The sequence below is a fragment of the Methanospirillum stamsii genome, assembly GCF_003173335.1.
GTDB classification, from domain to species: Archaea; Halobacteriota; Methanomicrobia; order Methanomicrobiales; family Methanospirillaceae; genus Methanospirillum; species Methanospirillum stamsii.
In genome coordinates this window covers 1-57,671 of sequence record NZ_QGMZ01000015.1, presented here as the reverse complement: position 1 = coordinate 57,671, position 57,671 = coordinate 1, and the positions used below count along the sequence as shown (strand labels likewise).

Annotated in this window: 52 protein-coding genes and 2 tRNA genes (1 of these 54 running past the window's edge); 28 read left to right on the top strand and 26 right to left on the bottom strand. The window is 43.9% G+C overall.

All coding sequences use genetic code 11. The features are described from left to right. On the top strand, positions 1-316 hold the end of the coding sequence (locus DLD82_RS07855; protein ID WP_109940563.1) for a hypothetical protein. Its footprint begins 1,106 nt before the window's first position; 316 of the gene's 1,422 nt are visible here — the last part of the coding sequence; its start codon lies off the left edge, out of view; it ends in the stop codon at positions 314-316. Between the two features lie 170 nt (positions 317-486). Next, positions 487-663 carry a hypothetical protein gene (locus tag DLD82_RS07850; protein ID WP_219968316.1) on the top strand — a complete coding sequence of 59 codons (177 nt, stop codon included), beginning with the start codon at positions 487-489 and terminating at the stop codon, positions 661-663. On the opposite strand, the gene DLD82_RS07845 is transcribed toward DLD82_RS07850, so the two are convergent. The 9 genes from DLD82_RS07845 to DLD82_RS07805 form a co-directional block, all read right to left on the bottom strand. Next, entirely contained in the window at positions 660-1,070 is a 411-nt protein-coding gene (locus DLD82_RS07845) for a molybdenum cofactor biosynthesis protein MoaE (protein ID WP_109940561.1), read from the bottom strand. The genes DLD82_RS07850 and DLD82_RS07845 overlap by 4 nt on opposite strands. A 2-nt stretch (positions 1,071-1,072) precedes the next feature. Next, positions 1,073-1,348 (bottom strand): MoaD/ThiS family protein, encoded by a 276-nt coding sequence (locus DLD82_RS07840; protein WP_109940560.1) that lies wholly within the window; start codon positions 1,346-1,348, stop codon positions 1,073-1,075. An 11-nt stretch (positions 1,349-1,359) separates the two neighbouring features. Then, complete coding sequence (locus DLD82_RS07835; RefSeq protein WP_109940559.1) at positions 1,360-2,091, bottom strand: HesA/MoeB/ThiF family protein; 732 nt, start codon at positions 2,089-2,091, stop codon at positions 1,360-1,362. After that, positions 2,088-2,726: a TfuA-related McrA-glycine thioamidation protein gene (locus DLD82_RS07830; RefSeq protein WP_109940558.1), complete on the bottom strand. Its 639-nt coding sequence runs from the start codon at positions 2,724-2,726 to the stop codon at positions 2,088-2,090. Before DLD82_RS07830 ends, DLD82_RS07835 begins: the two co-directional genes overlap by 4 nt. Further along, positions 2,683-3,900 carry a YcaO-related McrA-glycine thioamidation protein gene (locus DLD82_RS07825; protein ID WP_109940557.1) on the bottom strand — a complete coding sequence of 406 codons (1,218 nt, stop codon included), beginning with the start codon at positions 3,898-3,900 and terminating at the stop codon, positions 2,683-2,685. Before DLD82_RS07825 ends, DLD82_RS07830 begins: the two co-directional genes overlap by 44 nt. 143 nt (positions 3,901-4,043) lie before the next feature. Further along, entirely contained in the window at positions 4,044-5,294 is a 1,251-nt protein-coding gene (locus DLD82_RS07820) for a TIGR02710 family CRISPR-associated CARF protein (protein WP_109940556.1), read from the bottom strand. Between the two features lie 83 nt (positions 5,295-5,377). After that, entirely contained in the window at positions 5,378-5,665 is a 288-nt protein-coding gene (locus DLD82_RS07815) for a hypothetical protein (RefSeq protein WP_109940555.1), read from the bottom strand. Between the two features lie 69 nt (positions 5,666-5,734). Next, entirely contained in the window at positions 5,735-6,727 is a 993-nt protein-coding gene (locus tag DLD82_RS07810; RefSeq protein ID WP_219968315.1) for a hypothetical protein, read from the bottom strand. Between the two features lie 77 nt (positions 6,728-6,804). Then, positions 6,805-7,230, bottom strand: a complete 426-nt coding sequence (locus tag DLD82_RS07805) for an NUDIX domain-containing protein (RefSeq protein WP_109940553.1) — start codon at positions 7,228-7,230, stop codon at positions 6,805-6,807. A 103-nt stretch (positions 7,231-7,333) separates the two neighbouring features. Between DLD82_RS07805 and DLD82_RS07800 the strand changes: the two genes are divergently transcribed. Further along, a complete protein-coding gene (locus DLD82_RS07800) occupies positions 7,334-7,930 on the top strand; it encodes an NAD(P)H-dependent oxidoreductase (protein ID WP_109940552.1) in 597 nt (198 codons plus the stop codon). Positions 7,931-7,935: 5 nt separating this feature from the next. Here DLD82_RS07800 and DLD82_RS07795 read toward each other — a convergent pair whose 3' ends face one another. Together DLD82_RS07795 and DLD82_RS07790 are read right to left on the bottom strand one after the other, a co-directional pair. Further along, the gene (locus tag DLD82_RS07795; RefSeq protein ID WP_109940551.1) at positions 7,936-9,429 is read right to left on the bottom strand and encodes a helicase HerA-like domain-containing protein; all 1,494 of its coding nucleotides are present in this window, start codon (positions 9,427-9,429) and stop codon (positions 7,936-7,938) included. A gap of 163 nt (positions 9,430-9,592) precedes the next feature. Beyond that, entirely contained in the window at positions 9,593-10,375 is a 783-nt protein-coding gene (locus tag DLD82_RS07790; RefSeq protein ID WP_219968314.1) for a hypothetical protein, read from the bottom strand. A gap of 417 nt (positions 10,376-10,792) precedes the next feature. Here DLD82_RS07790 and DLD82_RS07785 point away from each other — a divergent pair, with 417 nt between their 5' ends. Continuing rightward, positions 10,793-11,371, top strand: coding sequence for a tetratricopeptide repeat protein (locus tag DLD82_RS07785; RefSeq protein WP_109940549.1), 579 nt, complete (start codon positions 10,793-10,795; stop codon positions 11,369-11,371). Positions 11,372-11,417: 46 nt separating this feature from the next. Here the strand turns inward: DLD82_RS07785 and DLD82_RS07780 are convergent, their stop codons facing one another. The 3 genes from DLD82_RS07780 to DLD82_RS07770 all read right to left on the bottom strand — a co-directional run bounded on the left by DLD82_RS07780 (position 11,418) and on the right by DLD82_RS07770 (position 18,835). Next, positions 11,418-14,930 carry a PAS domain S-box protein gene (locus tag DLD82_RS07780; RefSeq protein ID WP_109940548.1) on the bottom strand — a complete coding sequence of 1,171 codons (3,513 nt, stop codon included), beginning with the start codon at positions 14,928-14,930 and terminating at the stop codon, positions 11,418-11,420. Positions 14,931-15,275: 345 nt separating this feature from the next. Then, complete coding sequence (locus DLD82_RS07775; RefSeq protein WP_109940547.1) at positions 15,276-17,387, bottom strand: CHASE4 domain-containing protein; 2,112 nt, start codon at positions 17,385-17,387, stop codon at positions 15,276-15,278. A gap of 131 nt (positions 17,388-17,518) precedes the next feature. Further along, on the bottom strand, positions 17,519-18,835 hold the full coding sequence (locus tag DLD82_RS07770; protein WP_109940546.1) for an AIR synthase-related protein: 1,317 nt from the start codon (positions 18,833-18,835) through the stop codon (positions 17,519-17,521). A gap of 95 nt (positions 18,836-18,930) precedes the next feature. Between DLD82_RS07770 and DLD82_RS07765 the strand changes: the two genes are divergently transcribed. The 3 genes from DLD82_RS07765 to DLD82_RS07755 are packed head-to-tail and all read left to right on the top strand — an operon-like array spanning position 18,931 to position 23,697. Beyond that, positions 18,931-21,579 (top strand): S8 family peptidase, encoded by a 2,649-nt coding sequence (locus tag DLD82_RS07765; protein ID WP_109940545.1) that lies wholly within the window; start codon positions 18,931-18,933, stop codon positions 21,577-21,579. Between the two features lie 60 nt (positions 21,580-21,639). Continuing rightward, positions 21,640-23,439 carry a S8 family peptidase gene (locus DLD82_RS07760; RefSeq protein WP_109940544.1) on the top strand — a complete coding sequence of 600 codons (1,800 nt, stop codon included), beginning with the start codon at positions 21,640-21,642 and terminating at the stop codon, positions 23,437-23,439. A 39-nt stretch (positions 23,440-23,478) separates the two neighbouring features. Then, positions 23,479-23,697 carry a hypothetical protein gene (locus tag DLD82_RS07755; RefSeq protein WP_109940543.1) on the top strand — a complete coding sequence of 73 codons (219 nt, stop codon included), beginning with the start codon at positions 23,479-23,481 and terminating at the stop codon, positions 23,695-23,697. Positions 23,698-23,706: 9 nt separating this feature from the next. On the opposite strand, the gene groL is transcribed toward DLD82_RS07755, so the two are convergent. Continuing rightward, on the bottom strand, positions 23,707-25,317 hold the full coding sequence (groL, locus tag DLD82_RS07750; protein WP_109940542.1) for a chaperonin GroEL: 1,611 nt from the start codon (positions 25,315-25,317) through the stop codon (positions 23,707-23,709). A gap of 17 nt (positions 25,318-25,334) precedes the next feature. Beyond that, positions 25,335-25,607 carry a co-chaperone GroES gene (groES, locus tag DLD82_RS07745; RefSeq protein ID WP_109940541.1) on the bottom strand — a complete coding sequence of 91 codons (273 nt, stop codon included), beginning with the start codon at positions 25,605-25,607 and terminating at the stop codon, positions 25,335-25,337. Between the two features lie 133 nt (positions 25,608-25,740). On the opposite strand from groES, the gene DLD82_RS07740 reads away from it, so the two are divergent. Next, positions 25,741-26,199, top strand: a complete 459-nt coding sequence (locus tag DLD82_RS07740) for a winged helix-turn-helix domain-containing protein (protein WP_109940540.1) — start codon at positions 25,741-25,743, stop codon at positions 26,197-26,199. A 21-nt stretch (positions 26,200-26,220) separates the two neighbouring features. On the opposite strand, the gene DLD82_RS07735 is transcribed toward DLD82_RS07740, so the two are convergent. Together DLD82_RS07735 and amrS are read right to left on the bottom strand one after the other, a co-directional pair. Next, positions 26,221-26,712: a Mut7-C RNAse domain-containing protein gene (locus DLD82_RS07735; RefSeq protein WP_181391315.1), complete on the bottom strand. Its 492-nt coding sequence runs from the start codon at positions 26,710-26,712 to the stop codon at positions 26,221-26,223. After that, entirely contained in the window at positions 26,709-27,716 is a 1,008-nt protein-coding gene (gene amrS / locus DLD82_RS07730) for an AmmeMemoRadiSam system radical SAM enzyme (RefSeq protein WP_109940538.1), read from the bottom strand. The genes DLD82_RS07735 and amrS overlap by 4 nt, the downstream gene beginning before the upstream one ends. A 100-nt stretch (positions 27,717-27,816) precedes the next feature. On the opposite strand from amrS, the gene pyrH reads away from it, so the two are divergent. The 3 genes from pyrH to nth all read left to right on the top strand — a co-directional run bounded on the left by pyrH (position 27,817) and on the right by nth (position 29,304). Continuing rightward, positions 27,817-28,521: a UMP kinase gene (gene pyrH, locus DLD82_RS07725; RefSeq protein WP_109940537.1), complete on the top strand. Its 705-nt coding sequence runs from the start codon at positions 27,817-27,819 to the stop codon at positions 28,519-28,521. A 51-nt stretch (positions 28,522-28,572) separates the two neighbouring features. Next, positions 28,573-28,647, top strand: a tRNA-Pro gene (locus DLD82_RS07720). Between the two features lie 9 nt (positions 28,648-28,656). Next, entirely contained in the window at positions 28,657-29,304 is a 648-nt protein-coding gene (nth, locus tag DLD82_RS07715; protein ID WP_109940536.1) for an endonuclease III, read from the top strand. A gap of 79 nt (positions 29,305-29,383) precedes the next feature. Here the strand turns inward: nth and DLD82_RS07710 are convergent. Continuing rightward, positions 29,384-29,455 (bottom strand) — tRNA-Ala (locus DLD82_RS07710). Between the two features lie 143 nt (positions 29,456-29,598). On the opposite strand from DLD82_RS07710, the gene DLD82_RS07705 reads away from it, so the two are divergent. Beyond that, on the top strand, positions 29,599-30,270 hold the full coding sequence (locus DLD82_RS07705; protein ID WP_109940535.1) for an MTAP family purine nucleoside phosphorylase: 672 nt from the start codon (positions 29,599-29,601) through the stop codon (positions 30,268-30,270). A gap of 225 nt (positions 30,271-30,495) precedes the next feature. Then, complete coding sequence (locus tag DLD82_RS07700; protein WP_342764562.1) at positions 30,496-33,399, top strand: PAS domain S-box protein; 2,904 nt, start codon at positions 30,496-30,498, stop codon at positions 33,397-33,399. An 88-nt stretch (positions 33,400-33,487) separates the two neighbouring features. On the opposite strand, the gene DLD82_RS07695 is transcribed toward DLD82_RS07700, so the two are convergent. The 4 genes from DLD82_RS07695 to DLD82_RS07680 all read right to left on the bottom strand — a co-directional run bounded on the left by DLD82_RS07695 (position 33,488) and on the right by DLD82_RS07680 (position 39,467). Beyond that, complete coding sequence (locus DLD82_RS07695) at positions 33,488-33,697, bottom strand: histone family protein (RefSeq protein WP_109940533.1); 210 nt, start codon at positions 33,695-33,697, stop codon at positions 33,488-33,490. 216 nt (positions 33,698-33,913) lie between these two features. Next, positions 33,914-36,433, bottom strand: coding sequence for a DNA gyrase subunit A (gene gyrA, locus DLD82_RS07690; protein ID WP_109940532.1), 2,520 nt, complete (start codon positions 36,431-36,433; stop codon positions 33,914-33,916). Further along, positions 36,423-38,435, bottom strand: a complete 2,013-nt coding sequence (locus DLD82_RS07685) for a DNA topoisomerase subunit B (protein ID WP_109940645.1) — start codon at positions 38,433-38,435, stop codon at positions 36,423-36,425. Before DLD82_RS07685 ends, gyrA begins: the two co-directional genes overlap by 11 nt. Before the next feature lie 105 nt (positions 38,436-38,540). Continuing rightward, positions 38,541-39,467, bottom strand: coding sequence for a DUF475 domain-containing protein (locus tag DLD82_RS07680; protein ID WP_109940644.1), 927 nt, complete (start codon positions 39,465-39,467; stop codon positions 38,541-38,543). A gap of 148 nt (positions 39,468-39,615) precedes the next feature. Between DLD82_RS07680 and DLD82_RS07675 the strand changes: the two genes are divergently transcribed. Then, positions 39,616-40,296: a hypothetical protein gene (locus DLD82_RS07675; protein ID WP_146199728.1), complete on the top strand. Its 681-nt coding sequence runs from the start codon at positions 39,616-39,618 to the stop codon at positions 40,294-40,296. A 14-nt stretch (positions 40,297-40,310) separates the two neighbouring features. Here DLD82_RS07675 and DLD82_RS07670 read toward each other — a convergent pair whose 3' ends face one another. Continuing rightward, positions 40,311-40,709 (bottom strand): DUF126 domain-containing protein, encoded by a 399-nt coding sequence (locus DLD82_RS07670; RefSeq protein ID WP_109940530.1) that lies wholly within the window; start codon positions 40,707-40,709, stop codon positions 40,311-40,313. Between the two features lie 42 nt (positions 40,710-40,751). On the opposite strand from DLD82_RS07670, the gene DLD82_RS07665 reads away from it, so the two are divergent. Further along, positions 40,752-41,915, top strand: coding sequence for a proteasome-activating nucleotidase (locus DLD82_RS07665; protein WP_109940529.1), 1,164 nt, complete (start codon positions 40,752-40,754; stop codon positions 41,913-41,915). Positions 41,916-41,924: 9 nt separating this feature from the next. Then, the gene (locus tag DLD82_RS07660; protein ID WP_109940528.1) at positions 41,925-42,377 is read left to right on the top strand and encodes a hypothetical protein; all 453 of its coding nucleotides are present in this window, start codon (positions 41,925-41,927) and stop codon (positions 42,375-42,377) included. Positions 42,378-42,409: 32 nt separating this feature from the next. On the opposite strand, the gene DLD82_RS07655 is transcribed toward DLD82_RS07660, so the two are convergent. Further along, positions 42,410-43,648, bottom strand: coding sequence for a proteasome-activating nucleotidase (locus DLD82_RS07655; RefSeq protein WP_109940527.1), 1,239 nt, complete (start codon positions 43,646-43,648; stop codon positions 42,410-42,412). A gap of 34 nt (positions 43,649-43,682) precedes the next feature. Here DLD82_RS07655 and DLD82_RS07650 point away from each other — a divergent pair, with 34 nt between their 5' ends. The 12 genes from DLD82_RS07650 (at position 43,683) to DLD82_RS07595 (ending at position 56,365) form a co-directional block, all read left to right on the top strand. Then, complete coding sequence (locus DLD82_RS07650; RefSeq protein ID WP_109940526.1) at positions 43,683-44,201, top strand: multiprotein bridging factor aMBF1; 519 nt, start codon at positions 43,683-43,685, stop codon at positions 44,199-44,201. A 291-nt stretch (positions 44,202-44,492) separates the two neighbouring features. Continuing rightward, positions 44,493-45,293: a 2-amino-3,7-dideoxy-D-threo-hept-6-ulosonate synthase gene (locus tag DLD82_RS07645; protein ID WP_109940525.1), complete on the top strand. Its 801-nt coding sequence runs from the start codon at positions 44,493-44,495 to the stop codon at positions 45,291-45,293. After that, the gene (locus DLD82_RS07640; RefSeq protein WP_109940524.1) at positions 45,290-46,063 is read left to right on the top strand and encodes a 2-amino-3,7-dideoxy-D-threo-hept-6-ulosonate synthase; all 774 of its coding nucleotides are present in this window, start codon (positions 45,290-45,292) and stop codon (positions 46,061-46,063) included. Before DLD82_RS07645 ends, DLD82_RS07640 begins: the two co-directional genes overlap by 4 nt. A gap of 6 nt (positions 46,064-46,069) precedes the next feature. Beyond that, positions 46,070-47,056 carry a 3-dehydroquinate synthase II gene (locus tag DLD82_RS07635; RefSeq protein ID WP_109940523.1) on the top strand — a complete coding sequence of 329 codons (987 nt, stop codon included), beginning with the start codon at positions 46,070-46,072 and terminating at the stop codon, positions 47,054-47,056. 1 nt (position 47,057) lies between these two features. Then, positions 47,058-47,882, top strand: a complete 825-nt coding sequence (locus DLD82_RS07630; protein ID WP_109940522.1) for a prephenate dehydrogenase/arogenate dehydrogenase family protein — start codon at positions 47,058-47,060, stop codon at positions 47,880-47,882. Continuing rightward, positions 47,879-48,673 carry a prephenate dehydratase gene (locus DLD82_RS07625; RefSeq protein WP_109940521.1) on the top strand — a complete coding sequence of 265 codons (795 nt, stop codon included), beginning with the start codon at positions 47,879-47,881 and terminating at the stop codon, positions 48,671-48,673. The genes DLD82_RS07630 and DLD82_RS07625 overlap by 4 nt, the downstream gene beginning before the upstream one ends. Then, complete coding sequence (gene aroA / locus DLD82_RS07620) at positions 48,664-49,959, top strand: 3-phosphoshikimate 1-carboxyvinyltransferase (protein WP_109940520.1); 1,296 nt, start codon at positions 48,664-48,666, stop codon at positions 49,957-49,959. The genes DLD82_RS07625 and aroA overlap by 10 nt, the downstream gene beginning before the upstream one ends. Next, positions 49,935-51,317, top strand: coding sequence for a shikimate dehydrogenase (gene aroE, locus DLD82_RS07615; protein WP_181391314.1), 1,383 nt, complete (start codon positions 49,935-49,937; stop codon positions 51,315-51,317). Before aroA ends, aroE begins: the two co-directional genes overlap by 25 nt. Next, positions 51,314-52,321: a chorismate synthase gene (locus DLD82_RS07610; RefSeq protein WP_109940518.1), complete on the top strand. Its 1,008-nt coding sequence runs from the start codon at positions 51,314-51,316 to the stop codon at positions 52,319-52,321. Before aroE ends, DLD82_RS07610 begins: the two co-directional genes overlap by 4 nt. An 8-nt stretch (positions 52,322-52,329) precedes the next feature. Next, a complete protein-coding gene (locus DLD82_RS07605) occupies positions 52,330-54,831 on the top strand; it encodes a U32 family peptidase (protein ID WP_109940517.1) in 2,502 nt (833 codons plus the stop codon). 198 nt (positions 54,832-55,029) lie between these two features. Next, positions 55,030-55,860 (top strand): EFR1 family ferrodoxin, encoded by an 831-nt coding sequence (locus tag DLD82_RS07600; RefSeq protein WP_109940516.1) that lies wholly within the window; start codon positions 55,030-55,032, stop codon positions 55,858-55,860. Positions 55,861-55,894: 34 nt separating this feature from the next. Continuing rightward, the gene (locus DLD82_RS07595; RefSeq protein ID WP_109940515.1) at positions 55,895-56,365 is read left to right on the top strand and encodes a flavodoxin family protein; all 471 of its coding nucleotides are present in this window, start codon (positions 55,895-55,897) and stop codon (positions 56,363-56,365) included. Positions 56,366-56,683: 318 nt separating this feature from the next. Here DLD82_RS07595 and DLD82_RS07590 read toward each other — a convergent pair whose 3' ends face one another. Next, entirely contained in the window at positions 56,684-57,526 is an 843-nt protein-coding gene (locus DLD82_RS07590) for an alpha/beta fold hydrolase (protein WP_109940643.1), read from the bottom strand. Between the last annotated feature and the right edge of the window lie 145 nt (positions 57,527-57,671).

The window sequence follows — 57,671 nt, the reverse complement described above, 5'->3', positions numbered from 1 at the left end:
ATCAACCACACCGGTTACGTATGCCTGGGACGGTCAGGGTCACGTGTATTTATCGCAATCAAAAACAACCCTTTCGACAATATTCTATGACAACGAACTGCAGGTTTCAAATCTTGCAGCCGGAAAAACAAAAATAATACCCTATCATTCGAACGACCCTTATACGCTAGAGGGCGAAACTGTCAGCCGGGAACTGGTAAACATTACCAGTATCCTCCGGGCCGGAAACAATGAGATAACCTTGACGGTCAAAGACACAGCCGGAAACAAAGTAGGATTCCCTACTCCGGTATACATTATGAGATCGATGTCATAGACGGCTCACAATCATCTTTTTTCATCCGGTTGGTATGATTGTATATCTCGACAGTATTATCAATAGAGCGCCGCTATTACGGGCATGCTCTTAAAAGATTAAGCCCTGATTAAACATTGTTAAGAACTCACGACTAGGGTTTTATTAGTTTGAAAATGCAACTTCACAAGGTGGACAGAATTAAAACTTCGAACATCATCACCATGATTGCCGGTGTTATCTTCATCGGTCTTGGGATAAACAATATCCTGCAGAGTTCCCAATGGTGGCGTTATGTTACTTTCATTATCGGAATTATTATCTTTACAATGGGAGCCTACGGGTATAAAACCGGAAAAAGATTTTAATTCTTACTTTCTTCTGAAAAATGCCAGGACTCTCCATCCTGATTGATATCTTTCTTCCAGATGGGGACATATGTCTTTATCTCTTCAAGGATCCATGCACAGGCGGCAAATCCTTCCTCCCGGTGAGATGCCCCGACAACAATTACCACAATCACTTCGGTGAGGTTCATTCTCCCGACACGGTGAACAATATCTACCGAATTCAGGTGATATTCGCTGACCGCTTTTGCTCCGATGGTTTTGAGATCGGCGAGTGCAACCTCTTCACACACTTCAAGAGAAAGAGCTTCGATTCCATCATCCCGGACGGTGCCGATAAATGTGACTATTCCTCCGGTCTCCTTTTTTTTAGCCGATTCAATAATTGGATATGGATCGATTGGTTCTCTCGTAATTGCTATTACCATTGTTATCCTCCTGAAACTGGTGGGAAGAGAATGATGAGATCGTTATCTGACAGGGAGATGGTATCTGCATCTGCAGGGGCGATCCTCGAATCCCTGTACATTACCATAACATAACTCCGGATATTTTTCTCCGCATCAATAAGCAATTCGGCATCAGGGCCGGACCCGGCAAGGGCGAGGACAGCATCCCTGATACTTGATCCCTCCGGAATCTCTCTCTCCTGTTCTTCTCCAAATGCATCACGAAACCGTGCATAACATCGTATCGTTACTTTCATTCCTGTACCTGTTACTCAGAACAAACCTGACAGTTTTTCCGTTTTTCTGTCTTCATAAATTCAATTCTCCCTGAAAGACCATCCCATATCAGAAGTCTTCCGGATATCATGCTCCCGGTATTTGTTAGGTATTTTATCGCTTCCATTGCCTGCATGGAACCAATAACCCCCGCTGTGGCCCCCATAACAGAAACTTTTCCGACAGGTGGTGCTGATGGTATCAGACAGGAGAGACAGGGTGAACTTTTCGGGATAATACTGGTAAGCTGGCCTGAAAAACCCTCTATTGCACCATGGATAAATGGAATCCCTGCCTTCCATGCCGCTTCATGAAGAATGAATCGTGATTCATAGTTATCCAGAGCATCAATAACAAGATCTGCATCTTTAATGAGTCGGTTAGCTGATTGAGCATCAATTCTCTTTGGGTATGCAACAACCGAAACATCAGGTTGCATCTTTTCAAGGGTGGCTTGTGCCGAATATACTTTTTGCAGACCGATTGATTGTGTTGCATGGAGAAACTGCCGGTTGAGGTTTGATTCCTGGATGACATCATCATCAACGATTACCAGTTCACCAATACCTGCAAGTGCAAGATATGTAGCAGCAGGAGATCCAAGGCCGCCTGCTCCGGCGATAAGGATGGTTGCATCATTCAGTTTTTTCTGACCTTCTGACCCGATTAGAGAGATCTGCCGTTCATATCGCCCAGAGCTTCCGGTAAATTTCTGATTGTTCATGATAGTATGTCTCTGATGTGCATGAGTGCCACTTTAGCATCTTCTCTCTTCTGGTCAATGGCATTTACAACTAACCAGGCTTTTATTTCATCTCTTCTCTTTGTATCTGGAATACTGTCAGTTAATATTCTTGTCCATGACCTGTCCGGATACCAGAGTTTTTTTCCGGTCTCTATTATTTTTTCTGTTTCTTCTTTTGAGAGAAAACCGGATGTAACTCCATGGGTAAGAGTAACCCTGACATTTACCAGTGCTTCTGAAAAGGCGGTATGCGTTGTCGGATCACACATAAGGGCTACTTCATCATCAGATTCGATGATTCCTTCTTTATACATCCGGAATACTTCACCGACTCCAATCATGCCAAATGGATAGAGTTCTGATGCCCTGAGTGCCCCCATACTTGATGCTCCAACAACGGTGATTCCTGCTTTTATTACTTCAAGCACTTCCCGGTGTCCTACAGCCGCATCCTCAAAGAATACTCCGTCAATAATGCCCACTATCCGGGGTTTAATATGGATTGCTTCGAGGAGGTCAACTCTTCGTACCGGAGGTCGGTACGTAGCAGGAAGGATCTTTTCTGCTTCGTTAACTGGAAGGCTTGGACCCAGGTAAATAATTACGTCTTGCACGTTTGCATCTCTCTCCAAGTCGTTCGGGGTCCATGGCATAATGTTCAAGCCCTGGAACAATTACCCTCACCACCGGAATCCCGATCTCTGGTCTTGTCAGGTCAACAACCAAAACCCGGTCAAGACCGGCCTTTTTCAACCGATCAAGAACGATATGAATGTCATCAAGGAAATCATCGGTGTGGTATGAGGACATATCATCATATGAAACTCTCGGTTCGGGGTCAAACCATTTTTTATTCAGCCGCTTTGCCCGGTCATATCCTACCTTGGAGAGGAAATGAGTGGACTGTGTATCTTCCCTTGCTCCGTGTATCTGGGTCGCCCTGCTCTGGGCAACTTCTGTGAGTGCACGAAGAATTGCAATCTCCTTGCACAGGTGTGTACCCATACCAATACAGAGCAGGGTTGGGTCCCGAAGCTGGAGGTCATCAGATACTGCCGCAACCGTCGGAATCCCGAGATCGCTGGTAATATCCCGGAGAATAACATCTACCCCCGCTGCCTTGAATTTTTCAAGGAGATCTGCTGCTACCGGATGAGTAATATTGGTTATAACCGGACCACCCAGGCGGCATGCTTCAACTAAAGACCATGCATCCCGCTCTATTATCTCACAAAGACTATGAAACACTGCTTCTTCGTAGGTGTTTCCTGATGCAATTCCATTTGTGCTGGTCCTGAAAAGTCTTCCCATTATCCGGGGAACCGGGTGAAAAACCGCATGGGCTGGCACCCATATTTCTTCATTCCGGGTGATGTCATATGCCGGGTACCATGGGATTGGCCATTCCTGCTCGGTATTCTCCGGAAGTATAAGAAAATCCGGGTGAATAGCATTTTTTTCTGACCTCATCTGGTCATAGGTCATCGTCACCGTCTGCCGGTCATGTATCTCTGCAGAGTACCGCTCAAGTCCTTCCATGATGGCTGATACCCGGGCTGCAATGGGAGTTGCACCTTTTCCATTATATACGGTGATTGCTCCTTCGGCTGCAACAGGCCTGATACACGAAAAAACCGGTATACCAATCCGGTCAAGTCCGGTGATATCCGCAACACGGGTGATTCCTGCCGGAATGGTGAGGTCTTTGACCTGTTCATAGGTTTCTTCAGGTGACCTGGTCCGGTGAGTCTCCTGCTGGTAGAGTTTTTTACAGGACTGGAGTATCATGTGCTCATATACGTTTTCTTCCAGAGAGAAAAAGAGTAACAGGTTATGAGTTTGTCCTGCCAGATTATGTTTCTCTCCAAACCAGGATATGCTGTGATGAACGCATCTTTGTCAGGTTAAATCAGGAAAAAACTATCGCAGATCTATAAAATTGGAAATTCAGATGACCGGTAGAGTTCTTCAAGGTCCTGACCACATCCATTGCAAGCCTCGGTGATGACTTTTCGCACCGTTTCCCACATGGTAACTGCAATATCACCAGGGACTGGTGTTAATCCATGGGCAAGGATGGAATCATTTCTGATCATGATATAGTCCTGGAGGATGTTATACCACTCATCTGCTCCGTGCAGCCCGAGATCTTCAAGGAGAGAAAATTTTGCCCGAAGACCAATGCGGATAATCCCGTTCCTATCAGCCCTTCTGGCATATGAAGAGATATCCTGTTTTTTTAACTTTTTCTTCAAATCTACAAATCGTATCTTCTCTTCATTATCATCAATCCCATAATTGAGCAGAAGAACCTGTGAAATCAGTTCAACCACCCGGTAGAGCCGAGCAAGTCCGTCATCATACCGTTCTCCGTCAACCCGGCGTTTTGCATTATGGAGCAGATCAATGAGTATATAGGTATACTTTTGCTGCCTGACTTTATACCGCTCTTTCCGGTTCAGAAGAGTATCATCAAGGCTATCCAATTCAAGAAGACGTTTTAAAAACTCTCGGTTTAAGGGAATAAGCAGATCCAGATCAGGGATGTGTTTCAGGTACTGGTAGGCCTTTTCATAATCCATCTTATCCCAGTGCCAGTACCCGTTAAAGAGTGCATAATACATGTCCCTTTCCGGAATACTGCTGACCCCTTCGAGAAGGCGGAGTGAACTGCCAAAATGACATGTATTAAAAGCTTCAATCGCTCTATGGAGCTGGAGGCGGTCATATGCGGCAAAGAGTTGCATCTCCTTGACCTTTTCCGTTCCTGGAATAACCATACCTCCGGATTTTTCTCCGGTAACATGAGAAACCGGGTTTCTTGTCAGGAACGAGACTATTTCTGCAGCCATAATCATCTCCCGTGTACCGGATGATGCTTCGATAACAACCTCTTCGTCACGATACAGGGTAGCAATCCCATAGATAAGTTCAAAGCACCCGGAAAAATCCGATGGATCCGGGATCATACAAATCGAACTGACTGGTGGTTTTTTTTCCGTTCCTGAATTCAGAGTGGAAAGAATCTGGTCAATGACCGGTTTACTCTCCTCTGAACAAAAAAAGATGATGGATTCCGGTTGATATGAGGTTATTGCATAGGTTAAGGTTCTGACAAGTTTTACCAGGGCATCTTCATGACTTGTTCCAATGCCTGTTCCGACTGTCATAAGAAGAAGCATAGGTGTTATTTCAGCATGTTTCTGATATCAGTTTTTCTGATCTTTGAAAAAAAATCAAATTTATTTTGGATATGGTTACATTTTCAATAGCGATTGCCATCTTTCATATAATCCACAAAAGCTGCAGCAAAAGAGAACAATACCAGTGTCATCCCCATAAGGCTGATAATCTGCCATACTCCGGTCATTTGTGGTCCGGAAGTGAGAAGATTCATCGAATAACTGGCAATCCAGAAGGTAAGACTGAGATCGAGCAGGATGAGAAACCGAAGCCTGGGTCTACCGGTGACAATATACATGAGAATACTGCCGAATAGAATAATTGCCCCCATAAAGAGGAGTCCTCCTTCGGTCCCGATAAGTTCAGTCATATCCGGATTCCCTGCTTATTAAGGATAATGTACCTGGTACTACTTGAAATAAACGGCAAAAAAAGTGATTTATGAGCTTGAATAAGCATCATAAAAGGTCAGGATAAGTGTTCCAAAACCTAAAAATACCGCAATAATCCAGAAGATAAACCCGATGAACGGGATAAAAAAGAGGATATTGAGGACGATGAATCCAACCACAAATCCAATGATCAGGCCCATATCTTTTTTAGCCATCTGAAAGATCCAGGAGCCGAGAATTGCACCCGAGACGATGGTTGAAAGAAACAGTCCGAGAATGATGAGCAGGAATAAGAAGCATGCGAGAGGGATGCCGATTATCGTGATAAGCAGGATAACAAAGAGAATAAATCCGAGAACGAGTCCTGCGATTCCGGCAACAAGGGATAGCAATGTTTTTTCTGTTCCTGTCCGGAGTATTGAGTTGAAAAGATCCGGACAAATTTTGACAAGGATGATTCCCAGTATTAAAAAGCCAAAAGTACAGATGAGCATTGTAATGGTAACGATAGAGCTGACCATATTCCCGAATTCCTGCATGTCAATTGAGGATTCATCCTCATTCTCAATGGTCAGGTTTCCGTGAATTGTTCCCTGAGTTGTATATCCGGATGATCCGATGATGACATCTTTAGATATTACCGCATTTTTCCCGAGGATTACAGTGCCACCTGATGCAGCAACATTTTCTGCATTCCCGGAGACGGTGACGGTTCCTCCGATGGCGAGTATTTTTCCGCCGACATCACTGTTTACATCAATGTTGCCTCCGCATGCAACAAGGTCGGTTCCAACAGGGGCATTTACCTGAATAGTCCCTCCGGCGGCGATGAGATTTGTCTCAACTGGTTCATTCACGATAAGGGTCCCGCCAGCCCAGGTAATGCTCTTTACTGGCGCATTCACGATCATAGAGCCGCCTGATGCGATAAGATCGTCATCAATTGGTTCATCAATAACGATGTTATCTCCTGACCGGGAATCAAACGCCGATGCCGGGGCAATAAGGCCAGCACATATAATGAAGGCCATTATAGCCATTATTGTCTGAATGTTCAAAAATTTCATGTGGTTTCTCTTTCCGTTTTGTTGTATTCTGTTATATAATCATGCCAGTCTTATTCGCTCTCCGGACCTGGTATTCCGCTCATAAATATCCGGGCATACTCATCAAACCAGTCTGCTTTATCAAGGCCCTGTATCTCCATTATATCAGCCCATTTGCATTCATCATGTTCTTTGCTAATAGAAAGACCTCCGGAGAGAATTGTTCCAATCATAACCAGGTGAACAATTCTGTTTTCTTCTGTCTCCTGCATGGCTGTTCCTGCAGCGGTGTGAATAGCAACGGTAAATCCGGTCTCTTCTAATATTTCACGCTCAAGAGCTTTATCAAAACTCTCTCCTGCTTCGATCTTCCCTCCGGGAAGTTCCCATTTTGAAGCATTTGTTTTACATGACGATGATCGTTTAAGTACCAGGACATGTCCGTGCTGGTCAAAAAGGACAAGATTAACACACAAGGCAAAGGGCTTTGTTGTCATATTTAATGGTATTAACGTTTCCGGATAAAAGTGTTCAGATGAATAACCAGAGGTTTACCGGTATCCGGAAACCGGATAACTCTTCCGTCCAATCAGAATGGGCATGGTAATATCAATTATTCTGGCACACCCTGAAAAGGGAAGTTTAAACCACGCAATAGCCATGACTGCTCTTGATACGCTAAAAAATGCCGGGCATGAAGTGATATTTCATGATCTCTACAAAGAAGAGTTTAATCCCATTCTTCCCGCGAATGAAATATCCCGGGATGGACTGAGAGATCCGGAGATTATAAAACATTGCGAAGAAATTTCCCGGGCAGACGGAATTATTATTGTCCACCCGAACTGGTGGGGTCAGCCTCCGGCGATACTGAAAGGATGGATTGACCGGGTTATAAGGCCTGGTGTTGCGTACCGGTTCATCGAAGGAGACAATGGAGAAGGGGTTCCGGTTGGACTATTACCTGCTAAATCGGCAATAGTTTTCAACACTGCCAATACTCCGGAGGAAAGAGAAGAGTTGGTATTCGGAGATCCACTTGACCGAATCTGGAGGGATTGCGTATTTGGCCTGTGTGGAGTTACCGATGTTCATCGGAGGATCTACCGGGTAGTGGTGATGAGTGACGAAAAAAAGCGGAAGGATTGGCTGTTGGATGTTCAAAACCTGGTAAAAACAGTATTTCCGGAAAATTAGGGGATCTATTTTCCTTTCAGCCAGGAACCAAGCATTCCCCTGATAATCTCTTTTCCTATCTGCGTTCCGACATTGGTTGCGGTCCGGACGGCGATGGTCCCGATAACATCACCAACATCCTTTGTCTTCCTGGATGACCGTGATGTTGTTCTTGGTCTGCTTGTGGTTCTCTCCGTCGACCGTGCAGGCTGTTTTTCCGCGGCATTTTCAGCAGGTTTTTCCTGTTCACGTTTTAAGAGTTCTTCCGCTGCTGAGTGCCGGTTTATCTGCTCTTCGTATCTTCCGAATATTGTTGATTTGTTAATTATTGCTTCCTGCTCCGGTTCGGTGAGAGGAACAAGGCTGCTTCGAGGTGGATATACAAAGCTACGCTCAACCGGAGTTGGAACTCCTCCCTTATCAAGAACTGAAACAAGTGCTTCTCCTATTCCAAGTTCTGTGATGACCTTTTCTGTGTCTATTTTGGGATTCTGCCTGAAAGATTTTGCAGCGGTTTTGACTGCTTTCATCTCTTTCGGGGTGGTTGCCCGGAGAGCATGCTGGATTCGGTTCCCCAGTTGTCCAAGGACATCGTCAGGGATATCTGCCGGGTTCTGGGTGATGAAATAAACTCCAACTCCTTTTGATCGGATGAGCCGTACAATCTGGATAATTTTTTCTTCAAGTGCTTTTGGGGTGTCAGAAAAGAGCAGGTGGGCTTCATCAAAGAAGAGTAGAAACTTCGGTTTTACCAGATCTCCTACTTCAGGCAGATCCTCATACAGCTCGGAAAGAAGCCACAATAGGAATGTTGAATAGATTTTTGGATATTTCATCAATGCTCCGGCTGAAAGAAGGCTGATTGTGCCCTTTCCATCCTGGATCTCCATGATGTCCTGAAGAACCAGGGAGGGTTCTCCAAAAAACAGGTCTGCCCCCTGTTCCTCCAGGGTGAGGACTGCTCTCTGGATTGCTCCGAGGGATGAGGGCGTCATATTGCCGTATTTTCCTTTTATTTCAGCCGTATTTTCTAATGCAAAGGTAATGAGGGAGATAAGGTCTGCAATATCGATAAGGAGGAGGCGGTTATCATCTGCATACCGGAAGAGCATGGAGAGAATACCTGTCTGGGTCTCGTTCAAATCAAGGATCCGGGCAAGGAGTAAAGGCCCCATTTCTGATATGGTAGTCCTGACCGGGTGACCTTCTTTTCCATACAAATCCCAGAACCTGACCGGACAGCCTTCATAATTCAATGGGGAAATTCCCAGAAGAGTGGCACGTTCCTCTATCTTCTTGTTCCCTCCTCCGGGTTTACATAGTCCGGAGAGATCACCCTTGATATCCGGGAGGAATACCGGAACACCCATTGAGCTAAATTGCTCGACTAAAACCCGGAGCGTTACGGTCTTTCCGGTTCCGGTTGCTCCTGCTATAAGTCCATGACGATTTGCCATGGAAGGCTCGATATAAATATCCGTCTCACCTCTTGCTACGGGGGTAAGAGAAATTTCTGCCATGAGTAATCATATGTTCCTTTGATCCTGATATGTTTTTATTAAGGAGATTTTGGAATCCAGAATCCGATCACATGTGAAAAATATCCTGTATGAGTGGATTATTTTGACTAATCAGGGTTATGATAAATTATATCCAAAAAAAGAGTTTAAAATTTGTGGTTGATTAGACCTTTTTTCCGAACCATTCACCCGCAAATCCCGGAGCTGTACCATAGTTATATGTACCATGAAATGAGGTAAAATCGTCAGAAAATGAGAAAGTAAAGCTTCCGGAATCCTTATCGCCAGCGTATGTCGGAGCTTCTGCCCATGTTCCTTTCAATTGATTATAAGCATTTAATGTTCCTGATAATCTCCCATTATCTGCTCCATAAGTACCAGTTACCGTATTCCCCTTCTGAACAAATTCCATATCTCCTGCAAGCTCTGATATCCATTTTCCAGATATTCCCTCACTAACCTCGTTATCACCGCTGGCTCCTGAATCATAGGCTTTCCAGTTGATACCAAAGAAACCTGCATAATCAGAATCAGCATTATTAGACCAGGTATCAGGATCAGAGTTTTCAACGGTGTAAGTTCCGGATGGTAATACTACTTCACCCTCGTCTAAGGCCAGATGCCATATTACGTTATTATTTTCAATACTCTCCATCTGGTAAGGTCCATAACTGTTTCCATTATCATCAATCAGAGTAAGCGTTCCGGGTGATGAAACTCCCTTACCATTGTTGTAATGGTAAGAGTCCAGGTATGTGACCGTCACCATCTCATCTACTGAAAACTCAACATCATTTGATGGTGGACCATTCATGACTCCTCCGCCATTCCAGTTAGCCCATTGGTATGTGTGTCCGTTCACGGTTACATCGGCATGGACAGTCAATATGACCATACAGCTAAATACAATAACCAGGAAAAAAATCTTAACAGAATTTTTCTGCATAAAATAGAATTACTGTTATGGATAATAAGTGTTAGTTTATCAATAATTTTATATATTGGTGTTCTTATTTTTTAACATTATGATGTATTGATTATATTCAAACAAATACCGGTTTTTGCCCTTTAATGCAGATTTATTTGTGTTTACGGTTCTATTGATATATATGATTTGAAATCGATTAAAAATTATGCGTAATTATTCGAAAATAATCCTATATTCTCATTATTGTCAAATTTTTGATAAACCAAACATCGGATATCTCATTAATAATCATTTCTCTTGCCCTATAATAAATAAGATCTAATTAATCTTTAAAATGCGTGGAATGTATTGATAATGGAGATTGAAAATTATTTGAAACCTAATAAATTTTTTGTGAAAAACTATATATATTTACTATTATAATTATCAATTATTATGGGAAGTATAAAGGAAATTTTTTTGGCAATTATTGTGCTACTCTGTATTTCTGGAATTGCAACTGCTGGTTTTTATGCGATTGATACCACAACACCTTCGATTGTGCCGGAAAGCAAATCTGATGAAGCAACCGGTTATGATGATGAATCATTCGAAGCAAATAAGCTTGGTCAATGGCAAATTGCTCTCGAAAAAGCAGAACTCGCAATTATGGTAGATGAGATGTTTGGCACTGCCTGGAATAATAAAGGAGTAGCCTTACACGGTCTTGGCAGGTTTGAAGAGGCAATAACTGCTTACAACCAGGCGATTAAAGTAACTCCATGGTACGTGCTCCCATATGCAAATAAGGGATTATCTCTCTATGAACTCGGAAGATATGATGAAGCAGTCCTGGCTTTTGAAGATGCAATTTCTATCTGGCCTGAACGGTGTACATACTATAAGTACATGGGAGACAGTTATTATGCCAACGGTGACAATCAGGCAGCAATTTCGGCATATACTCATGCTCTTCAGATAACTCCCGGATGTGAAGGGGTTCAGGAAGCACTGGATTATGTTCTGAATCAATAGAACAATCTCTATCTACATTTTTTCCGCACAAATGATCAACAAGAGTTTATGAGTTTATTCGATTACCGTCTGAATTTACTATCTGGTATGATCCCTTCGGGACCGTGATTTCAAACCTGGCTCCTTTTTGAAATACTCCTGTCTCTTTGATTGTTATATCGGTAAGAGAGAGGATTTCACGGACAAGAAACATACCAAGACCGGTATTCTGGCCATATCCTCTCTCAAATATCTTCTCCTTTTCAGTATCTTCTATTCCGATTCCATCATCTTCCCATAACACCGTAAAACCGGAATCAGCCTTAAACCCGGAGACATGAATTGTTGTTGTATGCTTACCATGCCTGATTGAATTATCCAGAAGGTTAAAAAACACCCTTTCAAGTAAAGGATCTGCATAGAGTATGACGTGGCGAATATCCAGTATCATTGATATGGATTCAGGGAGATGAGCACTCGGCATGACTGATTGCAAATCTATCCATTGTGGCTCATGTGATCCGATTTTCTGGTACACTCTCGTAAATTCAATATGTGACTGGATAACATCAGTTGCTGTTCTTGTCCGGTGAAGGTATTCATTGAGTTTTTGATCGCTATTTTCCATTTCCATAACTGCCAGGTATCCACGAATCCCTGTAATCTTATTAAGGATGTCATGCCGGGTGATGGAGGAGAGCAGGTTTAATTGGTTATTCGCCTTTCTGATTGCCTCTTCTGATTTTCTTCGTTCGGTTATATCCTGATTTACTCCATGAGTTTTAATCGTTCTGCCGGATTTATCTTTGATAATTGCTATTCTTACTGAAATATATCGGACTTCTCCATCTCGTCGGATAATCCGGTGTTCTAAATGTGATGTGTACCCAGGGTCTTTCGCTTCTATTGCCTTGTATATCTCTTGTGAAACCAGGGATAAATCTGCAGGGTGAAGAAAATCTTTCGCATATTTTTCTGCAGACATAAGATTTCCTCCTTCACGTTCAGATGTCGTTCCATATAACTGATAGAAATTTTCATTAAACAAAAAAAGCCCGGTATCAACATCATACTCCCATTTCGCGAGTTTGGCCAGATTCATTGCTTCGGACAGTACCGCCTGGTTTTTCCGGAGTGTCTGTTCGATATGAATCCTCTCAATATCCACCGCTAATCTGACCGCGATAATCTCCAGTATCTCCTGAAATGTTTCAGATACCTGGAAGGGATGACGAAAGAGTATGCAGAGTATTCCAATAACTTTTCCCTCTGAATTGGGAAGAGGAGCTCCGATGTATCCCTGTATCTGAAGGTCTGATAAATTTTTAGCATCCGGAAAGAGATTGGAAATATTATCCGGATAGAGGGAAAATCCGTTTTTAATGACGTGTTCGCAGGGAGTTCCCTTTATGTTATAATAGGTGTCAGTAATATTTTCTCCGTCCAGGATGGATGATATAATCCGGACGGTTTCATTATCCGGTAGTACTTCTCCAATAAGGACTCCGTCGGCCTTTAGATATGCACTGAGAGTTTCAATAATTGCGTTAAGAGATTTATGTTCATCCACAATCCCATAACTTTTAATAATTGCCTGGTGGAAGAATTCCGCCTGTTTTTGTTCAGTAATGTCCTCAATGAACGTTAATATATATGGATTTCCCTTTACAACGATAAGAGAGGAAGAAAAAAGACATGTCCTTTCCTCTCCGGATGCAATTTTACAGGGGATTTCAAAACCAGATACCTGGGTATTATTCTTATACGAAGTTACCATCTCCCGATATCGTAATATATCTGGAAAGATGCCTATTTCTTCAGCATTTTTCCCGATGATCATCTCACGGGAATATCCGGTGTTTTTCAAAAATGCATCATTTATCTGGATGAATTTTCCGTCAGTTGCTGAAACCAGTGTAATTGCAATAGGGCTGTCTTTGAAAATATTCCGTAAGGTCAAATCAGATTCATGAAGGGCATCTATGGCTTCTTTTCGGTCGGTAACATCATGAATTGACACAAGCATTGAAGGAATACCGCCATAGGTAATTTTCTTTCCTGCACAGTCAATCCAGATTGTCCGGTTATCACAGGTCTTCACCTGGTAATTTACAAGATAACTGTCGGTTCCATTTTTAACCTGGTTGAAATCGTATATGACCTGATCATGAAATTCTGGAAGGATGAATGAGAGAACATTTGATGTGCCAACAAGGGCTTCTATATCCGGATGCCCGATTATTTCACCGATACGTGGGTTTACAAAGAGAACATTTCCGGAAAAATCGATAATGATAATTCCATCCAGGGATTGATCAATGAGAGCCCTGAATTTTCCTTCAGTCTCTTTTAGTGCCTTTTCAATTGCTTTTCTGCTGGCAACCACCCGAAGTGATGCCTGAGCACCGGAAAATACACCGTCTTTAATGATAGGAACAGCATAATGATTGACATACAGGAGACTTCCATCTTTTCTGCATATCTGAAACTCAGTATCTTCTATTATTTCTCCTTTCATTATTTTTTGGATTGTGCTCAGGAAATCTTCTCTGCATGGAGAAAAAACCGTGTCTAATACATCGGAATAAGATTTTCCCAGGAGTTCTTCGGGTTTATATCCGATTACACTCTCCACGGCAGGAGAAATGTATGTAGGTTTCATCTCTGCATTCAGAATTAAGGTCACATCAAAGGAGCGATCTGCCATTGTCCTGAACCGTTCCTCGCTCTCTCTGATTTTTAATTCTGATTTTTTAAATTCGGTAATGTCCCTGATTGATTCAATCGCACCGATATTTTCTCCTTCTTCATTAAAAAACCGGCAGGCTTTTGCAAGCACGTAAATACTGGTCCCTTTTGGATGGGGCAGGTTTGATTCTCCAATTACTGATTCTCCGATCCGGGATCCTTTGGTATAAAATTCTGAAATTTTTTCATCAGGTTCTTCAATCAGGTCAATCAGAATCGGACGTCTGTATCCGTAAAAAGGGATAGAATATTCATAGTTACCCTTTCCCAGCATCTCTTGTGAAGAAACACCGGTCATCTCTTCAATTGCCCGATTCCAGGCAATCACCTCTCCGGACCGGTTTATTGCAAATGTTGCATCTGGTAAAAAATTGATAAAATCAAGAAGGCGTTTATTAGATTCTCGAAGTGAACTCTCTATCGTTTTACTGCGAACAGCCTGAATTACTTTATGGGATAATTCCGCAAAGAGGGATTTAGGATCTCCCCCTTTTTGCAGGTAAAAATCTGCCCCATTATTAATTGCTTCAATAACAACTTCCTCTCTACCCCGTCCGGTAAAAAGAATAAATGGGACATCACCAAACTTCTCCCGAACTGCTTTTAGAAACTGAATACCATCCATTTCCGGCATTTGAAAATCCGAAATGATGGCGTCATAGGTTGGTATCTTTGAAGAATTGATGGCCTGTAATGCAGAATTTAAAATATCTACTCTGAATTCACCGGTTCGTTCAAGAAACGCTTTTCCTAATGATAGAAGATCCTCTTCATCATCTACGTAGAGGAGAGATATCTGGCGATTATTAAAAAGGGGGTCTGGTCTTATCATATTAAAAAATTATATTTTTTTGAGACTATTGTATCAAGGTTAATAAAATTCAGTTTTAGGCAGTCCTTTATTATTAGGCGAGATCTCTATATTAAATTTTTTCATGGTTTTCTAATGTTGATCATTAAAATCTGTTAATTCATTTATTAGAATAAAAATTGTAGAAATTATATTGATAAAAGCGGACTTATCGAAAATCTTTGTTCAAGAGATGAAACTCTGATTTTTTGATATGATCAGCATTCTATTTGAGGTCCCTCATTTCGGATTCAATGTTGAAAAAATTTATGTTATCTCTTAAAAAAAGGAACAATGGAAGAATTTTCCGGTTTTTTTAAATCCTGATTATTTCTCTTCTTTCCGGTATGCTCCTTTTGGGACAACAATTTCAAACCTCGCTCCGATGTTATGAGTCCCAGTTTCTCTGATAGAAATTCCGGTGAGAGAAAGGATTTCCCTGACCAGAAACATTCCAAAACCGGTATTCTTACCAAACCCTCTTTTGAATATCAATTCTTTTTCATCAGAAGGAACACCAGTTCCGTTATCTTCGAAATATATGAACAAAAGATCATTTTCTTCTCTGGCATAAATGTGGATGTCAGATACATGTTCTCCATGTCTGATAGAATTATCCAGGAGATTGAAAAACACCTTTTCAAACATCTGGTCGGCAAAAATTACAAAATCATCCGTATCTGCATGAATGGTAATAGTTTCCGGTGGGTGTAAATGAGAAACTACCTTTTCAAGACTCTGCCATATTGGTTCATGAATCCCCAGTCCTTCATAGATCCTGGTAAATTCTATCTGTTTTTGAATAGATTTGATAACTGAATCAATTTCCTGTAGTTTCTCTTTGAATATAGGATCCTGACAATTCATCTCCAGGATATCAAGGTACAAAAGACCGATATTGACCTCGTTTAAAATATCATGTCGTGTAATACTTGAAAGAAGGTTCACCTGCCGGTTAGCCTGTTTTAATGAAGTTGAATATCTCAAAAGTTCTTGTGCGTAATGTTCTCTTTCTGTTTCGTATTCCTTTCGTTCGGTAATATCTATCAACAGGAGAAAAATAGCTGGATTATTATTATATGTGACATTTCTTCCCTTTATAATGACAGTTCTGGTGATTCCTTCTCCTGTTACAATCTCAATTTCATATGGCGGGACTATGTCTCCTCTCTGGCGGGCATCAAGTCTGGCTTTTATAATCTCATGATATTCATGTCCCACCAACTGATAAACGGGCTTTCCTATTATAGATTCGGCATCATGCCCGATGACATTTGCCGCTGCCGGATTGATATAGAGAATTTCATCATTTTCATCATATACGATGATATAATCGGGAATACTCTCAACAAGATCGCGAAATTGCTGTTCGCTCTCCCTAAGTTTAGTCTGGGTCTGATTGATGGTTTTAAGCATCCGGTTAATCTCACTGGCAAGGCTGGATAATTCGTCATCGCCTGATATTTTTACCAGATCAGATGAACTTCCTGCCCTGCCAATTTCATGAACCTGAAAAGCAATTGAACTGATTCTTTTCAGAATTTTTTGATTGAGCATAAAAATGAAGGTAAGTCCCAGTAATAATCCGCCAATTAAGATAATGCCGATAACCTTGATGGTCGTATCTATGCCCTGGTGAAAAATATCCCGTGTTCTGGTAACCTGAAGAATCAGGGCATCTTCTCCGAAAATATCCTGAAATGAATAATATGCTGAAATTATTTCCTGATTTACAGGTTTTATGAATCCTCTTCCCTTATTGGAATTCTTTCTAATGTCTGATATCATATCTCGTGGCAATGAGATATCTTCGGTTTTGTAAAAAGTTAAATTGGATTTTGTGAGGATTCCAAGCCTGGCAATCTCCTGCTGGTTCAAATATTTTCCAAAGATGACTATGCCCTCTACATCCCCTGAAAGATCAGAATACATGATGGGTTGTGATACAACCATAAGGGGTGATTCAGGGAGCAATACAAAACCCTGAACCTTTTTTCCAGATTCAGTGATGTTCATGAGCGGGTTTTGTAAATCAAAGTTTTTCGTAAAAAGAGATGGAACCTCTGTCATCATCTTCTTTTGAAGATCATATGATCCGGAATAGATTATTTCTCCATCTTTATTGATAAAAACCATGAGATTCAGGTACAGGTTGTCAAAAGTATCCTCTTCGAGATTATCAAAGATATAATCCGGATTATTCCCTTTCACAAAATCAACCGTATCATTCCAGTAACCCCAGTCAGATACCGTGCATGAAAGAGAGAAAAAATCATCATTTATCTTATTAACAACCTCTTCAAGTTGATTTTCCAGGTATTTTTCTTCCAGGTTCTGGTAACTGGAGAGAATGATGGTTGAAAAAAAGGAACTGACGAAGAATAAAAAAAGGGCAAGGAGTGAGATAAATATCATTATTGATATTTTTTGAAGCTTCATGGCTCACCCGGGAAGTGATTTGCTATTCTCTTACTTCATGATATAATAATCGTTTTGACCTGAAAATAGCTGACATCGATGGAGAATCACAAAGGCAAAAAAAGATTTTTATTGTAATCCCGAAAAAATCATCATGACAATCTCTTTATTACTCTCTGTTTTTTTGCAATTGCTGCTTCAGCGGCCAGGTTAACTGCTTTTTTCATCATCTCAAAATCTGCCTGTTCTTTTTCGACCAGTTTTTTAAGTGGTGTGTATGCAGCTTCCCTGAACCGTGGGTTAAATGGCTCTTCTAATCCGTTCCGGATAAGAACCGGCTCCGGGTTTCCATTTTCAACCCTCCCGACTACGATTGATTTTACACCGATTCCGGAAAGTAAATTTTGTACCGCTGCAATGGTTTTTGGAGGAGCGATGATTAACAGAGAATCAAGAGAAACTCCGAGCGGGTCAATCTCAAGTTCCATCAGCATCCGGAAGACTTGTGGATCAACAAGACTGCTCACATCCTTTTCTTCTACAACAAACCGGAGATTTGCCGTTTTTGCCATTTCATGAACATCTCCACGAAGACCCCCGTTCGTCACATCTGTCATGGCATGAATGGAATTCAAAAGGTCGCTTGAGATAAGTGCGTCTGCGGCCCGAAGGAAAGTCAGGTTGATGGTCCTGTCAACGACATCATGATATCCATAATAAAGAGCAGTTGTTGCAATGGTTCCTCCTCCTGCTCCTTCAGTCATTAAAAGCAAATCTCCCGGTGCAGCTTGTCGTCGAGCGGTAATATGGTCTGCCACACCGACTGTTCCGACACACCCGGTCATCCTTTCTCCAATGACCATATCTCCACCAATCCGGAGAGTAGAGCCGCTCACCAGGGGAACATTGGTGAGTTCACCAACCGTCGTGACTCCGGCGGTATAATCAAAAATTTTCGCGACATCCCCGTCATCAGCAACATGGATATCCGAAAAAAGCATCACTGGCTTTGCGCCCATAACATAACAATCCCGAAGTGTGGCACGGGTTACATGAAAACCTGCAAGAAATGGAAAATCTGAAAGCCTTGAATGCATCCCGTCCACAGTACAGACGATAAACTGTCCCCCTGCCTGCACAACACCGGCGTCGTCCATATCCTCAACTCCGACGGTGGCTCCGGATTTACCGATGATTTCGGCAATTTTCCGGTGAGCAAAAAAATCTCCGGTCCCTCGTGAACCAACCCCGAATGCACCCATTGACACACCGGCCTTTTGATAGGTCAGAATATCACTGGTAATTCCGGAGGTTGCCTGAACTTCAACAAGAACCGCTTTTGCAAACTGGAGAGCATATTCACGACTGGTATCTTTTATTTCCAAAATCCGGTCAGCAAGATCTGATATTATATCCTGGGACGCCCTGCCTTTTGCAAGATTTTTACGGGCATAACCCTCAACATCCATGTCATTTAGGTTTGCAGTTCAAGGATAAAATACGGGTATATGTGACGAAAGGCTTCTTAAGATTCATGATAAATTAATTTCTCACTGGTGTACCGGTGCGAACGGGATTCTATCTTCATTCAATACTTATCCTGCTGATTTTTCTGAGCCTTTCGATTAGCACAGCTCTTCCTGTTATGTCCGGGGAGGAGAAAAAAAGTCAGATATACTCAACTCTTTCAAGCGATCTTCTCCAACTACTTGACAAAAGTTATTGTCCGGCAGGCCAGTCACCTGAGGATATCATCCTTGGAATGGAATCAAACGGACAGATAAAAAGAGATAACTCCGGCATATGGTCTGTTCATGTTATGGTGGAACTTGAAGATGGCAGGATATCTATAGATATTCTTCCTTTCCTGACTCAGGTTGCAGAAGATACTTCCTATCATATAATCAGCGGATGGGTGACATCTGAAAACCTTACTGCTCTGGGGGCAAAAGACGGGATAAGAAGTATCATTCCGGTTTTTCCTCCGGCAGGTTCTGGATCGTTTGAGATAATTACCAATAATACAACGCCTGATTCAACATCTGGTGCAACACCTGATAGTACCTCCGTTAAAACCCGGGACCGGGAATGGAAAACTAAATTATCAACAGATCTTCTCCAGTTAGTTGATGACCAGTACCTCTCACCCGGTCAGTCACGGGCCGATTCAATGGCTCTGATGGAAAAAACCGGAGAGGTGAGGATACAGGGAGAGGAGGTAGAAGTCCGGATTTTAGCAAAAACCAGGGATTCTTCTCCCCTTACCAAAATCGAATCCTTTTTTTCTGAAACCTCACAGGATTCTGACTACGGAAGAATCGGAGGATGGATATCGGTATCAAATATTACCAGACTTGCCATGCAAGAAAATATTATCTCCCTTATGGTTCAGATTCCACCCCGGACATCTGAAGTCACTACCGAAGGAGATTACATTCTGGAGACCCGGAATCTTCGGAACCAGACCGGAATATCCGGTGAAGGAATATGTGTAGGAGTCATCTCGGATGGGGTGGACGGTCTTGAAGATATGATAGCAGCCGGAGAATTACCCTCTGTGAAAGTTTTATCTGATAAAGTCGGTGGGGACGAAGGGACCGCTATGCTGCAGATCATCCATGATATCGCACCAAATGCAACACTTATCTTTCATGACAGGGGCGAGAGTCAGATAGAATATGTCAAAGCTCTTGATCAACTCATCATTCACGGCTGCAGGATAATTTGTGATGACATTACCTATGTAGAGCCGTTTTTTGAAGACGGGTACATCAGTCAGAACATCAATGACCGGGTACTTTCGTACCGGATTCTTTCAATAACCGCTGCTGGAAACTTTGCAGAGGAGCATTATCAGGCCCCTTTTAGCGGGTATGAAGACCAGGGGTACAAGTGGCAGATGTTTAACGGTTCAAAGGGAAAAGACATGTATTTTACCGTCCCGCCAGGTATTTCCGGCCATGTAATCCTTCAGTGGGATGACCGGTTTGGTGCATCATCCAATAATTACGATCTCTTTTTATATGACGATTCAGGCCGGGAGATTGCTCGTTCGGTCAATCTGCAGGACGGTGATGACGATCCGATGGAATGGGTCAGATTTCTAAATCATGGGAGTTCTAAAAAAGAATACTCCATCAGAGTTGTGCAGGCAGCAGCAGATGATGCACTCCTTGAAATATATGTCCTGCCTCTTTCAGGACGATCTATTGAGGTTTCCCCGAATACCCCGGAAGATTCTGTATTTGGTCAGCAGACGGTAACAAATGCACTGACCGTTGGTGCCGTCGCTCCGGATTTAAAAAGACTAAAAATTCAGGATTATTCTTCTATCGGTCCGGTTACTATCAGGTATCCGGTTCCAGAACAAAGAAAAAAACCTGATCTTGTTGCCCCGGATCACATCACGGTCCTGACCGGGAATATGCAGCAGGCAGTTTTCACCGGAACAAGTGCCGCAGCTCCCCATATTGCAGGTCTTGCTGCTCTTATCTGGAGTGCCAATCCCTCACTTCGGGAGGATGAGATTCGTGAGATACTCATTAATGGAACAACGAAGAACGAGACCGGAAAAAAATGGAATCCGGATATCGGTTATGGCCTGCCTTCAGGAGAAAACTTCTGTTCTCTCGATAATTTTTCTGTAAATTCATCAGTATCTGCTTCTTCTGTTGTTTGTACTTTCAAACCACGAAATTATGAGAATGCAGAGAATATCACCCTCAATCCTGGATGGAATATGATCTCAATTCCCTATCCCTTAGAGGAAGGGAACACCACCGGACAATTATTTGAGAATATGAGTACCGATACACACAGTATCTGGCGGTATGATGCAGAAAAGAGGCTTTGGAATCCGGTCAAGCCCTTCGAACAATTAGAGCAGATGGATGTTATATGGGTTTATAGTCCGGAAAAGCTGGATTTGATATTTCCGTTTGATAATTCAGGGGTAAACCAGACCTTCAAAGAACTTCATACCGGGTGGAATCCGGCAGGTGTTCCGGGAAGGGAAAGTATTACTGCCGGGGAACTTCTGTCTCCGCTATCTGATGCCTGGACGACCATACTTGTGTATGATTCCAGTACCCAGTCATTTCGCCCCTCAATCATCAATGGCGGATCCGGGACATATTCTAAAAACCGGTTACTCTATCCGGCGGAAGGATGGTGGGTGTATATGAACCGTCCCGGAATACTCTTTCCTGTCTGATACCAAACAGGAGGGTTTTTGTCTCCGTGGTACAGATGATGAAGTACTCGGGCAGTCAACATGGTGGGGAATAGTTGCAGATGCCTGAATAAGAGCGGATGCTGTAAATTTTTCTTCTTATTAGCAGGCATAATTCTGGTTTTCGTTATACCTTCGGGTGTTTATGGAGCAGAAAGTGATGATATGCCGGTGCGCCTTGTGGTGTACACTGCTCCAAATTCATCGGGAGGATATGACCCTCTTCCTGAGGATCTTTCCCTTCCTCAAAATACCACATTATCACTTCGTTCATCTTCACTCGGGTTTATCGTCGTTGAAACTGACCGGAATGAGACGAAATACATCACCAATGAACTCCTGAACTGCCCTTGGGTTAGTGAAGTAGAACAGGATGCAGAGCGGATATCCGGGACAATCTCCCGTGATGAAACGATAACAAACAGTTCTCCTGATCAATGGGCATTCAGCCGGATGGGCATTCATCTTTGGGATACTGACCGAAATCTTTCACCATGTAACGTGGCGGTAATTGATACCGGAGTGGATGGGAGTCATCCGGATATCGGAAAAATTGCCGGTGGTTATGACTGGATAGGTCAGGATAGCAGAACTGAAGACAGTGACGGGCATGGCACTGCGTTATGCAGTATTGTTTCCATGATAGCCGGCAATAATTCAGACCATAAGAATTCATCGCTTACTATTATTCCTGAACGGATTGGAATAAATGGAGATTCAATCGCAGCTTCGCGTTCAGCTCTTGCCATTGGTCATGCTGCAGATAATGGTGCAGAGATTATTCTTATGGGATATGGAGGAACCGAACCATCACTTGCAGAGGAGCGTGCTCTTTCATATGCTGCAGAGAAGGGATGTCTGCTTATCGCTTCCGCAGGAAATGAAGATTCAAACTCCGTTCATTATCCTTCTGACAATTTTAACGTAATATCCGTGGGATCAATCGCCCCATCAGATGGGCTTTCATATTTCTCCAATTATGGTATCTATACGGAATTTGTTGCCCCGGGTGAGGACATCATCTCTGCATGCCCGGATAACTCTTATTGCAAGGGAAGAGGGACAAGTTTTGCCGCCGCAGAAGTTACCGGAATTGCATCTCTCATCCATGAAGCCTATCCCGGGTTATCTCTTCCTGAAATAAGGCAGGTAATGCAGACCTCCGCAACTGACCTTGGCAGATGTGGCCGGGATATTTATTATGGGTATGGTCTGGTAACACTTCCAAAAGCAATGCAGGCTGCTGAAGATTTGACACTCCAAAAGACCCTGCAAGCGTTTTCCGTCGTAAATAATACCCGGGAAATACGCCGCGACGGCGGGCTCAAAAATACCACTCTCCATTCTCTGACTCTTACACCCGGCTGGAATTTCATCTCTGTCCCGGCTCCCTTAAAGTCAGCCAAGACATGCAGGGAACTCTTTTCAAAAGTTAATACTGACAGTCATACCATCTGGTCATACATGGGCAAAGATGCAGGATGGACTCCGCAGAATCCGGAAAAAACCCTTGATCCATTATTTGGTACCCTGGTTTATTCTGAAAAACCTGTTTCGGTCCCGCTTGTTCTTGATGCGAATGAAAATATATCAAGAAATGTAACCGGGGGATGGAACCTTATCGGGTCGCCTGGCTACTCTGAACTATCCGCTTGTAATCTTCCTGCCGGAGATAATTTCACCTGGGTCAGTATTCTTCCCTTTAATGCAACACATCAAAAGTATGATCCGGCTATTATCAACGGAGCAACCGGTCGGTATGCAGATAACCGGACAATCCAGCCTTTTTCAGCATTCTGGATTTATATGGATTCAGATGGGATATTTAATCCCTCCCTCTGAAGCACAAAGTATCTAGGTTTTTACAGTGAAATATGAATAATGGTTCAGCTCGGTGAACGGTTTTTATATGCTTTTGAGATAACCGGTGCCTGTATCATCGGCCTGATATTTGTGGTAATGGCTGTATCCGCAGAATCAGCTGATATGGCCTGGAAACTGGTAATAGCAGCAGTATTATGTTTTTGTATCGGACTTGTTTTCGGTGTTATGTATATATCCAATAACCGGGAAAAAGAGAAAAACCGATTTAAAATGTAAAAAAAAAGATTAGATTATAATTGCTGCAGAAGTCTTATCTTTTTCTTCGTCGAAATCGACAACGACTGCTTCGGTGGTCAGGAGCATACCTGCAATGGATGCGGCATTCTGAAGACCGGATCTGACAACCTTGGTCGGGTCAAGGACTCCAGCCTGAAGAAGGTCTTCATACGTATCGGTCTTTGCATTGTAACCGTAGGTCTCGCTGGTATTGTTCCTTATCATGGCGATAACTTCGGCCCCTTCCCTGCCTGCATTATCTGCAATCTGGCGAAGTGGTTCTTCGAGTGAACGTCTGACAATATTGACACCAATCATCTGTTCAGGGTCAGCCTTGAGAGTGTCAAGGGCCTTGGTTGCACGGAACAGGGTTACTCCGCCACCAGCAACATATCCCTCTTCTACTGCTGCCTTGGTTGCATTGAGTGCATCATCAATACGCATCTTCTTTTCTTTCACTTCGGTCTCAGTTGCTGCACCTGCCTTAATTACTGCAACACCTCCGGAGAGTTTTGCAAGACGGCTCTGCAGGGTGGTCTTGTCGTATTTCTTCTCGGTGATATTGAGCTGGGATTCGATAAGTTTCTTGCGTGTATCAATGTCTGACTTCTTGCCTTTGCCGCCGACGACGGTTGTCTTGTCCTGGTCAACCTTGATGGTCCGGGCCTGTCCAAGCATGTCAAGGGTGGTATCCTCAATTGCAAGGTTGCGTTCTTCACTGATGACAGTTCCACCGGTCAGGATAGCAATATCTTCGAGAACTTCCTTTCTGACGTCTCCGAATTCCGGAGCCTTGACTGCACACACCTTGATTGCACCACGGATGATGTTCAGGATAAGGGCGGTCTGTGCTTCTCCATCAACATCATCTGCAATGATGAGGAGGGGCTTTCCGGTCTGGGCGATCATCTCAAGGACCGGGATTAACGTCTTGAGGCTGGAGATCTTCCGGTCGGTAATGAGGATGTATGGATCTTCAAATTCGACAACACGGCGTTCCTGGTCGGTTACCATGTATGGAGAGATGTAACCACGGTCAAACTGCATACCTTCAACATGGTCAAGGCTGGTCTCAAGAGTCTTTGAGTTCTCAACAGTGATGACACCATTATAGCCTACCTTGTCCATTGCCTCAGAGATAAGGTTACCAATCTCTTCGTCATTGTTTGCTGAAATGATTGCAATCCGGTTGATAGTCTCCTTATCTTTTACCTCGATGCTCTTTGAACGAATAGAATTTACTGCGACATCAACCGCTTTCATGATACCCTTTTTGATCTCAATCGGGTTTGCACCAGCGGTGATATTCTTGATGCCTTCAGTAATCATTGACTGAGCAAGAACGGTTGCAGTGGTAGTACCGTCTCCGGTAGTGTCCTGGGTCTTTGATGCAACTTCCTTGATAAGTTTTGCACCAACATTTTCGAACTTGTCTTTCAGTTCTATCTCTTTTGCGATGGTAACACCATCGTTGGTGACGACCGGACCAGAACCCTTGTCAAGTACGACATATCTTCCCTTTGGCCCGAGAGTAATTTTTACGGTATCTGCTACTTTATTAACGCCTTCAAGGAGAGCGTGACGGGCGTTTTCGTTGAACATGAGTTGTTTTGCTGTCATGTATTCACCTTTGGGTTTTAGTTCATTTTAGCAACGATGTTCTTGAACTCGAGGATTACGTAGTCTTCCTTGTCAAGTTCAACTTCTTCCTGACTGTATCCACCGTAGAGAATGATGTCACCGGGTTTAATCGGAAGTTCTTTTCCATCATCGAATGTTCCGACGGCGATTACTTCTCCCTGTTTTTTCTTCTCCTTTGCTGAGTCAGGGATGAATATTCCTCCTTTTGTCCGTTCTTCCTGCTTATATGGTTTAATCAGGACACGTGGTCCGATTGGTGTGATTGCCATACGTTAAACTCCTTTGTAATGCAATGTGCACATAATTGTTGATTAAAAATTCTATATAAGGTTTTCTCTATCGCTTGGAATCATTTCGATAATGTTGATATCATATCAACAATAATGACAATGTACTTCAACTATGCATCAGCGGCTTACCCTTCAACAGATTCCTCGTCCCACTGGCAAAGATTTGACCGAGGAGATTTACTGGCTCTGCGATACTCTGGGTCTTTCGGCAGGTCGTGACCTGAACAACCTTTCGACCCAGATTATTCGGGCAATACTTGAGCGATCGATTGAATCCGGAATAACTTCGGATGAACTGAGCACCCTTCTTGCCATATCATCCGGCAGGGTGAATCATCACCTGCGAAATCTCTCAAGGTCCGGTATAGTGTACCGGGAAAGAAGACTCATACATCTCCGAAGAAGGAGTCTTCGTGATTCTATCAGGGAAATGCGCCGTGATGCAGATAGAATTTTTGACGAACTTGAACAGGTAGCTGATGAGATAGATTCTCTGGTTGGAGTTCCAAAAAACGGTTCTGGAAAAAAAGCTCTGATAATCAGGGATTCTTTCGGTATTGTCCTAAAATAAAAAGATTTTCCTATCCCTGTTTCATGTAGTTTTATCAATTTTTTCAATTATCTGGTCCAGGTTCTTTCTCATGTTCTGGGTATGTGTGCCTTCCCAATATTGTCTGTGGCATACCGGACAGTGAACAAGCGGGGTGCTAACCGGGGTGAGGTTTTGTTGATTTAAAAGAGAGGGCCCCTCGATCAGAAGTGCATTACATTGTGAACAACGGGTAAGTCTTATCTCCGGGATAATGAGGTCAGCATGAACAAGCTGGATAATCTGGTCTCCTAATTCTGAAGATACCAGCCGTAAGGCTAAATTCTCTCCTCTTCTTGCAAGTTCTGCATCCTGGGTGAGAATATACCTATTTTCCTCCCGGGCAATCTGTAGGATCATGGTGTCTTCCCGGGGATTTCCGGATGGAAGATCATTTGCACTCTTACAGTCATATCCCATAAAACGAAGATATTTACAGAGTGAGCCTGCCATCCGGTCACAGATAAATCTTTTCTCCGGTGGATCTGTTGTCATAACCGGGTAATTATTCCTGTCTGCTTTCCACAATGGGTGCATCGACCGTCTTTTATGTGTATCGGGTTTACTGTGTATCCTGTTCTGCCGATGAGCAGGTTGCTACAGTGAGGACACCATGTCTGTTCAAATTCATGTCCGGGCACATTCCCAAGGTAAGGATACCTGATCCCTTTTTCCTTTGCAATGTGGAATGCTTTTTCAAGGGTCCTTATCGGTGTGGCATTTATCTCCTGCATCTGGAAGTCCGGATGAAACCGTGTAAAATGAACCGGAATATCTGGTCCGAGGTTATCAATGACCCATGAAACAAGTTTTGTAGTCTCTTCAGGTGAATCATTCAGGCCGGGTATTATCAGGTTTACAATTTCGATGTGTAATCCCAGTTCTTTCGCCCGTATGGTAGTATCCAGAACCGGCTGGAGCTTGGCTCGACAGACTTTATGATAAAATTCTTCGGTAAAAGCCTTGATATCAACACGCCAGGCATCAAGGTCCGGCGCAAGGTCAGTCAGTGCATCTTCGGTCATATATCCGTTCGTTACATAAACGGTTTTAAGTCCTTGTTGATGGGCGAGTCGTGCCATGTCCTGGGTGTATTCAAACCAGATGGTGGGTTCATTGTATGTCCATGAGATAGATGAACACCCTTTGGAAATAGCCCGTTTGACTCCTTCTTCCGGAGATATGGTCTTCATCATCATACTGTCAAAAGATGCGTGAGATATGTGCCAGTTCTGACAATGACTACAGGAAAAGTTACAGCCGGCACTTCCCAGTGAATATGAGGTTGTTCCGGGGAGGAAATGAAACAGGGGTTTTTTTTCGATGGGGTCAACAGCTTCGGCTGTAACCCTGCCATAGGTTTCAGCAATCAGTTCTCCCCTTATGGATCGTCTGACTCCGCAAATCCCGGTCTTCGTGTCAGAAATTTTGCAATGATGATTACAAAGATTGCAATGCATTATACCCGCATCATCACGGGAATAGTGTCGAGCTTCCATGGTCACCTGTTGGTCATGGACTATTGTCCCTTCCCTTTATATATCACCTCATTGTCCTGAATAACCTATATGGTTTCTATTGAGTAACATATGAGGTTGAATGCCGACTATTGTGCTCTCACTGGGTGGGTCAATTCTCCTTCCGGGAATCGATCGTCCCAATATTAAACCTTACATCTCTGTTCTCAAGCGGATTTCTGCAAAAAATCGTCTTTTTGTTGTTGTCGGTGGTGGTGGTACTGCCCGTGATTATATCTCTCTTGCACGGACATTTAACGCTGATGAAGCATTTTCTGATGAACTTGGCATAATGGTGACCCGGCTCAATGCTACCCTTCTTGTCGGTGCCCTGGGGTCCTCGGCATACCCAAAAGTTGTGGAGAGTCATAACGAGGCGCTCTGTGCAGCTGAATCCGGAAAAATTGTGGTGATGGGGGGCATTACTCCGGGTCAGACTACCGATGCGGTAGCAGCAGTTCTGGCTGAACGGGTGGATGCTTCACTATTCATCAATCTTACCGCGGTGGATGGAATATACTCCGCGGACCCGAAGAAAGATCCCGCTGCGAAAAAATACGAGAAAATGACTGCAGCAGAACTCCTGAAGGTGGTAATCGGTCAACAAGCGGTTGCCGGAGTGAATACTGTCATGGATATCGTTGCCGTGAAAATGGTTGAACGATGTCAGATTCCACTTCTGGTGATGGATGGACGTGACCCTTCTCTTCTGGAAAAGACTCTTGATTCAGGCTCATATGTCGGAACGCTGGTTTCACCTGATGGTGAAAACCCATTCCCCCTTTGAAAGTAAAAAGCAATACTATAAATGGTACTGGCTACAACATATGTCCCGCACGGGGTAATAGGGTAGCCTGGTCCATCCTAGAGCGTTTGGGACGCTTTGACCGCAGTTCGAATCTGCGTTACCCCATCTTCTTTTATGGAATTATCTCAACCTGAAATCATTGTCAAAAGGCTTAGAATCTTATATGATCTCTCAAAAAGCCGGGATGAGTTTTTACATTTCAATAATCCGTATGAAATTCTGATAGCTACTATTCTTTCTGCACAAACAACCGATAAAACCGTAAATCTGGTTACAAAGGAATTATTCTCCCGGTTTCCATCTGTTTCAGACCTTGCAAAAGCAGGTATTGGTGATGTTGAGCGGATCATTCATCCGACTGGTTTTTTTCATGCAAAAGCCCGGAATATTATTGCGGCATCACAGATGGTTGTGAAGGATTTCGGTGGAGAAGTACCTGACCGGATGGAAGATCTGGTTCGTCTTCCCGGAGTCGGGAGAAAGACTGCAAATATCGTTCTTAATCATGCATTCTCTAAAATAGAAGGTATTGCGGTTGATACTCATGTCCGGCGTGTATCAATGCGTCTTGGGCTTACGAACCAGAGTGAACCGGATAAAATTGAATCTGATCTTACCCGGGTTTTTTCTCCGGATATGTGGGGTGAGATTAACGGGTTATTCATTTTACATGGGCGGAGGATTTGTACCGCAAGAAAACCTGCATGTATGGCCTGTGTCCTGGCAGATATCTGTCGGTTTGTAAGTAACCCCTCGGATTAGTTTTAATCGGGTCAGAGAGGTTTTTTCCTGAAAGATATGCAGATATTCAGATAATGGTTAAAAAAAGAAATACAGCGAGTGGACCGAGCGGGAATTGAACCCGCGGCCTCTACCATGCCAAGGTAGCGATCTACCACTGATCTACCGGCCCGCCTTATTAGGTTGATATTCCTCCCATAAATACTCATCTATCGAACCCGGAGAAACAGGGTTTTTTCTGATTTCCGTGTGTACGAAATTTTCTGCATCATGGTAAGGTTTTGATTGGAATACAACGAATAGATATCTGCATACATGCTGGGAATTATCGGAGGTACCTCATTACTGGATTATTCGGGTGCAGATTTTACCCGTTTTGAACAATATACGCCTTATGGGACGACTGAACTATTCAGGGGCGACCATTTTTTGCTTCTGCTCAGACACCAAAACCGTCGAGCACCTCATGTAATCCCATACCTCTCGCATATGGCTGCTCTTAAACTGGCAGGGGCTGACCGGATAATCGCACTTGGCTCAACCGGTTCGCTCCGGGAAGATATCCGTCCGGGAACCCGGGTTATTCCTGATGATTTCATCAGTTTGTCACCAATGCCTACAATCCATAATCATTCGATTGATCATGTCAACCCGGCATTTGATCCAGAACTATCCTCTCTTCTTGCATCAGTATGCCCGGATGCCCTGAATGGTGGAACATACATTCAGACCCGTGGTCCCAGGCTTGAAAGCAGACCTGAGATAAAAGCAATGGCGCAGTTCGCACATCTTGTCGGTATGACAATTGTAAGTGAACTTACCGTTGCCACAGAATTGGGATTGCCATTTGCAGCAATCTGTACTGTTGACAATTATGCTAATGGTATATGCGATGCAGAAATCAGTTATGAATCGATAATTGACACGGTAAAATCCAACCAGGACAAATCTCTTGACCTCCTTGACCGGATTATGGGATTGGTTTAATAAAAGAAGATTTGATGCCTAAAGAAAACTGAATTCCAAATCCGGTAAATCTCAAAAATTTCAATAAATTATTATTAATTTTGATTTTCATTCACATTAATGGCATCATAGGGGTTCCGATTGGATGTAAACCATTTTTAATACCTGATAAAATAAATGTCAGATGGTTTTAACCATTCAGCAACGTATCATATGATATTCATTTATTACTCCGGGTGATTTGATCTGGCTGTCATAACAGTCCTTAGTATTGGAGATCCAAAACAATTTACAGAAATAACCCGTTTGTTTTCGGAAAACGGGGCTAAGTTATCTGTCAGCGGAGCGTCTGATATTAAGGACGCCATCACCAAACTCCAGGTCAATCATTACGATGTAGTTGTTGGTAATTTTGATTTAGGTAAAGAAAATGGTCTGGATTTTATCGCACGGGTGAAAAAGCAGATACAATACAGCCCGGTGACCATTTTTATCGGCGAACAGGCCCCTTCAGTCGTAAAAGAAGCAATAAAATCAGGGATTGATTACTTTTTCCTGACAAATGATGAGAATGATCTTGAACTTGTCCGATTGAACACTTTTATCCGCCAGACAGTTAAAAACAAACAGGCTGAAGAATCACTTCATTACGCAGATACTAATTTCAGGACCATTGTAGAAGCCACAGACGATTCTATCTACATGATTGACCGGCATTACCGGTATCTGTTTATTAATAGTCCTCACCAGAAGCGACTGGGAATATTTGGGGAGGATTATGAATCAAAGCTTTATAAAGACCTTCATACCGAAGATGAGACCAGACGTTTTATCAATTCGATGAACCAGGTCATCACCAATAATGATTATTTTTATGAGGAATATGAAAAAGATGGCCGCTATTACAGCCGGAAATTCATTCCTGTCCGGTATCAGACATCCCAGCAGACTCTTGCGGTAACGGTCGTCTCAATTGATATCACTGACCGGGTCAGGCTTGAGGATGAAATTTCCCGGGGAACATCCCTTGTAACAGCGACCTTTGAATCAACATCGGATGGTATTTTTGTCGTTGATAGAAGCGGGAAGATCATTAATTATAACCAGAAATTCCTGGATATGTGGTTTATCCCTGAAACGGTGATAGAAGAGCGGGATGAGGAAGTTCTGCTTGCGTTTATTGAAGATCAGCTTGAAGATCGAAAAACATTCATTGAAAAATTAAATTATCTAAAGGCTCATCCGGATAAAGAAGCATTTGATGTTCTTGAGTTTCGGGACGGCCGGATTTTTGAACGAAACACGCTTCCCCAACGGATAGGGGGCACTATCATTGGCAGAGTATGGAGTTTTCGTGATGTAACCGAGCAGCGGAAGACTCTCTCGTCACTTCAGGTAACACAGGCTAATTACCGGAGTGTAGTGGAATCCACCGGAGATTCGATATTCATGGTGGATAGCGATGGTTGTTACCTCTTCATGAACTCATATCATAAAAGTAAGCTTGGTGATATCGCTGAGCGGTACTTAGAAAACCGGATGAGAGTAATGCTTCCGCCAGGTGAAGAAACCCGTTTTGATCAGGCTGTTGAGCGTGTTCTCTCTACAAAACGTCAGGTTCAGGATGAATTCCGCTGGATGACGAAAGATTACATCCGTAGATTTACACCGGTATCAGAGGAGAACACCAATGAAGTCCGTGCAGTTACTGTAGTTCTTACGGATATATCTGACTGGAAAGCAGCAGAACAGGAGGTAAAAAATAATGAAGAGCGGCTCAAGATTCTCTTTGATTTAGCTCCTGAAGCATACCTGCTGACTGACATCAAAGGAACCTTTATTGAGTCCAACCGGGCAGCTACAGACCTTACCGGTTTTACTCCCGATGATTTGAGAGGGAGAAACATTTTTACCATGGGTCTTATCGGGTCTATGCATATTACCAAGACTGCAGTTCTTTTCGCAAAGAACGCTCTTGGAAAACCAACCGGACCTGATGAGGTTCATATCAGCCGTAAAGACGGGAAGATCCTCTATGCAGAAGTCATGACCTATCCTATCCGGATCAGGACGCAGAATCTTGTGATGACTATTGCCCGGGATATCACCGAGAGAAAGGCTGCTGAAGAAGCGTTAAAGCAACGGGAAGAACAGTACCGGCTTCTTGTAAATAATGCCGGAGAAGCGGTCTTTGTCATCAGAGAAACAAGGATTATTTTTGCGAATCCGAAATCCTCTATAATCTTCGGATATGATCAGGAACAGCTTATTAATTCTTCACTCCTGGACATTGTTCATTCAGACGACCAGGAAGAATTCCTTGTCCTTCTTCAGAGGGCCATGCAGGGTGAACAGATCCATGCAGGAATATCTGTCCGGGGATATACCGCATCCGGGGAACTACGCTGGCTTGAAGTTGGCATGGCAGAAATAGTCTGGCAGAACAAATCGTCAGTACTTCTTCTCTGCATGGATGTAACAAAGCAGAAGATAGCTCAGGATGCCCTTGTCCAGAGTAACCGGAAGTTAAATCTGTTGTCATCCATCACCCGGCATGATGTTCTGAATCAGATTACCATATTACTTGCCTATCTTGACCTTCTCAAGAAGAAAAACAAGGATCCGGAACTTGAACCCTTCATCGGAAAACAGGTTGAGGCAACCCAGGCTATCCGGAGTCAGATTGTCTTTACAAAAGAGTACCAGGATGTCGGAGTTAAAGAACCCCAGTGGCAGAATCTCGGATCTACCATAGCAGCAGCCAGTGAATATAGTCGAACGGAATTCGTTTCATGGGATAACCGTCTTAATTCAATTGACATATATGCTGATCCTCTCCTTGAAAAGGTATTCTCAAATCTTATCTCTAATTCTGTGATGCACGGAGAATCAGTCAATGAAATACGTTTTTTTACCGAAGAAAAATCCTCCGGTCTCACCCTGGTGTATGAAGACAATGGTATTGGGATTCCTGATAAAGACAAGAAAAAAATCTTTCATCATGGATTTGGTAAAAACACCGGGTTTGGTCTCTTTTTATCCCGGGAGATCCTCTCTATTACCGGACTTAGTATTACTGAAACCGGAAAGGAAGGAAAAGGAGTACGTTTCGAAATTTTCATTCCAAGAAACCTGTACCGGTTAATGTAAAAAAACCTGGCCGTAATGATGTTCAGGTATCTAATCGCAAGAAGGGGAATGTACTTCTCTGACTAAATTGGAATTAGAAAAAAAAAGGTTATGCTAAATTTTCAGCAGCCATCTCAATGTCTTCTTCCTTAAGGGTCTTGCGACCTGCATGTGCAGCAAGTTTTACTGCTTCTTTTACCAGTTTACCAAGGTAATCCTCGGTCTTCTGGACAATGAGTGCTGATGCATCACTTCCAACACGCTCTGCTCCACTGTTTTTGGCAACCCGGGTAATGGCTGCAATTGGTAAATCTGTCATTTTATAATCCTAAAATATTATAGAATGAAGAGTATAAAAACCATTTGTTCCGGAACTGAAAAATCCGGGTTTTTTCGTATGACTGATGATGTTTAGTATCCTGAATGGACATTGTCATGCCATAATCTCAAGATTAGAATATCCTGCCATCCCATCCGGACATCTCTCTTGAGCGGGAATGTGATTCCTGATTGCAGTAATGTATCTAAAAAAAGATTATTCTTCTGAAGAACCGTTATCTTCAGGTCCCTCATCAATAATTTCTGCTTGGGGAATGTCGTCACCAAGCTCTTTTTGTTCTTCCGGAGATAGCGAGGTCACTCCGACTACCCGGTCGCCCTGAGACAGTTTCATGATCCTGACACCCTGTGTTGATCTTCCCTGGATTGAGATTTTTTCAACACTGGTCCTGATAACTATCCCCTCTGCACTCATGAGAATGATCTCTTCTTCAGGTCCGGCGGCAAATGCGGTCACTATCCCGTCATTTCTTTTTACTTTGATGTTCCGAACTCCCATGGTCCCTCGTCCATGGCCACGGTATTCATCAAAGTTGGTTCGTTTTCCATATCCTCCATGAGTGATGGTAAGGAGATGTTTACCTTCTTCTATGACGGTCATACTGGTGACGACATCATCATCCTTCATCCGCATCCCTATTACCCCGAGGGCATTTCGATGTCGGAGAGGAATCTGGTCTTCATGGAACCGGAGACTCTGACCGTACTTGGTAGTTATGATGATCTCCTGTTTTCCGTCACTTACCATGACATGCACAAGATTGTCACCTTCACGAAGAGAGATTGCATTCACTCCGGTAGAGCGTGGTCGTGCAAATTCGTCCTGTGGGATCTTGATTATCATACCCCGTTCTGTCAGGTAAAGGAAGAACCGTTCGGATGAAAATTCCTGGACCGGTATTACCGCAGTCACCCGCTCTTCATTCCGAAGATCCAAAAGATTTACAATTGCCTTTCCTTTACTCTGTCTGGAACCTTCCGGAATATCAAATACCCTGAGCCAGTATGCTCTTCCGGTTGAAGTGAAACAGAGGAGGTGGTCATGCATATTGGCAACAAAGACCTGCTCCACATAGTCTTCATCCTTAATGGAAATCCCCATGACACCTCTTCCACCTCTGCCCTGCACACGGTATGCATCAACATCCATGTGTTTGACATAATTCTGGTGGGTCAGGCAGACAAGCACCTGTTTATTGGGGATAAGGTCCTCCCTGACAATCTCCTGAAGGTCTCCGGTTATCTGTGTTCTTCTTGGATCAGCGTATTTTTCCCGGATCTCTTTCAGTTCACGGAAAATTTCAGCTCGTATATTGCCTTCGGATGACAGGAGTTCAACAAGCCTTCTAATTTCTGCTTCAAGCTGTTCGCGTTCATCCACCAGTTTCTGTTTTTCAAGGGCTGCCAGACGACGAAGCTGCATCTGCAGAATAGCTGTTGCCTGAACTTCATCAAGGGTGAACTTCTCTACCAGTGCAACCTTTGCCTCATCTGCCGTCTGGGCTGCCCTGATAGTTGCAATGACTGCATCAATATTATCAATGGCATGAAGGAGACCGCGTAAAATATGGACCCGCTCTTCTGCTTTCCGTTTGTCAAATTCACTCCGGCGGGTAATCACAATGATCCTATGCCGGACGAACTGCTCCATCAGTGCAATAAGCCCGAGAATCTTTGGTTGATTATCAACGATTGCATAGTTGATGATACCAAATGTACTTTCAAGAGCGGTATGCTTATAGAGATGATTCAGGATTAACTGGGCTCGTGCATCTCTCCGAAGGTCAATGACTATACGCATTCCGTCTTTGTCAGACTCATCACGAAGATCAGCAATCCCTTCAATCCTTTTTTCATGGACCAGTTCAGCAATATGTTCGATAAGTTTGGCCTTGTTCACCTGGAACGGTATTTCGGTGATGATTATCTGTGACCGTTTGCCGGTATCATCAATTTCTGCAACCCCACGGATGGTCAGTTTACCCTGTCCTCCAAGATATGCATTCTGGATTCCGTCGGTTCCCATGATGATACCTCCGGTAGGAAAATCCGGGCCGGGAATTATCTGCATCAGGTCAAAAACCGTGGCATCAGGATGCTGCAGGTAATGACAGACTGCATCACAGACCTCACCAAGGTTATGAGGTGGCATTTTGGTCGCAATACCGACCGCAATACCGTCCGATCCGTTAATGAGAAGATTTGGAAGTTTTGCCGGTAATACCGATGGTTCCTGAAGAGACTCATCAAAGTTCGGGAAAAATTGCACCGTATCTTTTTCAAGGTCTACGAGAAGTTCTTCCGCTTCTCTTTTCAGTCTGACCTCGGTATAACGCATTGCCGCAGCAGAATCCCCGTCTACTGAACCAAAGTTACCCTGACCGTCGACCAGCATCATCCGGTAGGAGAACGGCTGGGCCATCTTTACGATGGTATCATAAATTGATGCATCACCATGCGGGTGATACTTACCCATGACTTCTCCGACTACACGGGCGGATTTTTTATAGGCCTTGTCATGGGTGTTTCCCATCTCCCACATCGCAAAAAGCGAACGACGGTGAACCGGTTTTAGTCCGTCTCTTGCATCCGGAATCGCACGCCCGATGATAACCGACATCGCATAATCGATGTAAGAGGATTTCATCTCCTCTTCGATGTTTATCTCATTTACTCTCGGCGTAAAGAGGGGCTCTTGGTTATCTTCAGATGTCAAGGTTTGTCACCTCTTTTGCATGGCGTTTGATAAAGTCACGACGGGCAGAAACGTCATCTCCCATCAGTTTTTCAAAGATCTCATTTGCATACGCGGCATCTTCAATGATAACCCGTTTGAGGACTCTTGTTTCCGGATCCATCGTAGTTGCCCAGAGCTGGGATGCATTCATCTCTCCAAGACCCTTGTACCGCTGGACACTTACTCCTTTATCGCCCATCTCCTGCATGATCGTCCGCATTTCCTCTTCTGAATATGCGTATTTCTCCTGCTTGCCTTTTGCAATCCGGTACAGGGGAGGCTGGGCAAGATAGATATATCCGGCTTCGATTAGTGGCTGGAGATATCTGAAAAAGAACGTCATTAATAAAGTATCAATATGAGCACCATCAACATCAGCATCGGTCATGATGATGATATGATGATACCTGGCTTTTTCAATGTCAAATGACTCTCCAACACCAGTCCCGATGGCAGAGATAAGTGCCTGTATTTCCAGGTTTTTTAAGATCTTATGGACCGTTGCCTTCTCAACATTCAGGATTTTACCCCTGAGCGGAAGAATGGCCTGGAACCTTCTATCACGGCCCTGTTTTGCACTGCCACCTGCAGAATCTCCTTCTACAATGTAGATCTCACTCTTTTCTGCAGAACGTTCTGAACAATCGGCAAGTTTTCCCGGAAGACCTGATGATTCAAGAGTACTTTTTCTCCGTGCCAGTTCTTTTGCTTTTCTTGCTGCTTCTCTTGCCTGGTATGCAAGGACGGCTTTATCTACAATGGCACTCAGGTCTTTTGGATGCTCTTCAAAGTATTCACAAAGAGAACCATAGACCAGTGAATCAACAATACCTTTGACTTCACTGTTACCAAGTTTCATCTTGGTCTGACCTTCAAACTGCGGGGCAGCCATCCTTATGGAGATAATCGCAGTAAGGCCTTCCCTGACATCATCTCCTTTTAGTGAAAGTTCCTGGTCTTTGATGGCTTTGTTTTCCTTTCCCATCTTGTTGATTGCCTTGGTAAGGGCAGACCTGAACCCCTCAAGATGCGTTCCTCCTTCCTTGGTATTGACACTGTTTACATAGGTGAATACTTTTTCAGAATAGGCTGCGGCGTATTGGAATGCAATCTCGACTTCAACCTTGGCCTCTTCATCTTTTCTTCCAAATGAGATGATGGATTCATGAATGGGCTGGGCTTCGTGGTTGAGATACCTGACATACTCAATGATTCCCCCCTCAAAGGAGAAGGTTTCGGAACATTCTTCCAGGTCTTCACACCGCTCGTCTGCAATAGTGATGGTGATACCTGAGTTCAGAAATGCCAGTTCACGCATCCGGTGTGCAAGGATGTCATAGTCATATTCGACTGTTTCAAAGATGTTTGCATCCGGTTTGAAGGAAATTTGCGTTCCGGTAATTTTGGCAAGGTATTTTTCAAGAAACCTTTCCTTTGTATCAGGACAATCTTCCGGAAGAACACCAAATCGCCGGATATACCTATCTTTAATCTCTTCAAAACTCTCTTCACGTTTTTCAAGTTCAGATTGTGGCTGCCCCCTTGAAAACCGCATCTGATATTCATACCCGTTTTTCCATACGGTTGCAGTAAGATTTACTGACAGGGCATTTACGACTGAAACACCTACTCCGTGAAGACCCCCGGATACCTGGTACGTGTCCTTGTCAAATTTTCCCCCGGCATGAAGGACGGTAAGCACTGTTTCGAGTGCGCTTTTATCCTCATTATCCTTCATGGGATCAATGGGTATGCCCCGTCCGTTATCTTCAACGCTGACACCTCCGTCTTTTTGAATAATGACCTGGATATGCGTACAAAATCCGGCCAATGCTTCATCAATGGAGTTATCAACTACCTCGTATACCAGGTGATGAAGTCCGCGGGTATCGGTAGAACCGATGTACATCGCCGGCCGTTCTCTGACCGGTTCAAGACCCCGTAGAATTTTGATATTATCAGAATTGTATGTATTGGACAGAAGAAAACCTCCCAAAAAATATGTGATAAGAAAATGTGTCCAATACTATTGGCTCTTTGATGACTAAAATATGGTGATTTATCTCTCTTCTAAAAAGGGATATTTTCAGGAATTTATTGCCTGTGATTCTGAGTCACGCATTGATTTTAAAAAGAATAATCCTACCACTCCAAAAGTTATCACCGGGGATACAAATTCCGGGATGTGAAATCCGAAACTGTCAATCAGCATGATGATGCCAAGACAGAGAATGGAATACATCGCACCATTTTTCAAAAACCGGTATTTTTTGATTCTGTCAATATTACTAACCGTTATCTGACGGACTGCGATAGCACCAAGAGCATTTCCCACAAGAATGAGGGGAACGCACATGGTAAAAGCAAATGCACCTAAAACCCCGTCAATGGAGAATGTCGCATCAATGACTTCCAGGTACATAATTTTACTGATATCTGAAAGGTCTCCTCCCATGAGTTTTTGTTCGGCAAGTTCTGCATTTTGCCTGAATCCGTGTACGATGAAAAATGCGGTTGACCCGACCACCGCACCAAATGCCATCATGGGATTTCTTTCAATTGCAAACCATACAATTGCCATGAGAAGAATTGAAGCAACGGCATAAAACCAGACCCCTTTCGAATAGAAAAATCGTTCTCCCCGGAGCCCGAAGTGTTTTTCTTCAAGAAACAGCCAGTGAAAAAAGAGAAAGATAAGGAATGTCCCTCCACCAATAAGAAGTATCGGAGATGACGTTTCTATGGCTTCTTTTATATCCGGATTTTCACTGAACATGGCAGTAAACGCTTCCCAGGGGGTGAGTCCCGGAGTTGAAAGCCAGACAAGGAGAAGGGGCAGCAATCCACGAACGAGGAAAACCGCAAACAGGATCCCCCAAAGAAGAAACCATCTACGGTATTTAGGTTGCATCGTGCCGAGAACCTCTGCGTTTATTATAGCATTATCAATACTGCAGATGATCTCGAACATGCACAGACCCATAATGGTCAGAATGATTGTAAATAGTTCCACAATGCAAGGTTTGAAATTAAGGAATATCAATCCAGTACATGAAAAAAATATTCCTACCCATACAGGTAAAAAAATGGTATCTCTTTTCAACAACCCGGAAGGGCAGGGTCTGGATCACTATATATAATCTGTCTTCCTATCCGATGATATGAACGAGCAAAGTATTCATGTGCTCATAATAGTTCTGATAATCTGCATCTTTTTACCCGGCTGTATCGATAAGGATCTGGGATCCCTTTCTGATAACGGTCCGGATAGTCCGGTTTTAAAAAATAATCATGTGGAAGAGGTACCCCCCGCCGGAGCAGAAACGAAAGAACCTGTAAGCGGGGAGAAAACTCCCAGTGAATACCCTGCGGTGGATAATCTGAAATCTTTTATTCAGAAAACGTTTCCATTGCTGACATCTGCATATATGGATATCAGGGGATCAGACCGAGCTCTTGATGCTGCCGGGGTTCAGGAAAAAGCCCTTGCACTTGAAACACTGGTAAAAGACATTACAAACGAATACGGGCTTGACAGAACCCTTCCGGAGAAATCCATCTTTCCTGGTCTGACAACACAGGAGAAGGTTGTGTTAAATAATTATATTGGATATATAAAAGATCTTGAATATTACGGTTCAAACCTTAAACAGGCAATCTACTGGAAGAATTCAGGTTCTGATACAACATCACTCGGAAATTACCGGAGAACCCAGGACCTTGCTGATAATTATAAAAAGAAGGTTGTTACCGATATTAAAAAACTGGATGAATATTGTAAGGAATGGGATATTTCATGCCTTGATGAAAAATTAGTCAAGGAATATACCTTTATTTCCTGAGCCTTTTTTTTAACTTATTCAATCATTGTAACGTTTCCAGTTGTTCCATCCACTTCTACCATCTGTCCGGATTTTAGATCACTCAGAGGTATTCCAATCCGATCAACCATCGGAATTTTACCCATGATTGCGCCAACCGCGATGATTGTCTCTGCTTCCTGGTTGATGATTGCCGCAGGGGCATGTCCGTTGCGCGACAGGGCATAGAGGATATAACTCCCAACCGTCGATCCTTTTCCATACTCAAATGCCAGTACCGAGCCGGAAATATCCTGACCCTGCAAGGGATGGCCTGGTTCTAATACGATTCCTGTTTCCGGATCTACGCCGGAAAGAAATGAGATTGGATCCGGACCAATAAGCAGAGGTCCTTTTCCAACGCCGCGCGATATTCCGCGTCCTTGGAGAATCATGCACACTCACGTATAAGTAGAACCACTGGGTAATTATGTACTATGGAACAGCCTCTTGCACGTATCTCCTGTGAAAATGAGATTCACTATCAGATCCGGATTCAGGAGCTGGAGGCCCAAAACCTTGAGTTGTCAATCCGTTCTGAGGAATTAATCAAAGAAAATTCGGTCCTGAAACGGGAGAACTCACAGCTCAAGCGTATGCCTTTATTTGTTGCGCTGGTCGTGGATATCTTTGAAAGTGGAGAGATCTACCTGCGTCAGATGGGAAACAATCAGGAATATGTGACCCTGATTTCAGATGAACTGCGCCCCACTATTTATCCTGGATGTAAAGTTGCGGTAAACAATGCTCTCTCTGTTGTCAAGGTTCTTGAAGAGACATACGATTCGCGTGTCAGAGTCATGGAACTTGATGAGTCACCTGATGTCACCTTCGAATATATTGGGGGTCTGACAAAAGAGATCGAAGAGATTCGTGAAGCAGTAGAATATCCTCTGACTATGCCGGAGGTATTTGAACGAATAGGCGTAGAGCCGCCTAAAGGAATTCTCCTCTATGGTCCTCCCGGAACCGGAAAAACACTTCTTGCAAAAGCAGTCGCCCATAATGCAAAAGCCACGTTTATCAGGATGAGCGGGAGTGAACTTGTCCACAAATATATCGGTGAAGGGGCACAGATGGTCCGTGAGCTCTTTGCCCTGGCCCGGGACCGTGCACCCTCTATTGTATTTATAGACGAGATTGATGCAATCGGAACCACCCGGACCAATGACGGGACCAGTGGAAGTGCAGAAGTACAGAGAACACTCATGCAGCTTCTGGCAGAGATGGACGGATTTGATAATCGTGGCGACGTCCGGATTATGGCTGCAACGAACAGGGTCGACATGCTCGATGCTGCCCTTTTGAGACCCGGACGTTTTGACCGGATAATCGAGATACCAGTTCCTGATATCATTGCCCGTGAGGACATTATAAAAATCCATACCCGTAAAATGACTCTCTCACCCGGAGTAAACCTTGCAGAGATTTCAATCCTGACTGAAGGACTTACCGGGGCACAGATTCAGGCGGTATGCCGGGAAGCAGGTATGCTTGCGGTCAGAAAAAGTGCTTTTGAAATAACGAACCAGGACATGCTTGATGCTGTCAATAAAGTAGCCGGCGATGATCATGATGTTGATGAGCGGATGTTCATTTAATCTTTTTTTATGAATCTGCTGATAGTCAGCAGACCTGGCATCCGGATATTTTACGAACTCAGAAGATCCGAAACAGCCTGGCATGCACTTAAGTTTTATAGGCCGATTGAAATTCCAATTGGAATATATATCACGCTCAGTTCTCTCTCAGCGGCCCTCTCGCTTGCATCAGATCTGAAGTACTTTATCAGAAAATTTGGTGCAGACCATTTATTTGAGATAAAACCGGGGATTTTTTGTACTGCATCGGTTGCAAAATCACGATATCTGACAAGAGACGATCTCCCTGTTCCCTGGCCGTGGCGGATTTTTATTCATACAGATTGTGAAGGATCCCTGTCCCGGTTTAATGAATTACCAAAAGAAGGACTTCCCCTTCCGGGTGGAAAAACTAAGGGCGATTACCTGATTACTGCATTATGCAGTGAAGAAGAATATTCTGTTTTACAGTACAATCCCTAATTGAGCCGGAAAAAAAACAAAAAAAAGAAGGTCTAGGCAAACATTGCACCAGCAGCAATAAGCCGCTGATCTTTCTCAAAGTCATACCTGAATTTATTCAATGCGTTGAGGAAGTCTTCATGAGAGACCTGTGAATGTTCTTTCCTGATAGCAAACATCCCTGCTTCCATACAGATTGCATTCAGGTCAGCTCCGTTTCTTCCATCCGTCATCTGTGCAATTTCCATCATGTTGACATCATCGGCAAGATTCATGTTGCGGGTATGAACCTTGAGGATTGAGTATCTCCCATTGGCATCCGGCAGAGGAATCTCGATAATCCGGTCAAACCGCCCGGGACGCAGGAGGGCTGCATCCAGGATGTCAATACGGTTGGTTGCTCCGATTATCTTTACGTCTCCTCTCTGTTCAAAACCGTCCATTGCAGCCAGAAGCTGCATGAGTGTACGCTGGACTTCCCTGTCTCCGGAAGTCATTGCTTCAGTGCGTGATGCTCCGATAGCATCTATTTCATCAATAAAGATGATGGAAGGGGCTTTTTCCTTGGCAAGGTCGAATAATTCCCGTACCAGTCTTGCTCCTTCTCCAATATACTTCTGTACCAGTTCTGAACCTACGGTATGCAGGAATATCGCATGAGTCTCATGTGCTACAGCCTTGGCCAGAAGGGTTTTTCCTGTTCCGGGAGGGCCGTACAGAAGAACCCCTTTAGGTGGATTGATACCTATCTTTTCAAAGAGATCTGGTCTTGTCATCGGAAGCTCTACCGCTTCACGAATCTCCATGATCTGCTTTTCAAGACCGCCAATATCTTCATAAGTCTCCGATGGTGCATCTACCAGTTCCATCCCATACACTTGCGAATCATAGGTACTTGGAAGAACTTCCACAATCGCCAGAGACTGCTGGTTGAGAGTGCATCTGGCACCAGCTTTGAGCACATCCGGGTTTACGGACTGGGATACCCGGACCAGGAACCTTGGCCCCGCACTTGACCGGACAACAACGCGTCCGGGATCTATGATGTCAGTGACGGTGCCCACAATGAGCGGAGGTGTTTTCAGGTGTTCGATTTCACTTTTCAGCTTACGAACTTCCCGCTCATATCTGATCTTCTGAGTCTCGATATATCGCTTATCTGACTCCAGTTGACGGATCTGCTCCTTTAATTCCTGGTTTTGCGATTCCATTCCTGCAACCCGGTCGACTAAGTACCGATAGAGCTCCTCAGGAGTCTTCATATCATCTGTGTGGCGGGTTGCTTCTGCCATCTGATCAATCAGGTATATAGGGGTAAGTGACTATATGATGTTTGCGAAAATGCAGTGTGAAATGTGCGGCGCAGAAGCCAAAGGCCCTTTGAAGAGGATCAAGATCGAAGGGACCGAGCTCTTAGTCTGTAATGCCTGTGCTAAATACGGTACTGAAGTACAGGGAGCAGCTCCACGATCATCTGCAGCACAATCCGTGAAATCTTCCGGATTTCAGTCCCAGGCAAAACCTGCTGTCCAACGCTCCAGAGACCTGTTTGACCAGATGGGTGGCGACCTGGTAGAAGATTATCCTGACCGGATACGTGATGCACGGATGAAGCTGGGGATGACCCAGAAAGATCTTGCCCTTGCGATGATGGAACGTGAACTTCTGGTAAAAAAACTGGAAAAAGGTGAACTGATTCCGGAAGATGAAGTTCGGAAAAAACTTGAAAAAACACTGGACATTCGTCTTCTTGACGATACGTCCTCTGAACCGACTGACCTTCATCATGCACGAATGACCACCACTATGGGGGACGTCATTCGTATTAAGAAGGCAAAGAAGTAACTTTCATTTTTTGTGTGCGTGGTTTGAGTAATTACTACGATGTTGATGTCCATGTCATGCCATATCATGGCACGATATCGAAACCTTTATCTTCGGTCATATTGACTCCTGATCATGACAAACTGTGTGGAGGAGATGGTATCTGCAAAAAACTGCAGCATAGCTTCCGCCAGACTGTTATCCGAATTGTCAGTTAGATCATTCGCTTATCGCTATTTTTCGTCTTTTTTTAGCTTTTTCCAGTTTTTCTGGTACTGAGTAATCACTCGTACCAAAAATGGAGTGATTTGTATGAGAGGTAAAGATATCAGACTTGAAAGAATCATGAACCGTAACACAAGAAAGACCATAATAGTCCCGATGGACCATGGGGTAACCCTGGGGCCGATTGCGGGTCTGGTGGAACTTCCTGATGCGGTAAATTCAGTTGCGGAAGGTGGAGCAAATGCAGTTCTCGGGCATGTCGGACTTGCCCTGCATGGGCACAGGCAGCGAGGTCACGATGTGGGGCTTATCCTGCATCTCTCTGCATCAACAGCCATTGGTCCGGATCCAAATGAGAAAGTGCTCATAAACTCTGTAACAAATGCCCTGAAAATGGGGGCAGATGCAGTATCCATGCATGTAAATATCGGGGCGGACTCGGAGGCCCAGATGCTGGCCGACCTTGGTCATGTATCAATCGAATGCATGGAATGGGGAGTCCCGCTTCTTGCCATGATGTACCCACGGGGCCGGAACATTAAGGATGAACACGCCGTGGAACATGTAAGTCTTGCGGCCCGTGTTGCCGCAGAACTGGGGGCTGACCTTGTAAAGACCAACTACACCGGAGATCCGGACACATTCCGTGAAGTCACGAAGGGATGTCCGGTTCCGGTGGTGGTTGCAGGAGGGTCAAAGACAGATGATCTTACGACCCTTGAACTCATCGAAGGGTCCATGGAAGGAGGAGCTGCTGGTCTATCCATCGGCCGGAATGCATTCCAGCACGAGAATCCTGCAGCATTTGTTCGTGCCTGTGCGAAAATTGTCCATGAAGGACTCTCTGCTGTTGAAGTCAATGAGATGCTCAAAGGAGGGATGATATGATCGGAAAGGAGATTCGTATTGAACGGATAATGGACCGGAACACTGGAAAAGCGGTCATCATTCCGATGGATCACGGAATGACCCTGGGACAGATAGATGGTCTTTTAAACATGACCGAAACGATTGCGGAAGTCTCTGACGGAGGTGCCAACGCCATAATTCTTCATAAAGGGCTAGTACGCCCGGGTCACCGAAGAAAAGGACGGGACATCGGTCTTATTATTCATCTTTCCGCCGGAACAAGCATGAATCCTGACCCAAACGACAAGGTATTAATCTGCACCGTTGAGGAAGCAGTATCCCTTGGTGCTGATGCGGTATCTATCCATATAAATCTTGGAGCCATCCAGGAATCAAAAATGATGGAATCTGCCGGGCAGGTAGTCCGTGATTGTAACCGGTGGGGAATACCTCTTCTGGCTATGATTTACCCGCGTGGTAATGGTATCAACCCGACTGATCCCCGTCATGTCGGGCATGCGGTCAGAGTAGCAGAAGAGCTCGGAGCCGACCTTGTAAAGACCAACTACACCGGAGATCCTGAATCTTTTGCAAAGATTGTAAAAGCATCATCAATTCCGGTTTTTATTGCCGGAGGAGAAAAGGGCGAGGATATTGACACCTACCATTCCATCTATGATGCTGTTCACTTTGCAAAATGTGCCGGTGTCTGCATGGGAAGGAATGCATTCCAGCGGGATAATGTTGCAAAATTCGTGTCAAATGTATCAAAAGTAGTTCATGAAGGGGTAAAACCTGAGAATATCTGAGGGATTATGAAACAGGTATTTGTGGATCTCCGGCCATGGGACAAAGAACTTGCAATTGCTGCCCTTGAATCCGGAGCTGATGGAGTAATCGCAGATTTGGCAGGACCAATCAGAGAACTTGGAAAAATCCTCGTTATCGCTCCGGATGGTGACCTGGTTCTGGATAAGGATATCCGGGAGGTTACCATCGGGAATACTGAAGATCAGGCTCTTGCGATGGAAGCTGCAAAGACCGAACGGATTATTGTCCATACATCTGACTGGACGGTTATTCCCCTTGAAAATCTGGCTGCATGTGGAAACAATGTCATCGCTGCGGTCTCAACCATTGAAGAGGCAGAGCAGGCATTTACTGTCCTTGAAAAAGGAGTTGCCGGAGTTCTTATCCAGACTGATAATCCGGATCTCATCCGGAATGTTGCGAAGATGGCACAGTCCGGGTCATGTGGAAAAGAACTCCACCGCCTTACGGTTACCGGGGTAAAACCTGCTGGTATGGGGGAGCGAGTCTGTGTGGATACGTGTTCTCTCATGACTGACGGGGAAGGAATGCTGGTAGGAAATACATCATCCGGTTTTTTCCTGGTCCATGCCGAGACCCTCGTAAACCCGTATGTGGCTCCCCGGCCATTTCGGGTAAATGCAGGAGGAGTCCATGCATACGTGCAGGTTACCGATGGAAAGACGGCATATCTTGCTGACCTGAAAGCAGGTGACCGGGTGAGCATTGTTCATGGAAACGGAACATGCCGGGAAGCTACGGTCGGCCGGGTCAAGATTGAGCGAAGACCGCTCTTTTTAGTAGAGGCTGAATGTGATGGTCAGAAACTATCAGTCATCCTTCAGAATGCAGAAACCATCCGGCTGGTTCGGCCGGATAACTCGGCAGTTTCAGTAACTTCTCTGAAACCCGGAGATATTATCCTTGGAAGAATAGAGAGCGGAGGCCGGCATTTTGGCATGGCCATTGATGAGACCATCATTGAGAAATAACATGAAAATCGGGATCATCGGAGGGACCGGAGGCATGGGCAGCCTCTTTTCACAGGTTTTTTCCGGAGCCGGCCATGAGGTGCTCATATCCGGAAGGACAACAGAAGTTACCCGTGAGGATATCTGCCGTCTGGCTGATGTTGTCATGGTATCGGTTCCAATCAGAGATACCATCCGAATCATCGAAGAAATATCTCCGCTTCTCACTGAAGGGCAGATTCTGGTAGATCTGACCTCACTTAAAGTAGATCCGGTCCGTGCAATGCTTACATCAAAGGCTCGTGTCATCGGGTTTCACCCGATGTTTGGTCCGACGGTCGGAACCATTCTGGGCCAGACCATCGTTGCAACCCCTGCACGATGTGATGAAGAGGATATCCGGTTCTTTGAGGAGATTTTTACCAGTCAGGGGGCACGGGTTACCCGGACCACGCCTGAGGAGCATGACCGGATGATGGCCGTAATACAGGGTCTTACACATTTTAAGGCAATTCTTCTTGCCGGAACGATGAGAAGACTTGGAATTTCTCCGGAGGATACTGAGGTGTATATGAGTCCGGTATACCGAATAGAGACCGGAATAGCCGGAAGACTGCTCTCACAAAACCCCGGACTTTATGCAGATATTCTGTGCATGAATCCGAGTGTTCCGTCGGTTCTAAAGACCTGCAGAGAGACCGCTGACGAGATAATTGAGATGGTAACAAATGGCGACATTGATGCATTTACTGACGAATTTCTCTCATCCCGTGAATGGTTCGGCCCGTTCTGTTCCCAGGCCCTGAAAGAGACGGATAAACTTATCCAGGCGATGGTGAAACCTTGACTCTGATTACGCTTGGTCCGGAAGGAACTTTTTCTCATGACCTGGCGCAGAAGATGGATGATGATATCATCCTGATGCCCTCAATTGGGAGAGTATTTTTAGAGGTTGCAAAGACTGGAATATCCGGTCTTGTTCCCCTTGAAAACAGTGAAGCAGGCGGTGTTACTGCAACCATGGACGGACTGATGCAGCATGAACTCTACATCACCAAAGAAGCATACCTTCCGGTTCATCATTCCTTTGCTGCCGATACCCCAAAGGATCAGATTTCAGTTATCTTTGCTCATCCCCAGAGCCATGAACAATGTAGTAAATACATTGATTCCTTAGGTCTTCCGGTTATTCATACCGAGAGTAATGCAGCAAGTGGACAGGCCCAGAAGGAACGGGCAAATTCTGCGGCAATCATCTCTGAATCACTTGCAAAGAGGTATGAAATTCCGATAATTGACCGGAATATCGAGAACAATCTTGATAATATTACCCGGTTCATTGTTATCAGCAGCATTAAGGGAACTGATGCATATCCGCAAAAGTGCAGCATTATCGCGGATCCTGGCGAAAACCGGGCAGGACTGCTCTATGACTTGCTCTCTCCCTTTAAGGATTCCAAAGTGAACCTGACCCGGATAGAATCACGGCCATCAAAACGCTGTATGGGTAATTACGTCTTTTTCATTGATATTCAATGTGAAGGAGCATGGATGGAAGCGATAGAAAAGATAAGCAGGATTACCCGGATAAAGCATCTTGGTTGTTATCAGGTTCTCGGAGAGTTTCCATGCAGATGAACATCGGCAGATGTGGCAAAGTCTCTATTTCCTGTGTTGCACCGGCATCGAAAAGTTATACTCACCGGGCATTGATTATTGCTGCTCTGGCTGATGGAGAATCAGAAATTATCGGCCAACTTGATGCAGATGATACCAGGATGACTGCACGGGCACTGATGAACCTTGGTGTTCGTCTTGAATGGTGCCGGGAATGTATTCGCGTCAGGGGCATGGGGGGTCACCTTACAGCTCCGGCTGATGATATTGATATCCAGGATTCCGGAACATCCATGCGTTTACTTACGGCGTTATCCCTCCTTGCCGATGGTCCTGTCACATTAACCGGAAGTAAAAGGATGCAGGAGCGTCCTCTTGGCCCACTCATCGATGCCCTGAATGCCGTAGGCGGAAATATCAGGTATCTGAAAAAACCCGGTTGCCCACCGGTCAGTATTGATGGAACATTCTCCGGAGGAGACATCACCATTGATGGAAGTATCTCAAGCCAGTTTATCTCCTCTCTCCTTATTGCTGCTCCATATGCTGCGGAAAATACCCGAATTCACCTGCTTGGAGAACCCGTTTCCCTTCCGTATATCATGATGACTATTGACAGCATGCAGGCATTCGGAGCGGAGGTTTTTGTGGATGATGGTCTTGATGGTGAGACAATTTTTTCTGTTTCGACAAACCACCACTATCAAGAGCGCCGGTATACCATTGAAGGTGATTTTTCATCTGCCTCATACTGGTTTGCTCTTGCTGCAATCTGTGGCGGTTTTGCAACCGTTTCCGGACTAAATTCTCATTCTGCCCAGGGAGATAGAAGACTCCTGGACATTTTGAGGAATATAGGGTGCAGCATTACAGACAATGAAGATGGAATTACCCTTACCCGTGATCGTAACATCCCTCTCCGGGGAATTGAGGTGAATATGGCTGATTGTCCGGATGTGGTCCAGACGGTCTGCATGGTTGCCGCGGTTGCGGATTCACCCACCCGAATAACCGGGGTGCATCACCTCCGGATGAAAGAGAGTGACCGGATTGCAGCAATTGCAAATGGTCTTACGGCGCTCGGGGGCAATGTCAGTGTTGAGGAGGATGCCATTACCATTCACCCTACACCGCTGCATGGGGGTGTTATTCATCCGGAAAATGATCACAGGACTGCAATGAGTTTTGCAGTACTTGGATGTTATGTAGGAGATGTCACAATCCTTGATGCAGGATGCGTGACAAAATCTTATCCAGAGTTCTGGGAGGAATTACGACGGATATGGCAAGACGCCGTATCGTGTTGATCGGGTACCGGGGAACCGGAAAGAGCAGTATTGGAAAAGCTCTCTCCAGCATCACCGGGCAGGTTCACATTGATACAGATCAGCTCATTGAAGATGCAACCGGAAAGAAAATACCGGAAATATTCGAGTCCGAAGGAGAGGCGGGATTTCGGGAGATAGAGCAGCATGTTATTGCCAGAATTCCTTCAGGGGCCGGAATTATCAGCACAGGAGGAGGAGCGGTTCTTCATCCTGAAAATGTCCGGATGCTCCGGATGAATAGTTTTGTTGTGCTTTTAACTTCGAAAAATGAAGTGATTGCCCGGAGAATTGCAAAGACAAGCCGCCCATCTTTGACCGGTCAGCCACCTGAAAAGGAGATAGATACCGTTCTTGAGGAACGGATGCCCCTCTATCGGAGTGCCGCCGATTTTGTTATCAATACCAGTTCCACCTCTGCAAAACAGGCAGCATCACTCATTCTGGATAAAATTACCCGTGGCATTTGTCTCCCTGAAAAAAGAAAATCCTTGTTAGCCGGAGTGATAAAAACTCCGGTTCCTGACCGGGAAAAGGTGCATCTAAAGAAAATCTCCGGTGATACTGACTATTATCTTTATGGCATACTCGGACACCCTGCGATGCATAGTAAAAGTCCTGTAATCTATAATCACCTGTTTGCAGATTACGGGATGCCTGCCCATTATACCTGGTTTGAACAGAAAGATCCGGGTGTTTTCTTGTCGTCACTCACCGGAACAGGAGTCCGGGGTCTTTCGGTTACAATTCCCCATAAAGAGACAATTATTCCCCATCTTGATGAAATCAAGCATGATGCAGAGAATATTGGTGCGGTAAATACTGTTCTCATCCTGGAAGATGAGAAATTCGGATTTAATACCGATTGGAAAGGTATCTATCGGCCGCTTGAGGGCACAGAAGGTGATACTGCGGTTATCCTTGGAGCAGGTGGTGCTGCAGCAGCAGCGGTATATGCCGTTTCAATGCGAGGATTCAGGCCGGTTATCCTGAATCGTTCTCCTGAAAGGGCGAAGTCTCTTGCAAGAAAAAGCGGAGCCGAAACCGGAACACTTGACCAGGTCGAAAAGTTTTCACCGGATCTCATCATTAATACAACCCCGGTTGGAATGAGTTCAAATCCCCACCTTCCTATCCCTGCATCTGTCTTAAAGCCGGAGATGAAAGTTTTTGACCTTGTTTATACTCCTCGAGATACTCCCCTTCTTCAGGCTGCTCTTCAGGCCGGATGCTCAGTTATTCCAGGAACGGAGATGTTTATCCATCAGCTTGCAGAGCAGTTTCGGATCCTTACCGGAATTGATACACCAATTATCCGGCTTCGGGAGATGCTTTCTTGAATACGTTTGGCAGGAATTTCCGGATAACAACCTTTGGGGAGAGCCATGGGGTAGCAATTGGAGTTGTCATTGATGGATGTCCTCCCGGGTTTTCCTTGTCTGAATCAGACATCCAGCCATTCCTTGATAAGAGAAAGCCGGGTCAGAGCGACCTTGTAACTCCCCGGAAAGAAGCAGACAGGGTGCAGATTCTATCCGGAGTTTTTGAAGGAAAAACCCTTGGGACTCCGATATGTCTTCTGATTCAGAATACCTCGATGAGGTCAACGGATTATGATGAGTTAAGAGAACTCTTTCGTCCGGGTCATGCTGACCGGGGATATATGGAGAAATATGGAATCCGTGACCATCGGGGTGGAGGTCGAAGTTCCGGCAGAGAGACTGCAGCACGGGTCGCAGCCGGTGGAGTTGCCACTCTGTATCTTGCACAATATGGAATCCGCATTTTTGGACATCTTCTACAGGTACATGGTGAAACAACACCCGAAGGCATTGAAAAGGCCATCCGTACAGCCCGCGACAATGGAGACTCTGTTGGAGGAATCATCAGTATTAACGTCTCCGGATGTCCTCCAGGTCTTGGAGATCCGGTATTTGGGAAACTTGATGCCTTTATTGCTTATGCCATGATGGGAATTGGCGGGGTTAAAGCGGTGGAGATTGGTTCAGGAACAATGGCTGCAGACATGAACGGTTCGGAGCATAATGATCAGATGACTCCGGAAGAGTACCTCTCGAATAATGCCGGCGGGATTCTTGGAGGTATCTCCACCGGACAGGATATTCTTGTTCGTCTTACCATTAAACCAACCCCTTCAGTAAGGGCGGTTCAAAAAACCATTGACATTCATGGCGAGAATCGGGATATTTCTGTGCATGGCAGGCATGATCCCTGTATTGCAGTCCGGATTGTTCCGGTTGCTGAGGCGATGATGGCACTTGTTCTCATGGATGCTCTCCTTGAACAGAGGAAGATTTTTCCGGGGTTTCTTAAGGAGTCCTGATTCAGGTCATGGATAATTCTCTTCCGCTTCTTCTTGCACCAGCGGGTTCTCCGGTGGCTCTTCATGCTGCCTGTGCGGCCGGAGCCGATGCCGTGTATCTTGGAGGCCGGCAGTTTGGAGCCAGGCAGTTTGCAGCAAACTTTTCTGATGATGAACTTGAGCAGGCAGTCAGGTATGCCCACCTCCGGGGTATCCAGGTCTTTGTCACTGTTAATACCCTGATAACCGAAAATGAAATTCCTGATGCTATCAGGTACCTGGTTTATCTTTATAAAATCGGCGTAGACGCGGTTCTTATTCAGGATATCGGACTTTTAGCCCTTGCACATCAGTGCATTCCTGACCTCACTCTTCATGCATCCACCCAGATGGGTATCCATAATGTTCCCGGATCTTTGTTTGCTACAAATCAGGGATGCAGCAGGATTGTTCTTGCCCGGGAACTTAACCCGGAAGAGATCCGGGAAATTGCAGAGGCATTATCCGGTCTTGATGTGGATCTTGAGGTCTTTGCACATGGTGCACTTTGTTATGCGTATTCCGGCCGTTGTCTCCTCTCATCTCTTGTTGGAGGTAGAAGTGGGAACCGGGGGATGTGTGCCCAGCCGTGTAGAAAATTATACCAACTGGAATGTGGAACTCAGGATCAATGGGGACGGCTGGAGAATGAAAAGCCCGATGGATACCCGGAATATCTGCTTTCAACAAAAGATCTCTCGGTGTATCCTGTTCTTCCGGAGATTGTAAATCTCCCTGTTGCTGCCTTAAAAATAGAAGGTCGGATGCGGTCTCCGGAGTATGTAGGAGCGGTGACATCTATCTACCGAAAAGCCCTTGATGCCATCCGAAATGGGACATTTCATCCAGATCCTGAAGATATTGCAGATCTTGCAGTTGCTTTTTCCCGCAGGTTTACAACTGGATATGTATCCGGAGCAGCATTTTCAAATGTAATGGGTAGGGAATATCCAGGAAACCAGGGATATATTATCGGAAAAGTCATATCCGCACGAAAAGGGAAAGTGCAGGTCAGACTTACTTCTTCTATCATTCCAAACCAGGGTGATGGACTGGTTATCAGGGATATTGACCGGGAAGAGGGGCTTGTTCTCCGAAATACCCCGGTAGTGAAAGCAGATATAGTTGAATTGCCATCTCCATTCAATCCAAAACCCGGAGCAGAGGTCAGCATCACAAAAAGATTAGCACTGGAAAAAAGAATCTCTGCACTTCTTGCTTCTCCGGATGAGCGATATTTCGGTTCTCTTCGGATTTCATGTTCGGTGATTTTTTCTGTGGATGGTAAAATATCCGGAACCGGTACAGTAATTGACTGGAATTCAGATGCCCATTCATTTGAATATCTGAGTGAGGAAATAGTTGAACCGGCAAAGACCCGGTCAATCACTCAGGATCAGGTTCGGGAACAATTGAATAAAACCGGCGGGACACTATTTTCTTTTTCAGATATTTCCATTTCCGGAGAAGAAGGACTATTTGCCCCGGTCAGGGTGCTCAATAATCTGCGGCGGGAAATTCTCCTTGCTGCTGAAGAAGCAATCATCAAATCCAGAATTCCCCGACCAAAATCTATCTCCGGAATTCTGAAACGATGTGATGATATTACAGGAAAAAAAGCACCTGTTCAGAATATACCTGTATCTGACTCACGGCTTATTTCAATTGTTACTTCTGCTTCAGAGGCCCGTTCTGCACTTGAGAATGGTTCTTTCCGGGTGTACATGGTCTGGGAGCCATTCAGATTGGACATTTCATCTCTTCAGGAATATACGGGCCAGATTGGGATCATGGTCCCCGGAGTCATCAGGCAAAAAGAACTCGAAATATTTCTTACAGATCTCCAAGATATCATCTCCGCCGGAATTCATCACCTGATGGTTGATTCACCAGGAATTGGTGAATGTCTTTTGGAGAAATTTCCCGGGATTTCTGTATCCGGCTACTATGGTCTTCCTGTCACAAACAGCAGAACAGCTGAAGTTTTTTCAGGTTTTGAATTCTGTACTCTTTCGCCTGAACTTTCCGGACAGGAGATCCGATCTTTGTGTTTGGGATATTCCCAAGGAGAAGGTCCGGATATTGCGGTCTGTTGTCAGGGACTGATTGAAGCTGCAGTAACAGAGGATAACCTTTGTTCTCTCTCATCTGATAATAAGGGGAATTCTTTTGCAATCCGTGATGAAAAAAGATATTCTTTTCCCTTCTATTGTGAAAAGTCCGGCAGAACCCATATTCTGAATTCACAAGAACATAGTCTTATAGATGAAAATTCAGAACTTATGGAATTTGGTATCCGGCATTTTATCATTGATGCCAGGAATCGTGGCCCGGGTTATGCCGCTGAGATGACAGGGCTCTGGAAACAGATCCTATATGATGAAATATCCGAAGAGGAAAGAGAATCAATCCGGGAGAAGATAATCGAAATGAGTTATCACGGAATTACGAGGTCCGGTTATAGAAGAGGACTTTCCGGAATAAAACCGTAAATTCTATTTTTAATGAATAATTGAATCCTAACCTAATTTTTTTTCATATCTCATCTCATTATGAGAAATTGCCATATGAAAATTTTTAGAGTATTAAAAATAACCAGAATTTAACAGATAACGCTATCATATCATACATCCAGAATATCATCATCTTAATATGAATTGATTAAATTATGACCGGAAAAGGGAAAAACGATGAAAACAATCATTTATTATTTTACCGGCACCGGAAATTCACTTTCCGTTGCAAAAAAAATCGCCGCAACCCTTGAAGAGTGTAAACTGGTTCCGATCTCATCCATGAAAGATACTACATGTGATGTTGTTCCGGAAGCAGATCGTGTAGGTATCATCTGTCCGGTTTATTTTACCGGCCTACCTGCCATGGTTGCTTCTTTTGTAGATCGCCTTTACCTGGGCAGGGTAAAATATGTATTCTCAGTTGTTACCAATGGAGGAGGAGGAGGAATATCTACCCTGGCACAGCTTGATAATATTATCCGGAGAAAATCAGGTCGTGGACTTTCTGCCGGATATTCTGTGATGATGCCAGGGAATTATATCCTTATGTACGAACCTCCAACCGGAGAAAAACAAGATAACATCCTGTCATCAGCAGAAAGTGATATCCAGAAAATTATTGATGATGTTGGACAGTGCAGAAAACATCCACTTCACCGATCACTCATATGGTCTGTACTCCATGCTATTCTGTATTCATGGTTCATTTCAGGTGTCCATAACAAAGATAAAAAATTTTCCGTAAGTAACAAGTGTACATCCTGTGGGATTTGTGAAGCAGTCTGTCCGGCAGACAATATTGAACTGGTCGATAAAAAGCCGGTCTGGAAACATCATTGCGAACTCTGTTGTGCCTGTATCCACCTCTGTCCGGTAGAGGCAATACAGGCAGGTAATAAGACGGCAGGAAGGATAAGATACCGAAATCCGGAAGTTACCGTTTCAGAACTTGGAAATATTCCTCCCTTATCCGGAGAAGAAAAAACGGATGAAATATCACCATAAACAGGGAATGAAATTAAATTAAAAGGGAATAATCATGAAATCTCTCCTGATTGTATGTTCATATCATCATCATAATACTGAAAAGATAGCACAGGTCTTTGTTAAAGTCCTTAATGCACAAGTAAAAAAACCTCACGAGATAAATCCGAAAGAACTATCAGAATACGACCTTATCGGGTTTGGTTCAGGGATATATGGAGGAAAACTACATAAATCTCTGCTCTCTTTAGCAGATTCAATTCCACATGTCACAAAAGGTAATGCATTCATTTTTTCAACTGCAGCACTTATAGGAGATACAAAAACAACTAAAGATCATTCACTGATGAGAGAAAAACTGGAATCGAAAGGATATGTTATTATTGATGAATTTAGTTGCAAAGGGTTTAACACGAATAGTTTTCTGAAATTTTTTGGTGGAATGAACAAAGGAAGACCTAATGCTGAAGATTTTAAACGTGCTGAAGAATTTGCTTATAACATGGTAAAGAAAATTCAGAAATAATGTTATAAAAATGGTATAATGCAAAACGTTCTGGAATAATCCAGAATGGTTTACATACATTATGGAGTGAATTAAGTGTGTAGTATAAACATAATCTTTGTATCATTCCAATTTTTCTAAACCTTTTGGAACACACAATGAAAGACAAAGAAAAAACCTGTATCTAATAATATTCAGATTCTTCTCTTTCTATCTAAAAATTTTTTCCCTCTTATAAAAAAAATTCAAAAATTATCGATTATTTGTGAACAATTTGTATTATAATGCTTTAAATAGCCTTTGTTTGATTTATGAAATTCGAAACATTTTTTCAGGACACTAAAGAAATTGGTTAATCTCCTCTCTGACTTCTTTTATTTGTGAGAGCATTGCATGTCCCCCCGTCTCAAACAATTTGAGTTGAGACTGATTGATAATCTCATGAGAATGCAGTGCATGAGTATAGTTTACTAATGCATCATCTCTGGCATGCATGATAAGCACAGGACATGAAATATTATTAGCGGATATATTTTCGGAAAAAAGCATATCTGCGTCATTTATTGTCCCTTTATACCTCTGGGTCATTGGATGCATTACATCCAGCATTTCCTGTGCCAGTTGTTTTTGCTCCGGAGTAAAATTTGAATAGACATCTTTGGGAACGCCCATTAAATCGAGAATCGTAGGTTGTGCAAATTTAGAAAAGAGCCAGTAAGCATAATCTGATTGCTGTATTATGTGAATAATTTTTATATATGCGGGTTCCTCCTCATCCTCTGGTTCAGGTCTGCTCACAGCGGATATTAATATCAATTTCGAGCTTTTCTCAGGATAATCATTTGCAAACTGAATTGCAGAAGGGCCTCCGGCAGAAGCACCAACGACAACAACTTTTGACAGATTCAAATGATCCAGAAGAAGATTATATTGTGCAGCCTGGTTTTGAATTGATGCATTTTCCGGAATTGGTGAATGAAGATAGCCGTATCTTGAAACGGCAATAATCTGATGATTCCCGCTTAAAAAGGCTTTCCCTGACCAGAGACCAAAGTCAAAACCACCTCCGGCTCCATGCAAAATGAGAACTGGCCTTCCTTCTCCTAGTACAGAGTATTCAATATCACCATAAATTGTTTTTAAAATTTCACTTGTCTGCAATCGTTCATTTGCATCATTCATATCCTGATTAAAACTCAGATAATTAAACCCGAAAAATAAAAGAAGAATAACGATAATTATGACAAAACCAATAGAAATTTTTTGCCTCTTCGCTATTTCAAGTGGGTAAGTCAAAATTGAGTTTCCCACAGCGTAAATAGATCAT

Coding starts and splice junctions, on each gene's coding strand:
- DLD82_RS07815 (WP_109940555.1), bottom strand. CDS start 5,665: ATGACTGAACTTATCGGGACCGAAGGAGGACTCCTCTTTATGGGGGCA.
- nth (WP_109940536.1), top strand. CDS start 28,657: ATGGAATTATCTCAACCTGAAATCATTGTCAAAAGGCTTAGAATCTTA.
- aroE (WP_181391314.1), top strand. CDS start 49,935: ATGGCAAGACGCCGTATCGTGTTGATCGGGTACCGGGGAACCGGAAAG.
- DLD82_RS07780 (WP_109940548.1), bottom strand. CDS start 14,930: ATGATAAGACCAGACCCCCTTTTTAATAATCGCCAGATATCTCTCCTC.
- groES (WP_109940541.1), bottom strand. CDS start 25,607: ATGGCAATCACACCAATCGGACCACGTGTCCTGATTAAACCATATAAG.
- DLD82_RS07820 (WP_109940556.1), bottom strand. CDS start 5,294: ATGCTTCTTCTTATGACAGTCGGAACAGGCATTGGAACAAGTCATGAA.
- DLD82_RS07590 (WP_109940643.1), bottom strand. CDS start 57,526: ATGAATGATGCAAATGAACGATTGCAGACAAGTGAAATTTTAAAAACA.
- DLD82_RS07655 (WP_109940527.1), bottom strand. CDS start 43,648: ATGGCAGAAGCAACCCGCCACACAGATGATATGAAGACTCCTGAGGAG.
- DLD82_RS07810 (WP_219968315.1), bottom strand. CDS start 6,727: ATGGCTATAATGGCCTTCATTATATGTGCTGGCCTTATTGCCCCGGCA.
- DLD82_RS07675 (WP_146199728.1), top strand. CDS start 39,616: ATGAACGAGCAAAGTATTCATGTGCTCATAATAGTTCTGATAATCTGC.
- DLD82_RS07670 (WP_109940530.1), bottom strand. CDS start 40,709: ATGATTCTCCAAGGACGCGGAATATCGCGCGGCGTTGGAAAAGGACCT.
- groL (WP_109940542.1), bottom strand. CDS start 25,317: ATGACAGCAAAACAACTCATGTTCAACGAAAACGCCCGTCACGCTCTC.
- amrS (WP_109940538.1), bottom strand. CDS start 27,716: ATGGAAGCTCGACACTATTCCCGTGATGATGCGGGTATAATGCATTGC.
- DLD82_RS07595 (WP_109940515.1), top strand. CDS start 55,895: ATGAAATCTCTCCTGATTGTATGTTCATATCATCATCATAATACTGAA.
- pyrH (WP_109940537.1), top strand. CDS start 27,817: ATGCCGACTATTGTGCTCTCACTGGGTGGGTCAATTCTCCTTCCGGGA.
- DLD82_RS07635 (WP_109940523.1), top strand. CDS start 46,070: ATGAAACAGGTATTTGTGGATCTCCGGCCATGGGACAAAGAACTTGCA.
- DLD82_RS07845 (WP_109940561.1), bottom strand. CDS start 1,070: ATGGTAATAGCAATTACGAGAGAACCAATCGATCCATATCCAATTATT.
- DLD82_RS07645 (WP_109940525.1), top strand. CDS start 44,493: ATGAGAGGTAAAGATATCAGACTTGAAAGAATCATGAACCGTAACACA.
- DLD82_RS07660 (WP_109940528.1), top strand. CDS start 41,925: ATGAATCTGCTGATAGTCAGCAGACCTGGCATCCGGATATTTTACGAA.
- DLD82_RS07640 (WP_109940524.1), top strand. CDS start 45,290: ATGATCGGAAAGGAGATTCGTATTGAACGGATAATGGACCGGAACACT.
- DLD82_RS07805 (WP_109940553.1), bottom strand. CDS start 7,230: ATGACAACAAAGCCCTTTGCCTTGTGTGTTAATCTTGTCCTTTTTGAC.
- DLD82_RS07605 (WP_109940517.1), top strand. CDS start 52,330: ATGGATAATTCTCTTCCGCTTCTTCTTGCACCAGCGGGTTCTCCGGTG.
- DLD82_RS07665 (WP_109940529.1), top strand. CDS start 40,752: ATGGAACAGCCTCTTGCACGTATCTCCTGTGAAAATGAGATTCACTAT.
- DLD82_RS07755 (WP_109940543.1), top strand. CDS start 23,479: ATGGTTCAGCTCGGTGAACGGTTTTTATATGCTTTTGAGATAACCGGT.
- DLD82_RS07775 (WP_109940547.1), bottom strand. CDS start 17,387: ATGAAGCTTCAAAAAATATCAATAATGATATTTATCTCACTCCTTGCC.
- DLD82_RS07770 (WP_109940546.1), bottom strand. CDS start 18,835: ATGGATGTTGAGGGTTATGCCCGTAAAAATCTTGCAAAAGGCAGGGCG.
- DLD82_RS07735 (WP_181391315.1), bottom strand. CDS start 26,712: ATGACAACAGATCCACCGGAGAAAAGATTTATCTGTGACCGGATGGCA.
- DLD82_RS07800 (WP_109940552.1), top strand. CDS start 7,334: ATGGTAATATCAATTATTCTGGCACACCCTGAAAAGGGAAGTTTAAAC.
- DLD82_RS07650 (WP_109940526.1), top strand. CDS start 43,683: ATGATGTTTGCGAAAATGCAGTGTGAAATGTGCGGCGCAGAAGCCAAA.
- DLD82_RS07600 (WP_109940516.1), top strand. CDS start 55,030: ATGAAAACAATCATTTATTATTTTACCGGCACCGGAAATTCACTTTCC.
- DLD82_RS07630 (WP_109940522.1), top strand. CDS start 47,058: ATGAAAATCGGGATCATCGGAGGGACCGGAGGCATGGGCAGCCTCTTT.
- DLD82_RS07840 (WP_109940560.1), bottom strand. CDS start 1,348: ATGAAAGTAACGATACGATGTTATGCACGGTTTCGTGATGCATTTGGA.
- DLD82_RS07740 (WP_109940540.1), top strand. CDS start 25,741: ATGCATCAGCGGCTTACCCTTCAACAGATTCCTCGTCCCACTGGCAAA.
- DLD82_RS07785 (WP_109940549.1), top strand. CDS start 10,793: ATGGGAAGTATAAAGGAAATTTTTTTGGCAATTATTGTGCTACTCTGT.
- aroA (WP_109940520.1), top strand. CDS start 48,664: ATGCAGATGAACATCGGCAGATGTGGCAAAGTCTCTATTTCCTGTGTT.
- DLD82_RS07695 (WP_109940533.1), bottom strand. CDS start 33,697: ATGACAGATTTACCAATTGCAGCCATTACCCGGGTTGCCAAAAACAGT.
- DLD82_RS07790 (WP_219968314.1), bottom strand. CDS start 10,375: ATGCAGAAAAATTCTGTTAAGATTTTTTTCCTGGTTATTGTATTTAGC.
- DLD82_RS07835 (WP_109940559.1), bottom strand. CDS start 2,091: ATGAACAATCAGAAATTTACCGGAAGCTCTGGGCGATATGAACGGCAG.
- DLD82_RS07705 (WP_109940535.1), top strand. CDS start 29,599: ATGCTGGGAATTATCGGAGGTACCTCATTACTGGATTATTCGGGTGCA.
- DLD82_RS07795 (WP_109940551.1), bottom strand. CDS start 9,429: ATGGCAGAAATTTCTCTTACCCCCGTAGCAAGAGGTGAGACGGATATT.
- DLD82_RS07825 (WP_109940557.1), bottom strand. CDS start 3,900: ATGATACTCCAGTCCTGTAAAAAACTCTACCAGCAGGAGACTCACCGG.
- DLD82_RS07760 (WP_109940544.1), top strand. CDS start 21,640: ATGGTGGGGAATAGTTGCAGATGCCTGAATAAGAGCGGATGCTGTAAA.